Annotated in this window: 47 protein-coding genes, 1 tRNA gene and 2 rRNA genes (2 of these 50 cut by a window edge); 19 read left to right on the forward strand and 31 right to left on the reverse strand. The window is 32.9% G+C overall.

The genetic code is table 11. From position 1 onward, the window contains the following. A 23S ribosomal RNA gene (locus ACP15M_RS00020) occupies positions 1–308 on the forward strand (it extends 2,511 nt beyond the left edge of the window). Positions 309–422: 114 nt separating this feature from the next. Next, a 5S ribosomal RNA gene (gene rrf / locus ACP15M_RS00025) occupies positions 423–530 on the forward strand. 68 nt (positions 531–598) lie between these two features. Here rrf and ACP15M_RS00030 read toward each other — a convergent pair. From ACP15M_RS00030 to ACP15M_RS00085, 12 genes are all read right to left on the reverse strand, one after another. Beyond that, positions 599–826: a DUF6095 family protein gene (locus ACP15M_RS00030; RefSeq protein WP_425075112.1), complete on the reverse strand. Its 228-nt coding sequence runs from the start codon at positions 824–826 to the stop codon at positions 599–601. Next, the gene (murQ, locus tag ACP15M_RS00035; protein ID WP_425075113.1) at positions 816–1,634 is read right to left on the reverse strand and encodes an N-acetylmuramic acid 6-phosphate etherase; all 819 of its coding nucleotides are present in this window, start codon (positions 1,632–1,634) and stop codon (positions 816–818) included. The genes ACP15M_RS00030 and murQ overlap by 11 nt, the downstream gene beginning before the upstream one ends. A 192-nt stretch (positions 1,635–1,826) precedes the next feature. Further along, complete coding sequence (locus ACP15M_RS00040; RefSeq protein ID WP_425075114.1) at positions 1,827–2,756, reverse strand: pyridoxal-phosphate dependent enzyme; 930 nt, start codon at positions 2,754–2,756, stop codon at positions 1,827–1,829. A 51-nt stretch (positions 2,757–2,807) separates the two neighbouring features. After that, complete coding sequence (locus tag ACP15M_RS00045; protein WP_425075115.1) at positions 2,808–5,027, reverse strand: NADP-dependent isocitrate dehydrogenase; 2,220 nt, start codon at positions 5,025–5,027, stop codon at positions 2,808–2,810. Between the two features lie 144 nt (positions 5,028–5,171). Further along, positions 5,172–5,744 carry a pentapeptide repeat-containing protein gene (locus ACP15M_RS00050; protein ID WP_425075116.1) on the reverse strand — a complete coding sequence of 191 codons (573 nt, stop codon included), beginning with the start codon at positions 5,742–5,744 and terminating at the stop codon, positions 5,172–5,174. A 720-nt stretch (positions 5,745–6,464) separates the two neighbouring features. Next, positions 6,465–6,815, reverse strand: a complete 351-nt coding sequence (rplS, locus tag ACP15M_RS00055; RefSeq protein WP_425075117.1) for a 50S ribosomal protein L19 — start codon at positions 6,813–6,815, stop codon at positions 6,465–6,467. A 366-nt stretch (positions 6,816–7,181) separates the two neighbouring features. Beyond that, a complete protein-coding gene (gene trmD, locus ACP15M_RS00060; RefSeq protein ID WP_425075118.1) occupies positions 7,182–7,859 on the reverse strand; it encodes a tRNA (guanosine(37)-N1)-methyltransferase TrmD in 678 nt (225 codons plus the stop codon). 84 nt (positions 7,860–7,943) lie between these two features. Then, positions 7,944–8,660: a DUF3307 domain-containing protein gene (locus ACP15M_RS00065; protein WP_425075119.1), complete on the reverse strand. Its 717-nt coding sequence runs from the start codon at positions 8,658–8,660 to the stop codon at positions 7,944–7,946. Next, complete coding sequence (locus ACP15M_RS00070) at positions 8,657–9,256, reverse strand: SatD family protein (RefSeq protein ID WP_425075120.1); 600 nt, start codon at positions 9,254–9,256, stop codon at positions 8,657–8,659. The genes ACP15M_RS00065 and ACP15M_RS00070 overlap by 4 nt, the downstream gene beginning before the upstream one ends. A gap of 167 nt (positions 9,257–9,423) precedes the next feature. Continuing rightward, positions 9,424–10,044 (reverse strand): tRNA (guanine-N1)-methyltransferase, encoded by a 621-nt coding sequence (locus tag ACP15M_RS00075; RefSeq protein WP_425075121.1) that lies wholly within the window; start codon positions 10,042–10,044, stop codon positions 9,424–9,426. Between the two features lie 147 nt (positions 10,045–10,191). Continuing rightward, the gene (locus ACP15M_RS00080) at positions 10,192–11,640 is read right to left on the reverse strand and encodes a glyceraldehyde-3-phosphate dehydrogenase (protein ID WP_425075122.1); all 1,449 of its coding nucleotides are present in this window, start codon (positions 11,638–11,640) and stop codon (positions 10,192–10,194) included. Between the two features lie 189 nt (positions 11,641–11,829). Continuing rightward, a complete protein-coding gene (locus tag ACP15M_RS00085; RefSeq protein WP_425075123.1) occupies positions 11,830–13,251 on the reverse strand; it encodes a S1C family serine protease in 1,422 nt (473 codons plus the stop codon). Positions 13,252–13,394: 143 nt separating this feature from the next. Between ACP15M_RS00085 and dapF the strand changes: the two genes are divergently transcribed. From dapF to ACP15M_RS00110, 5 genes are all read left to right on the forward strand, one after another. Further along, positions 13,395–14,171 carry a diaminopimelate epimerase gene (gene dapF, locus ACP15M_RS00090; RefSeq protein ID WP_425075124.1) on the forward strand — a complete coding sequence of 259 codons (777 nt, stop codon included), beginning with the start codon at positions 13,395–13,397 and terminating at the stop codon, positions 14,169–14,171. Further along, entirely contained in the window at positions 14,168–14,692 is a 525-nt protein-coding gene (locus ACP15M_RS00095; protein WP_425075125.1) for a GNAT family N-acetyltransferase, read from the forward strand. Before dapF ends, ACP15M_RS00095 begins: the two co-directional genes overlap by 4 nt. 1 nt (position 14,693) lies before the next feature. Further along, on the forward strand, positions 14,694–15,737 hold the full coding sequence (gene mltG, locus ACP15M_RS00100; protein WP_425075126.1) for an endolytic transglycosylase MltG: 1,044 nt from the start codon (positions 14,694–14,696) through the stop codon (positions 15,735–15,737). Positions 15,738–15,739: 2 nt separating this feature from the next. Next, on the forward strand, positions 15,740–16,651 hold the full coding sequence (locus tag ACP15M_RS00105) for a DUF2279 domain-containing protein (RefSeq protein WP_425075127.1): 912 nt from the start codon (positions 15,740–15,742) through the stop codon (positions 16,649–16,651). A gap of 109 nt (positions 16,652–16,760) precedes the next feature. Continuing rightward, a complete protein-coding gene (locus ACP15M_RS00110) occupies positions 16,761–17,438 on the forward strand; it encodes a peptidoglycan-binding protein LysM (RefSeq protein WP_425075128.1) in 678 nt (225 codons plus the stop codon). 56 nt (positions 17,439–17,494) lie between these two features. Here ACP15M_RS00110 and ACP15M_RS00115 read toward each other — a convergent pair whose 3' ends face one another. The 6 genes from ACP15M_RS00115 to ACP15M_RS00140 are packed head-to-tail and all read right to left on the reverse strand — an operon-like array spanning position 17,495 to position 21,503. Beyond that, positions 17,495–18,037 (reverse strand): mechanosensitive ion channel domain-containing protein, encoded by a 543-nt coding sequence (locus ACP15M_RS00115; protein ID WP_425075129.1) that lies wholly within the window; start codon positions 18,035–18,037, stop codon positions 17,495–17,497. A 48-nt stretch (positions 18,038–18,085) separates the two neighbouring features. Then, positions 18,086–18,670, reverse strand: a complete 585-nt coding sequence (locus ACP15M_RS00120) for a Maf-like protein (RefSeq protein ID WP_425075130.1) — start codon at positions 18,668–18,670, stop codon at positions 18,086–18,088. A gap of 1 nt (position 18,671) precedes the next feature. Beyond that, on the reverse strand, positions 18,672–19,583 hold the full coding sequence (locus ACP15M_RS00125) for a geranylgeranylglycerol-phosphate geranylgeranyltransferase (RefSeq protein WP_425075131.1): 912 nt from the start codon (positions 19,581–19,583) through the stop codon (positions 18,672–18,674). Between the two features lie 34 nt (positions 19,584–19,617). Then, a complete protein-coding gene (locus ACP15M_RS00130) occupies positions 19,618–20,148 on the reverse strand; it encodes a KdsC family phosphatase (protein WP_425075132.1) in 531 nt (176 codons plus the stop codon). Then, positions 20,138–20,896, reverse strand: coding sequence for a Rossmann-like and DUF2520 domain-containing protein (locus tag ACP15M_RS00135; protein ID WP_425075133.1), 759 nt, complete (start codon positions 20,894–20,896; stop codon positions 20,138–20,140). The genes ACP15M_RS00130 and ACP15M_RS00135 overlap by 11 nt, the downstream gene beginning before the upstream one ends. 19 nt (positions 20,897–20,915) lie before the next feature. Beyond that, entirely contained in the window at positions 20,916–21,503 is a 588-nt protein-coding gene (locus ACP15M_RS00140) for a Crp/Fnr family transcriptional regulator (protein WP_425075134.1), read from the reverse strand. Between the two features lie 75 nt (positions 21,504–21,578). Here ACP15M_RS00140 and ACP15M_RS00145 point away from each other — a divergent pair, with 75 nt between their 5' ends. From ACP15M_RS00145 to ccsA, 3 genes are all read left to right on the forward strand, one after another. Continuing rightward, a complete protein-coding gene (locus ACP15M_RS00145) occupies positions 21,579–21,872 on the forward strand; it encodes a hypothetical protein (protein WP_425075135.1) in 294 nt (97 codons plus the stop codon). Between the two features lie 2 nt (positions 21,873–21,874). Next, complete coding sequence (locus ACP15M_RS00150) at positions 21,875–22,276, forward strand: group III truncated hemoglobin (RefSeq protein ID WP_425075136.1); 402 nt, start codon at positions 21,875–21,877, stop codon at positions 22,274–22,276. A 107-nt stretch (positions 22,277–22,383) separates the two neighbouring features. Further along, the gene (ccsA, locus tag ACP15M_RS00155) at positions 22,384–25,593 is read left to right on the forward strand and encodes a cytochrome c biogenesis protein CcsA (RefSeq protein ID WP_425075137.1); all 3,210 of its coding nucleotides are present in this window, start codon (positions 22,384–22,386) and stop codon (positions 25,591–25,593) included. Positions 25,594–25,764: 171 nt separating this feature from the next. On the opposite strand, the gene ACP15M_RS00160 is transcribed toward ccsA, so the two are convergent. Further along, the gene (locus ACP15M_RS00160; protein ID WP_425075138.1) at positions 25,765–34,305 is read right to left on the reverse strand and encodes an HYR domain-containing protein; all 8,541 of its coding nucleotides are present in this window, start codon (positions 34,303–34,305) and stop codon (positions 25,765–25,767) included. 257 nt (positions 34,306–34,562) lie between these two features. After that, entirely contained in the window at positions 34,563–35,237 is a 675-nt protein-coding gene (locus tag ACP15M_RS00165; RefSeq protein WP_425075139.1) for an HAD family hydrolase, read from the reverse strand. Between the two features lie 271 nt (positions 35,238–35,508). On the opposite strand from ACP15M_RS00165, the gene ACP15M_RS00170 reads away from it, so the two are divergent. From ACP15M_RS00170 to ACP15M_RS00190, 5 genes are all read left to right on the forward strand, one after another. Beyond that, on the forward strand, positions 35,509–36,915 hold the full coding sequence (locus ACP15M_RS00170) for an MATE family efflux transporter (RefSeq protein ID WP_425075140.1): 1,407 nt from the start codon (positions 35,509–35,511) through the stop codon (positions 36,913–36,915). Positions 36,916–36,951: 36 nt separating this feature from the next. Next, positions 36,952–38,118 carry a trans-sulfuration enzyme family protein gene (locus ACP15M_RS00175; protein ID WP_425075141.1) on the forward strand — a complete coding sequence of 389 codons (1,167 nt, stop codon included), beginning with the start codon at positions 36,952–36,954 and terminating at the stop codon, positions 38,116–38,118. Then, the gene (rlmF, locus tag ACP15M_RS00180) at positions 38,111–39,001 is read left to right on the forward strand and encodes a 23S rRNA (adenine(1618)-N(6))-methyltransferase RlmF (RefSeq protein WP_425075142.1); all 891 of its coding nucleotides are present in this window, start codon (positions 38,111–38,113) and stop codon (positions 38,999–39,001) included. Before ACP15M_RS00175 ends, rlmF begins: the two co-directional genes overlap by 8 nt. Positions 39,002–39,043: 42 nt before the next feature. Then, a complete protein-coding gene (gene bshB1, locus ACP15M_RS00185) occupies positions 39,044–39,760 on the forward strand; it encodes a bacillithiol biosynthesis deacetylase BshB1 (RefSeq protein WP_425075143.1) in 717 nt (238 codons plus the stop codon). A gap of 144 nt (positions 39,761–39,904) precedes the next feature. Next, a tRNA-His gene (locus tag ACP15M_RS00190) sits at positions 39,905–39,978 on the forward strand. A gap of 151 nt (positions 39,979–40,129) precedes the next feature. On the opposite strand, the gene ACP15M_RS00195 is transcribed toward ACP15M_RS00190, so the two are convergent. From ACP15M_RS00195 to ACP15M_RS00215, 5 genes are all read right to left on the reverse strand, one after another. Then, positions 40,130–41,674, reverse strand: a complete 1,545-nt coding sequence (locus ACP15M_RS00195; RefSeq protein ID WP_425075144.1) for a M28 family peptidase — start codon at positions 41,672–41,674, stop codon at positions 40,130–40,132. Positions 41,675–41,757: 83 nt separating this feature from the next. Next, a complete protein-coding gene (locus tag ACP15M_RS00200; RefSeq protein WP_425075145.1) occupies positions 41,758–42,795 on the reverse strand; it encodes a M28 family metallopeptidase in 1,038 nt (345 codons plus the stop codon). Between the two features lie 117 nt (positions 42,796–42,912). Continuing rightward, a complete protein-coding gene (locus ACP15M_RS00205) occupies positions 42,913–43,254 on the reverse strand; it encodes an FUSC family protein (RefSeq protein ID WP_425075146.1) in 342 nt (113 codons plus the stop codon). A 6-nt stretch (positions 43,255–43,260) separates the two neighbouring features. After that, a complete protein-coding gene (locus tag ACP15M_RS00210; RefSeq protein WP_425075147.1) occupies positions 43,261–44,040 on the reverse strand; it encodes a DUF3108 domain-containing protein in 780 nt (259 codons plus the stop codon). Between the two features lie 127 nt (positions 44,041–44,167). After that, positions 44,168–45,382, reverse strand: a complete 1,215-nt coding sequence (locus ACP15M_RS00215; protein ID WP_425075148.1) for a multidrug effflux MFS transporter — start codon at positions 45,380–45,382, stop codon at positions 44,168–44,170. An 83-nt stretch (positions 45,383–45,465) separates the two neighbouring features. On the opposite strand from ACP15M_RS00215, the gene ACP15M_RS00220 reads away from it, so the two are divergent. Continuing rightward, entirely contained in the window at positions 45,466–45,912 is a 447-nt protein-coding gene (locus tag ACP15M_RS00220) for a DinB family protein (protein ID WP_425075149.1), read from the forward strand. 586 nt (positions 45,913–46,498) lie between these two features. Here ACP15M_RS00220 and ACP15M_RS00225 read toward each other — a convergent pair. The 6 genes from ACP15M_RS00225 to ACP15M_RS00250 form a co-directional block, all read right to left on the reverse strand. After that, positions 46,499–48,040, reverse strand: a complete 1,542-nt coding sequence (locus ACP15M_RS00225; RefSeq protein WP_425075150.1) for an acyl-CoA carboxylase subunit beta — start codon at positions 48,038–48,040, stop codon at positions 46,499–46,501. A 7-nt stretch (positions 48,041–48,047) separates the two neighbouring features. Next, on the reverse strand, positions 48,048–49,487 hold the full coding sequence (gene accC / locus ACP15M_RS00230) for an acetyl-CoA carboxylase biotin carboxylase subunit (protein WP_425075151.1): 1,440 nt from the start codon (positions 49,485–49,487) through the stop codon (positions 48,048–48,050). 23 nt (positions 49,488–49,510) lie between these two features. Then, entirely contained in the window at positions 49,511–49,987 is a 477-nt protein-coding gene (locus ACP15M_RS00235; RefSeq protein WP_425075152.1) for an acetyl-CoA carboxylase biotin carboxyl carrier protein subunit, read from the reverse strand. Between the two features lie 83 nt (positions 49,988–50,070). Next, a complete protein-coding gene (locus tag ACP15M_RS00240; RefSeq protein WP_425075153.1) occupies positions 50,071–50,748 on the reverse strand; it encodes a PrsW family intramembrane metalloprotease in 678 nt (225 codons plus the stop codon). 19 nt (positions 50,749–50,767) lie between these two features. Then, positions 50,768–51,322 (reverse strand): NUDIX hydrolase, encoded by a 555-nt coding sequence (locus tag ACP15M_RS00245; protein ID WP_425075154.1) that lies wholly within the window; start codon positions 51,320–51,322, stop codon positions 50,768–50,770. Between the two features lie 57 nt (positions 51,323–51,379). After that, entirely contained in the window at positions 51,380–52,468 is a 1,089-nt protein-coding gene (locus tag ACP15M_RS00250) for a M42 family metallopeptidase (protein WP_425075155.1), read from the reverse strand. 129 nt (positions 52,469–52,597) lie between these two features. On the opposite strand from ACP15M_RS00250, the gene ACP15M_RS00255 reads away from it, so the two are divergent. The 3 genes from ACP15M_RS00255 to ACP15M_RS00265 form a co-directional block, all read left to right on the forward strand. After that, the gene (locus ACP15M_RS00255) at positions 52,598–53,485 is read left to right on the forward strand and encodes an ABC transporter ATP-binding protein (RefSeq protein WP_425075156.1); all 888 of its coding nucleotides are present in this window, start codon (positions 52,598–52,600) and stop codon (positions 53,483–53,485) included. 28 nt (positions 53,486–53,513) lie between these two features. Next, complete coding sequence (locus tag ACP15M_RS00260; RefSeq protein ID WP_425075157.1) at positions 53,514–57,167, forward strand: M1 family aminopeptidase; 3,654 nt, start codon at positions 53,514–53,516, stop codon at positions 57,165–57,167. 176 nt (positions 57,168–57,343) lie between these two features. Continuing rightward, positions 57,344–57,671 carry the 5' end (the start) of a DUF4294 domain-containing protein gene (locus tag ACP15M_RS00265; RefSeq protein ID WP_425075158.1) on the forward strand. It continues 359 nt past the right edge of the window, so 328 of the gene's 687 nt are visible here — the first part of the coding sequence; the start codon lies at positions 57,344–57,346; its stop codon lies off the right edge, out of view.

A 57,671-nucleotide genomic window follows, 5' to 3' on the forward strand; every position in this document is an offset into this window, starting at 1 on the left:
GCTGGGTTCAGAACGTCGTGAGACAGTTCGGTCTCTATCTACTGTGGGCGTTAGAAATTTGAGTGGATCTGACTCTAGTACGAGAGGACCGAGTTGGACTAACCTCTGGTGTATCTGTTGTCACGCCAGTGGCATTGCAGAGTAGCTACGTTGGGAAAGGATAAGCGCTGAAAGCATATAAGCGCGAAACCTACCACAAGATGAGATTTCTTTAAAGGGTCGTGGAAGATGACCACGTTGATAGGCTATAGGTGTAAAGGCAGTAATGTCATAGCCAAGTAGTACTAATAACCCATAGGCTTATTGTACACCTGTTTTTTAGAGTACAAACAAACTTTTTATGTAATTTTCTCAATATGTCAACAATATTAGTGTTGATTATTTATAACAACCATATCCTGAACAAGTTTAGGATAAAAATTTAAGGTGGTTATAGCGATGGGGCTCACCTCTTACCATTCCGAACAGAGAAGTTAAGCCCATTTGCGCCGATGGTACTGCATTTGTGGGAGAGTAGGTCGTCGCCTTTTTTAAACGCCCTTACTATAGTTTAGTAAGGGCGTTTTTCTTTTTATATATTATCTCCCAATACCAGCTCTTAATCAAATAGACTGCTCATAATTGTGTGGAGACCTTTAAAGGAAAAGAAAACTGCTAGAATACAAATAGTGAATCCTAGAATAAGAATTGGAATATAAAGTAATTTTTCTGAATTACTGAATGCTATATAAACAAAAGTAGGGCCAAGAAACATAAAAACTAAAGCGATTCCCATAGTTTTTAACCCTTTAACTAAAAGTTCTTTATTCGTTTTTTTAGTTTCCATTTGTGTAATTTTTTATTGCTGCTCTAACGTTTTTATGTTTTTCTAATAAATTTTTAGCTTCTTCTGAGCTAATGTGCAGCTCTCTAATAAGTATTTTTATTCCTCTGTCTACCAGTTTGTTATTGCTTAGTTGCATGTCTACCATTTTATTGCCTTTTACTTTGTCTAGCTTAATCATGGTAGAAGTTGAAATCATATTCAAGACTAATTTTTGAGCAGTTCCAGCTTTCATTCTTGAGCTACCAGTGACAAATTCTGGACCTACAATAACTTCAATAGGGTACTTAGACACACTTGTGAGTGGACTATTTTTATTACAAGTAATACAACCTGTAATAATATTTTCTTGATTACACTTTTTTAATGCTGAAATAACGTAAGGAGTTGTTCCTGATGCAGCAATACCTACTACAATATCTTTTGAAGATATTTTGTAAGATTTTAAGTCTTCCCATCCTTGTGTTGTTGAATCTTCAGCAAATTCTACGGCCTTTCGAATTGCTGAATCTCCACCTGCAATTAACCCAACAACTAGTTCGTGTGGGACACCAAAGGTTGGTGGACATTCTGAAGCGTCTAAGATTCCTAATCGGCCGCTAGTTCCTGCACCAATGTAGAATAACCTTCCTCCATTTTTTAGTTTAAGAATAATTTGCTCTGTTAGTTTTTCAATTTGTGGCAATGCTTTCTCAACAGCTTGAGGTACTGTTTTATCTTCAGAGTTGATATGATTCAATATTTCATTTAGACTCATTTTTTCTAAATGGTTATAATTTGAATCTTGTTCTGTTGTTTTTATAAATGTCATATTGTAAAAATAACTATTTTTTCTTCTGCGTTAGTGATAGTAGTGACATCCTTTTTTGAGTTTTTTTCAAAAAAGATACAACGAATAGCACGACCCTTGTTTGTACATATTTTATGTGCGAATAAGGGTAACGCACAAAATGATAAATTAATCTACGACAGTATGTATAGGTGAATTTATAGATTTATTACTTTAAAAGGGTAAGTTATTTACATCTACATTTCCACCAGAGATAATCACTCCTATTTTTTGATTTTTAAAGTTTTCTTTTAAAATGGCAGCAAAAGCAACAGCGCTCGAAGGTTCTATTAAAATCTTCATACGTTCCCAAATGAGTAGCATGGCTTCAATGATTTCATTTTCTGAAACTCTGATGATTTGTTGTATATGTTTTTTAATAATAGGAAAATTATGAGAACCTAACTGAGTTCTTAATCCATCTGCTATAGTATTTGCTGTAATATTTGTTTCTATTTTTCCACTTAAAAGTGAGCGATATGCATCATCTGCTTCTAAAGGTTCTCCACCATATACTTGGCAGTGCTGAGAAAAATGTGTAGCTGCTAAAGCCGTTCCAGCAATTAATCCACCACCACCAACAGGGCAAAATATAGCATCAAGATTTGGATGCTCTTGAAGTAACTCTAATGCTGCAGTTCCTTGTCCTAAAATAACATTTGGATCATTTGAAGGATGAATAAAAGTTGCTCCAGTAGCACTGGCTATTTGATTAGCTGTAGTTTGTCTAGCTTCAATTGTAGGTTCACATTCAACCACTTCGCCAGCATATTCTAATACAGCATTTTTTTTAACTTGAGGTGAATTTGAAGGCATAACGATATAAGCCTTGATATTTAAACTCTTAGCTGCTAGAGATAAAGCTTGCGCAAAATTTCCTGAAGAATGTGTCACAACTCCATTTTGTTGTTGTGCTTCTGAAAGTTGCATTATAGCATTAGTGGCACCACGAATTTTATAGGCTCCAGCTCTTTGAAAATTTTCACATTTAAAATAAAGTTCTGCATCTACAAGCGTATTAATAAGCCTTGAAGTTAATACAGGAGTATTATGAATAAAAGGTTTGATTCTTTCGTGGCATGATTTTAAACCTGCTTTGGTCATTCTTTAGTGTAATAAAAAAGACCATTGTTAAATGGTCTTTTTAGATAAGTTTTAATTCAAAATTTCATTGAAAGTTTCACTTGGTCGCATAGCCGAAAAGGTCTCAATTTCATTTGGATTATAATATCCTCCAATGTCTATAGGTTGGCCTTGAACAGAATTTAGCTCTTCAACTATTTTGGTTTCATGAGTTTTTAAGCTATTGTAGATTCTAGAAAATTCATCTTTTAAACTTGAATCTTGAGTTTGATTTGCTAAAGCTTCAGCCCAAAATAAAGCCAAGTAGAAATGACTACCTCTGTTATCTAATTCGTTTACTTTTCTTGAAGGTGATTTGCCTTCTGCTAATAATTTTTCAGTAGCATCATCTAAAGTTTCAGAAAGCACTTTCGCTTTAGTATTATGATTAACTTCTCCAAAGTGTTCAAGTGAAACAGCAAGTGCTAAAAATTCACCTAAGGAATCCCAGCGCAAATGATTTTCACTATTAAATTGTTGTACGTGCTTAGGAGCAGATCCACCAGCTCCTGTTTCAAATAAGCCACCACCATTCATTAACGGAACAATAGATAACATTTTTGCACTCGTTCCTAATTCTAAAATAGGGAACAAATCTGTTAAATAATCACGTAATACGTTTCCTGTAACCGAAATAGTATCCTCTCCGTTTTTAACTCTAACTAGAGTGAATTTTGTTGCTTCAATAGGAGAGAGGATTCTAATATCTAAATCATCGGTTTTATGATTTTTTAAATATAGATTAACTTTCTTAATTAATTCAGCATCATGTGCTCTTTGAGCGTCTAACCAAAATACAGCTGGTGTTTGTGATGCTCTCGCTCTTGTTACTGCTAGTTTTACCCAATCTTGAATTGGAGCATCTTTTACCTGGCACATTCTCCATATGTCTCCTGTTTCGACATCATGTGATATTAATACAGTTCCTGAAGTATCAATAACTTCAACGGTTCCATCTGAAGTGATTTCAAAGGTTTTATCATGAGATCCATATTCTTCAGCTTTTTGAGCCATAAGTCCAACATTAGGAACTGTTCCCATTGTAGTTGGATCGAAAGCACCATGAGTTTTACAGAAATCTATAGTAGCAGTGTATAATCCTGCATAGCTACTGTCTGGAATGACAGCTTTGGTGTCTTGTTGTTTGCCTTGGGCATTCCACATTTGTCCAGAAGTACGAATCATGGCTGGCATTGAGGCATCAATAATGACATCACTTGGCACATGAAGGTTGGTAATGCCTTTATCAGAATTTACCATAGCAACATCTGGAGCATTATCGAAAGCAGTTTTAATATCATTTTCAATTTGCAATCGTTTTTCTTCTGGTAATTCTTCAAGGTTGCTTAATAGATTGCCAAAACCATTATTAACATCAACACCAATGGCTTCAAAAGTGTCACCATGTTTTTCAAATAAATCTGCAAAAAATACACGAACAGCGTGACCAAATATAATAGGGTCAGACACCTTCATCATCGTTGCTTTCATGTGTAATGAAAACAAAATACCTTTGTCTTTTGCATCGTTAACTTCACGTTTCAGGAAATCTAATAATGCTTTTTTACTCATTACAGAAGCATCTATAATTTCGCCTTCAAGCAATGCTACACGTTCTTTGAGTGTTGTTTGGTTTCCAGAAGCATCAGTATGTATAATTTTTACATCTGTAGCATTAGCAACAGTAACCGACTTTTCGTTGTGACGAAAATCACCATGAGTCATTGTAGCCACATGAGTTTTAGAATCTGAAGACCATGAACCCATAGAATGCGGATTCTTTTTCGCAAAATTCTTAACTGCTTTTGGAGCTCGTCTATCAGAGTTTCCTTCACGAAGTACAGGGTTTACTGCGCTTCCTTTAATTTTATCGTAACGCGCACGAATTTGTTTGTCTTCAGTTGTATTAGGTTCATCGGGATAGTTAGGTAATTTAAAACCTTGATTTTGTAATTCTTCAATGGCAGCTTTTAATTGCGGAACTGAAGCACTAATATTTGGTAATTTAATAATATTTGCTTCAGGTAATTTAGCCAAATCACCTAATTCTTTTAAGGCATCTGGAACACGTTGATCTTCAGTTAAAAATTCAGGAAAAACAGCTAATATTCTTCCTGCTAAAGAAATATCTCTAAGCTCTATATTTATACCAGAAGATGCTGTAAAAGATTTTATAATAGGTAATAACGAATGTGTTGCTAATGCTGGTGCTTCGTCTGTTTTTGTATAGATGATAGTTGGTGTATTTGCCATAAAGTTTAGAGTTTATTGTAATGAGAATTGCCTAATTTTTAAGCCTAGCAAATATACAAAAAACTAATAGCTAATAAAGTGAAAATTAGGATTTGAAATTGAAAAAAAAAGTATTCTATAAGTAGAATTTTATTTTATATAAAGTCAATCTATTTTTATTTGGTAAATGTTTAGTAGACCTAAAGCATTATCTTTTGAAAAATGTGCGTTTTTTATGCGATTTTTTTCGGGATCAATCGATAAATTATATGCGCTTGTAAAATCTACATTTTCCAAATTGGTATTATCAAAAATAGTGTGATGAAGATTACATTTATTAAATCTTGATTGACTCAAATCAGAATTGGTAAAGTCGGTTTGTTCAAGCGAGCAAGACTTAAAAGTTGTCGCTTTTAGCTTTAAATTAAAAAAAGAGGATAGATTTAATTGGCATTCATAAAACTTTACTTCAAATAAAAAAGGGTTACAGTCTTGAAAAGGAAAGCCAACAAGTTTACAATTATTAAAAACAACATCTTTTAAAGCAGTATCTTTTGTTTTTACCATGCTTAAGTTGCAATCAATAAATTCACATTCTAAAAAACTGATGTTGCTTAAGTAGGATTCTGAAAAATCACAATTTACAAACGTACAATTATCATATTCGCCTTTTGGTAAAGCTTCAGATGTATAAGAATTACCAGAAAATGTTTTATCACTTATAAAATTTAAATCCATGTATAGAATTAGCTAGATGCTAAAAGTAGTAAAAGCTAAGGAGTTTAAAAAAACAAAAGCCATATCACAGTAGCAAAACTACGCTGACATGGCTTTTTTTGATTTAGTTTTACGTGACCTATTTAACATTGCTGCTAAAACTGAAATCGCTGAATTCACATTCCCACATTTCCTTTCGGTTCAAGTGTCACTAACTCAAAAGAAACATTTCTTAACTTTCAAAATGTATTGACCTGTTATTACTTTGTTTCGGTTTTAATTGTTTTTCTTGATCTCTTTGTTGTTATTCGTTCGTTTTCACGTAAGATACTACAAAGACATTGCTCATCCTGTTCACATTCGCTTTCGCTACTGATACTTTTTCAAAGCTTTCCATTTTCAATTTGCCAACTGCTCACGCATTCAGCAACTCAAAAATTTCATGGTTTTTTTGTCTAACACGCATACACCTGCGACTCCAAAACCTCAAAAAACAATTAATATATAAAGAACGTTGCTTTATTACAATTTAACATAAATTCAAAATTTTATTCAAAACCAAACAGAGTTTGTTGTTAATTGTTTAGCTAAAGTATGATTTTGTTGTATAATTACAAATTTTTAATGTGTTTAGATATTCACATTTTATAAACCATAGTTATTAACAAAAGTTGATAACCAAAAAACCTTGATTCTAAAATATCAAAATCAAGGTTTTTTAGTTGTTTATAGTTTAGAAACTTATTTTCTAACTTCTTTAATTCTTGCTTTTTTACCAGTAAGACCTCTAAAGTAGTAGATTCTAGCTCTTCTAACTTTTCCTTTTTTGTTCACTTCAATCTTTTGAAGTGCTGGTAAATTAATTGGAAAGATACGCTCTACACCAATTGTTCCAGACATTTTTCTAATGGTAAAAGTTTCTGAAGTTCCAGAACCTTTACGTTGTAGTACAACACCTCTAAAAAACTGTGTACGTGTTTTGCTTCCTTCTTTAATTTCGTAGTATACAGTTATTGTATCACCAGCTCCAAATTCAGGAAATTCATTTCTTGTTACAAATTCGTCTTGTACAAATTTTACTAAAGAACTCATTTTTTTGTGTTTAAATAATTATTTCAAACCAACATTCACGATTTTCGCCAGAGGTTAATCCAAAAGTGGCAGCAAAGATAGTTAATAATTGATAATGCACAATTATTAATTAATTTTTTTTGGGTGTTCCTCTACTTTGTAGAGTCAGGCTTTTCGCAGTCGCTTTTTTAATGTTGTTGAGATGCTTCGATAAGCTCAAAAAGACATTAAAAAGAGCTCCAACAATGCTGCAATCCTTAACACGATTTGAGTTGTAAAGTTATAAGGTTATAAAGTTTGAAAGTTAGAAAAGTACTACTATTGAAGACTTTAAAATAATTCGTGATTTCACCTAACACCTAACACCTAACACCTAACACCTAATACCTAACCATCTAACAAATCTGGTCGTCTGTCTTTAGTCCGTTTATAGGCTTCTGCTTCTCGCCATTTTTCAATTTCAGGAAAGTTACCACTAAACAACACTTCTGGTACTTTCATGCCATCATATTCTCTTGGCTTGGTATAAATTGGAGGAGCTAATAATCCGTCTTGAAACGAATCGGTTAGGGCAGAGGTTTCGTTTCCTAAAACACCTGGAATTAATCTAATTACAGCATCGCATAATACTGCAGCACCTAATTCTCCACCAGACAATACGTAATCTCCAATAGAAATTTCTTTGGTTATAAATTTATCACGAACACGTTGATCTACACCTTTGTAATGTCCGCACAAAATAATAATGTTTTCTTTTAATGAGATTTGATTCGCTATACTTTGATTTAACCGTTCACCATCTGGTGTCATATAGATAATTTCATCGTACTCTCTTTCTGATTGTAATTTTGAAATACATTTATCAATAGGTTCAATCATCATCACCATTCCTGCGCCACCACCAAACTGTGTGTCGTCAATAGCTTTATAATTTCCAGAGGCATAATCTCTTAAATTATGAAAATGTACACTCACCAAATTGGCTTCAATAGCACGTTTAAGGATAGAGGCTTCAAACGGACTCTTAATTAATTCTGGTAAAACGGTTATGATGTCTATACGCATGATTCAATTTATGACTGACAAAGATACACGATTTAAGAAGATATTAATAGAAATAAGGTATGCTAGTAAGATGGGTTTATTGAATTAGCATTTTTTAATTACATAGGAATACGCTAAACCAATTAGTATGGCTAAACCAAAACTAATTAAACTACCTATTAACATATATTCGGTAAGCTTTCTGTCTTTTGCTCTTGAGAGATCTCCAAATCTAAAAACAGATTTTGCAGTTATTAATAAACCAATAGCACTCCATTGGTTTAGTATTATAAATCCAAAAACGAAAAGACGTTCTAATATGCCAATATACTTTCCAGCATTCTTTAAAGAATCTTCAGAATTGTCTTCCTTTAAATTCCATTTGCTCATTATCATCTTCATAATTATTGAGCATACATAGGTTATTAATAATATAGCAAGTATAAAAAGTAATACTTCTTTAGAATATATGTGTTCAAAATTGATTGTAATTGGATTGTTTAAATAAACCACTAGACCTATTATGATTAAATGTAGTAGTTGATCTATTATAAATAATAGTCTAGTATTTATTTTTCCTTCAAGGTTTAGTTTGATGACATCAATTATTACATGACTCACTACAATTAATATATAGTATGGCCAATACGACCAGTTAAATTGTAATAAAATAAGTAGAGATAATAAGTGAACCAATCCATGAAAATATAAAAACTTTGATTTATGCTTTTTCTTTTTCTTATGCTTTACCCAACGATCTGGTTGTAATACAAAATCACCAAGAATATGCGCTATTAATAATTTTAGAGATAGTAATATCATAACTTAGAAATTTGTTTAACGTAAAAGTTATTCATATTCATGATTTCTTCAAATCCGCCTCTTTTTAGAGCTTCGCTTATGCTACTTTGTGATTTGTTTAGTAGTTGTGCTAAATAGTTTTGGTTTTTGTTGCTGTTTTCTATTGTAGTTTTTATCACTTCTGCTACTGTGCTGCTCCAGTTGTTTGCTATTAACAGTGATAAACTCAACATGACATTAATCGTTTCGTCAAAATTTTCGTTATTAGACTTTATAGCAAGTGTTTGTTTTTTTAATGCTTCAAAGCAGTCACCAGATCTTATATAAGCAGAACCGTTTGATTCGGTTATTTTTGATGATTTGTATTTTTCGTTGCCTATACCAATTGCCATTCGTACATCTAACGATTTTATTTGTTTGATTGCAGATTTAATATGAATAGCACATAGCATTGCCTTTTCAGGAGCTATTAGAAGCTGAAAGCTGTCACCTCTAAATATTTCCCAATCTTTTGGTTCTTCACCATAATAATTAAGAATACCTTTAAGTGTACCAAGCCAGTTTTTGACTTCTTCTTTTCTCGAATTAATAATATCTCCTGTTATTACTGCAACCATTTATTTATGGGTTTAGCACAAATATATCGGATTATTTAACGATACGCAAGTATATCGGCTTTTTATCCGATAATAAAAATAATAGGCTTTTAAATCGATAATCACAATAAGTATGAATCACTATTGTGAAAATATACTAGAAGTTTTTAGAAGAAGAGCGTTGTTTACTAAGCGTTTTTTTGCTTATTAATCTCATCTTGTAACTGACGCCTCACTTTTTGTTCACGCTCTAAAGCAATACGTCTGTGTTCTTCAAATTCTTCTTCAGTTTCTGCTAAAGACAGTTTAGCTTGCTTTGTAATGGCATTACTGTTTCTAAACTTGTAAATGAAAAATAAAAGTAGAGCAGATAGTACGCCAACAATACTCCAAAGCACTAAACTGTAATTAGGTTTGGTCATTTGCATACCAAATAATTGCATACTGTCTTTTTCAGCAATGGTATTTGTTAATTCTGTTTTGGTATTGGCTAATTCAGCATTTAGATCGTCAATAGTTTTGGCTTGAGTTGTTACTACAGTTTGTGTTTTATCAAGCTCTTGGTACGTGGTTTTTAGTGAATCTAAAACATTAGCTTTTAGTTTAAATAGCCAAGCTTGTTTTACTGCTTCATATTTTTGGCCTTTTGTGCCTTTAAAGTTTCCAGATTTTCTGAAAACATATTCAAACTGACTATCAATAGTACCACTATTTAGTGATAGTTTTTCTGATTCATCTGTATTTTGTGCGCTGACATTAATGAAGGATGCAGCAAATAATGAAAGTAATAGCGTTTTAAATAATTTCATTTTGGTTAGTAAAATTAATAATGTGATTATTAGGCAACAATATAATAAAATTATGAAGACCTACTTCAAAAATATAAAACAATTAGCCTCACAATTTGTGAGGCTAATTTATTTACGATCTATTTTAGTTTTTAGATGTTTTATCTATTAATAATATGCAAAACGCCTTACTTTAGAAATGTATTTGGCTAATCTAATAACTTGATGACTATAACCATATTCATTATCATACCATACATATAGTATTGCATTTTTACCACTAGTTCTTACTATGGTAGCTTTGCTATCATAAATTGAAGGAGCAGAACTTCCAACGATATCGCTAGATACCAATTCGTCACTCATTTCATATTTAATTTGTTCGACTAAATCACCTTCTAATGCATACTTTTTCATGATGGCATTCATAGCATCAATAGAGGTTTCCTTTTCTAATTCTAAGTTTAAAATAGCTAAAGAGCCATTTGGTACAGGAACACGAATAGCATTTGATGTTAGTTTTCCTTCAAAAGAAGGTAATGCTTTACTTACTGCAGTTCCAGCTCCAGTTTCAGTAATAACCATATTTAATCCAGCAGCACGTCCACGTCTGTATTTTTTATGGAAATTATCTACTAAATTTTGGTCATTTGTATAGGCATGAATAGTTTCTAAGTGACCACTAATAACACCATAAGTATCTTCAACAGCTTTTAAAATTGGTGTAATTGCATTGGTTGTACATGATGCAGCTGAGAAAATATCAACCTTATCTGGATCATTCTCTAAGTGGTTTACACCATGAACAATATTTGGTACACCTTTTCCTGGTGCAGTTAATAATACTTTGCTTGTACCTTTAGATTTTAAGTGTCTGCTTAAAGCTTCTTTATCTCTAAAGGCTCCAGTATTATCAATAACTAAAGCATCTTTGATACCATATTTGGTATAATCGATATCTTCTGGTGCATTGGCCGAAATGATATTAACGGTGGTTCCGTTAATGATTAAAGCACTGTTTTTTGCATCAGCAACAACAGTTCCCGAAAACTCACCATGTACAGAATCATTTCTTAATAAGGATGCTCTTTTTTCTAAAACCGTTTCATCAATTGCACCACGAGTTACAATGGCTCTTAAACGCATCTGACTTCCTTTTCCTGTTTTAGTCATTAATTCTCTTGCTACTAAACGACCAATTCTACCAAAACCATAAAGGACAACATCTTTTGGCTGTATGTCTTTATTTTTCTTGGCATCTTTTAGTTTTTCAGCAACAAAACTAGTGGCATCGCTATATTTTTGATCTTCTAAATGAAACTCATAAGTTAATTTACCGATGTCTAATTTAGCAGGAGGAAGGTCTAAAGTTTTAATAGCTTGTGCTATTTCAACCGAATCAAAGATAGAAATTGGTTTTTGCACAAATTCTCCAGCATACTCGTGAAGGTTTAGAATTTCGCTAACGTTTCGATCTATTAATTGGTTTCTAAATAAGACCAATTCAATCGATTTGTCGTACCAAAGGTCGCTTACGATTTTGATAAATTCTACAGTTGCTCTTCTTCGATCTGCTTGAAAAGCTAATTCGTTTTCATAAGTTCCGTTCAAACTCATTGTTTTAAATTTAGTGTGTGTTGTTTGTTTCGTTTTAACGCTTCCTTTTTTTAATTAATAAAAAGGAATAACGTCTCTGTTTCAGTTTGCAAAAATAATATATTTCAAACGTTTTCGTGATGTTTTTATGAAAAATAAAAAACCCATTAAATATTACTTTAATGGGTTTTGTTATAGGAGGTTTAATGTTTAACGAATTAGATATTGCTCGCGTTCTCCATGTTTATTAATAAGTCCTATTTTTTTTACATACTGTTCTATATTAGGACCATATTTTTGTTTTAATCTCGAAATATCTTCAATACTTTTAATTTTAATATTATTAATATCTGTAATAATGTATTTTGAAGAAACACCAAGATTTTCTGATAACCAATCATTATTATTTCTAATAACTTCAACGCCATAATTTATATTGTTTTTAGTTTTGCGTTCTTCTGAAAGGTTTTTCAATTCCATATTCATAAAATCAATGGTAAGAATGTCTGTTTTAGACAATTCTACTGGAATGGTTTTTATTTCATCATTTCTAATAATCTCTACATTTACAACATCGTTTGGTCGCTTAGTTTTTAAGTAACCACTTAAATCTGAAAACTTAGAAATTTCAATATTATCTATTCTTTTTATAATGTCTCCAGTTTTAATGCCTGCTTTTTCTGCTCCAGATTGTTCGGTAACATCAGCAACATACACACCATTAATTTCATTTAAGCCTTTTTCTATGGCTTCTTTTGAATTTGAATTAAGTAGCGAAACACCTAAAATACCATTTTGAACATTCCCAAATTCAATAATATCTTCTACAACTTTTCGAGCAATATTACTTGGTACAGCAAACGAATAACCAATATACGAACCAGTTTGCGACGTAATAGCTGTATTGATTCCAACGAGTTCACCATTTGAGTTTACCAAAGCACCTCCAGAATTTCCTGGATTTACAGCAGCATCAGTTTGAATGAACGATTGCGAATTCTGTCCTGATAAATCTCTAGCTTTTGCACTAATAATGCCAGCAGTTACTGTAGAGGTTAAATTAAACGGATTGCCAACAGCTAAAACCCATTCGCCAATTTGAGCTGCATCAGAATCGCCAAAGGTGATAAATGGTAAATCATTTTCAGGTTCAACTTTTAAAAGTGCAATGTCTGTTTTTTCGTCAGTTCCAACGAGTTCAGCTTCATAAATTTTGTTATCATTTAAAGTTATTGATATCGATTCGGAACCAGCTATCACATGATTATTCGTTATAATGTAGCCATCTGGAGAAATAATTACACCACTTCCAGTTCCTATTTGTGCGCGTTTAGATTGCTGTCTTCCAAAAAACAAATCTTGTAAACTCATTGGAGAAGATACTAAAGCTGTGTTTTTTACGTGTACAACAGCATCTACAGTTTTGTCTGCTGCTGTTATAAAATTAGGAAGTTCTTCTGTAGCTAAATTTGCGTGCGTTGCTTTATAATTTGTTGGCACAAAGAAAGGTTGCTCAACAGATGACTTTACAGCAACAGTTGATGATTCTTTCTCTATAAATAGTTTGTAGGCAGATAATGTTATAATTCCACCTAATACTGAAACAAATACTAAGGTTAAGATTTTTTTCATATTTAAAATATTTAATAATTAGGTAACGATTAAAATTAATTATTTATTGATTTTCAAATTCAATTTTAACGATTTTTAACGTCGCTTTTAACGCGTATTTAACAACGTAATTATCGTGGCATTATTCCTATATTTGCATCGAGATGACAATAACGTTTTACAAATATCAAGGAACAGGAAATGATTTTGTGATGATTGATAATCGTCAACAATTTTTCAATAAAAATGATACCAAATACATTGCATTTTTGTGCGATAGACGCTTTGGTATTGGAGCTGATGGATTGATTCTTTTAGAAGAACATGATTCCTTAGATTTTAAGATGGTGTATTTTAATGCTGATGGAAATGAAAGTTCCATGTGTGGCAATGGTGGACGATGCATTACGGCTTTTGCCAAGTATTTAGGCATTATCGCAAATTCTGCAACCTTTGAAGCTATTGATGGTTTGCATGAAGCTACAATTAGTAACGACATTGTGAGTTTAAAAATGCAAGATGTATTAACTGTCGAAAATCATAAATCTCATGTGTTTTTAGATACAGGTTCGCCTCATCATGTGCAACTCGAAACACAACTCGAAGCATTAGATGTTAAAACCAAAGGACGAGCAATTAGATATGGATCGCCTTACAACGAATCTGGTAGTAATGTTAATTTTGTTTGTAAAAATTCAAATCATAATTTTTCTGTGAGAACCTACGAACGTGGTGTTGAAGATGAAACCTTGTCTTGCGGAACAGGTGTAACTGCAGTAGCTTTGGCAATGCATACTTTGGGTGAAACTAAAAGTAATACTATTGAATTGCAAACCGAAGGTGGACTTCTAAAAGTATCGTTTGAAAAAGCAGATAAAGGTTACAAAAATATCTGGCTAGTTGGTGCAGCAACTCAAGTGTTTAAAGGTGAGATATCATGATTAACCTCAAAGGACAACATATGTATTTACGCGCTTTAGAACCTGAAGACTTAGAGTTTATTTATGAAATTGAAAATGATCAATCGGTTTGGGAAATTAGTAATACCATCACACCTTATTCTAAGTTTTTAATCGAACAGTATCTTGCCAATGCGCATAAAGATATTTTTGAAGCAAAACAATTGCGTTTAGTGATTTGTAATGTTGAAGATGTAGCCATCGGACTTATAGATTTATTTGATTTCGATTTTAAGAATAAACGTGCAGGAATAGGTGTTTTAATTAAAGATGAAATTAACCGACAACAAGGTTATGGCAAAGAAGCTTTAAAATTATTAATTGAATATTCAGATAATCACTTAGATTTAAAACAATTGTATTGCAATGTTTCTGAAGATAATACCTTGAGTTTAAAATTATTTCAAAATCAAGGCTTTGAAATTATAGGACTAAAAAAAGACTGGAATTTGATTCATGGAGTTTATAAAAATGAATACCTCTTACAACGAATTTTAAAATAATATGTATATAAAAAAAATACTTTGGGCAATTGCCATTATAGGTTTATTGGTAGCTGCATATTTTGCATATTTTGTATATGATGCAATGTTTAAGCCTAATACAGCATTTAATAATGAAGAAGCATATATTTATGTGTCTTCAAATGCTACGTATGAAGATGTAAGAGAACAGTTAGAACCTTTGTTAATTGATATTGAATCTTTTGACGCACTTGCGCTTCAGAAAAAATATACAACACACCTAAAAGCAGGAAAGCACGTGATAAAAAAAGGCATGAGCAATAACGATATTATCAATTCTATTCGAATTGGAAATTTGCCTGTTAAATTATCGTTTAATAATCAGGAATCTCTTGAAAAGTTAGCAGGTCGTGTAAGTCAGCAAATTGAAGCTGATAGCTTATCTCTTTTAGAAGCAATGACTGATGCAGAATTTTTAAAATCTAGTGGATTTACTAAAAAAACGGCTTTAGGCATGTATATTCCGAATAGTTATGAGGTGTTTTGGAACTCATCTGGAGTAACATTTAGAGACCGAATGCTTAAAGAATACAACCGATTTTGGAATAGCGATCGCAATGCTAAAGCTAAAGCTATTGGATTATCAAGAGATGAAGTGATGACTTTAGCTTCAATTGTTTACGAAGAATCAAAACAAGCCAGTGAACAACCTCGAATAGCAGGAGTTTATATAAACCGAATAAAGATAGGAATGCCATTACAAGCCGATCCTACTTTAAAATTTGCAGCATATCAGCTTCCAAAATATAAAAACACCATCATTAAAAGAGTGCTAAATATTCATAAAGAAATCGAGTCACCTTATAACACCTATAAATATGCTGGTTTGCCTCCAGGCTTAATTGCGATGCCAGATATTTCTGCAATTGATGCTGTATTAAATTACGAAAAACATAAATACTTATACTTTGCAGCTAATGCTAAAAAACCAGGTTTTCATAAGTTTGCAAAAACTCTAGCACAACATAATGTTAATGCGAGAGAATACCAGAGATATTTATCTTCTCAAGGCATAAATAGATAGGAGTGAAGTATCGTTGGATACATACTTGCGTTCTTTTTATTTGTGTGCTTCAATCGTTTTCACAATCTAAATTAGACACTTTTTTAAAGCCTAGCGACACTTTAAATGTGTCTCGACGAAATGGAGTAGTTATTACTGAAGCATCTTTAGGAACCTTAACCTTATTAGGTTTAAATCAATTATGGTATGCCGATTATGAACGATCAAAGTTTCATACAATTAACGATGCTGATGAATGGTTGCAAATGGATAAATTTGGCCATGTGTTTTCTGCTTATCAATTAGGAAAGATTGGTGCAGATGTTTTAAAATGGAGTGGAGTTCGAAAAAAAGATCAATTAATTTATGGAGCAACCTTAGGATTTACCTTTTTAACTGCAGTTGAGGTTTTAGATGGTTATAGTGCAGAATGGGGATTTTCATGGTCTGATATGGCTGCTAATGCAGCAGGTACAGGTTTATATATAGGACAAGAATTACTTTGGAATGAGCAACGCATCTTATTAAAGTATTCGTTTCATCAAACCAAATATGCGTCGCAACGTCCTGATAAGTTAGGTGACGGATTTCTAGAAGAGGTTTTAAAAGATTACAACGGACAAACCTATTGGTTGAGTGCTAATGTAAATTCATTTTTTAAATCAAGTCAACTTCCTAAATGGTTAAATGTAGCATTTGGTTATGGAGGCGAAGGTATGTTAACTGGAAAAAATGAAATCGTTGATAACTTTTTTATAAGTCAGAATAGACAGCGTCAATTTTACCTGAGTTTGGACGTCGATTTGTCTAAAATTAAGACAAATTCTAGGTTGTTGCAATCGTTGTTTGACGTTTTTAACACGATAAAAGTACCTTTTCCTGCATTGGAATTCAACGATAAAAAAGGTCTAAAACTGCATTATATCTACTTTTAACAACAGTTTAACAGCTAGTTTTCAGTAATTTAAAAAAAAGCGTATATTTGCATGCTGAAATTATAAGGTACAAAAGGGGACAAATTTTACCTTATATAAATTAGCTATTATGATTAAAAAAGTAAGTAATTATTTTGCTATCCCTCTAGCTATTTGTAGTGTTATGTTTTTAGCACTAAAACCTAGCCCTTCTCTAGATGTTGCTATGTATTCAACTGAAGGGTTAGAACTAGATTTTACAGTGCAACATGAGTTAAATTTAGCTTCTGAAACGACTGAAACACATTTGTCAAACCCTTTCCAAAAGAGACATGCTTATTTTCCATATTTAGGAAAATCGTATACAGGTTTTAAAGAAGCTGTAGCTTTTAAAGAATCTAGAGGAAATTATTTTACAGTAAACACCTTAGGTTATTTAGGAAAGTATCAGTTTGGTGCTGAAACTTTAAAATTAATTGGAATTTACAATCCGAATCAGTTTTTATCTAATCCAGAATTACAAGAAAAAGCATTTTTAGCAAATGCCGAACGTAATAAATGGATTTTAAGAAAAGATATCAAGCGTTTTGATGGAAAAAAAATCAATGGTATTTTAATTACAGAATCAGGAATTTTAGCAGCTGCACATTTAGCAGGTCCTGGAAGTGTAAAAAAGTTTTTGAGAAGTTACGGCAACCAGAATTTTTCGGATGCTTATGGTTCTACTGTAAAACATTATATGAAGAAGTTTTCAGGATATGATACCTCTTCAATCATTCCAGATAGAAAAGCTAAAGCTGTTTTATAGAGAAAACAATAATTTATAGATATTTAAAAACCTTGAAGAAACACTTCGAGGTTTTTTTATACAGCATCACTTCCGTCATCAAAAAAATCATCAATGGCATTTTTTTCAACAAGTGTTACTGCCTTTTGAAGTATTAAGTTATTTGGGTAAGTCACTAAGTCTCCATTGTCTAACCGTAAGTGTAACTGAAAAGCTCTTATGTCTTCAATAATGGCTTTGATTGGAAAATCTTTGTCATGGATTTCTATTTTATCACCAACCTTATAAGGGAAATTAAAAAACATGATAATTCCTGAAGTGATATTACTCAAAATAGACCAAATCGCAAAAAGAGCAATACCAATAACAGCAAATATTGAAGAAAAAATTAAAGTAAGCTCTTTTAATTCTGCTCCAAATACAAAGGCTTCAATAAGCAAAGCGATGAACAATAGAGTAACAGAAACATAACGACAAATCAATTTAATTCGAGCGTCATTAATACCACTATTACGACCAATTTTTCTAATTACTGTATTAGTAATAATTCTAATTGTAAAAAGAATTAGTAATATAATTATTGTTGTAATTAATTCTGTTTTATAAATTTCAAAAAACATAGCTGATTAGTTATAGTGAAAAACAAAGATAAGCTAGATTAAGCTGAATTAAACTAAATGATTTAGTGTTTTATAAACTAGATGTGTTGGTAAACCAACAACATTAGCATAAGAACCTTCAATACTTGTAATGCCTATATGACCAATCCATTCTTGAATACCATAAGCTCCAGCTTTATCAAAAGGTTTATAATTTTCAATGTAGAAATCAATTTCGTTTTTAGTTAGTTCTTTAAAAGTAACTTTTGTTATGGCATTGACAGTTTTTTGAATTGAAGATGTTGTAAAACAAACCGAAGTAATGACCTCATGAGTTTTATTACTCATAGATTGAAGCATTTGAAAGGCTTCTTCTTTTGTGGAAGGTTTGCCTAGTGATTTGTTGTTGTTCCAAACGATGGTGTCACTTGTAATTAAAATATCATTAGGCTGCAATTCGTCTTTAAACGGAAGCGATTTTAACTGCGCTAAATAATCACTGATTTCAAAATGTCTTAACCGATTAGGATATTCTTCTTTAATAGGTTTTAAACGAACTTCAAAATCAAGACCTAAGTCTTTAAAAAATTGTTGTCTTCTAGGCGAACCTGAAGCTAAAATTAAGTGATGATTTTTCAGTGTATCGTTTAACATATCATTTTAATATATAAGAATAAAGTAGCATAGACAACATTCCGAAGAGCATAATAATTTTATAAACCATGCTAATATGTTTAAAATGAGATTTTGTTGTTGCTAAATACATCTTTATTGAAGCATACACTAATGGAGCAAAAACAAAAACTAAAAAATAACCAATAGCAATTTGATGTTTATATAAATAAGTGGTTATGTAATAGACAATAGCAGCAATGGGAAGTAAGCTAATAACTAAAGTAATATATTTGGCACGTTCACGACCAATAGCAATTGGAAGTGTATTCATTTGAGCCTTGTAATCGCCATCAACATCTTCAATATCTTTTATCATCTCACGAATTAAGTTGATTAAAAATGCGAATACAGCATAGTCAATCAAAATTTTAAAAAAAGTCATTTGAGTTGCTCGATTACTTTCAGTAATTGTAGGTATTAAATCAAATAGACCAACAATAAGAACACTCATAGCAACTAAAATTGAAATTAGAATATTGCCTATTAACGGAGTGCGTTTTAAAAAAGAAGCATAAACATATAATGCAGCCGAAATGATAACAAAGATTGAAAAAAACGGACTTTTACCAATACTATGAGATAAATAAAATCCTAAGCCAACACCAATAATATTCAAAACAATAAATAGATTAAAAGCTGTAGTTTCTGAAATTGATTTGCCGACAATAACGTTGTTTGGTTTGTTTACTGTATCGGTTTCTATATCGTAAATGTCGTTGATAATATTTCCAGCAGCTGCAATACAAATGGTTGCCAACATAAGTAGAGTAAAGCCAATCATATTAAGTTTTACATCAACTTGAAAAGGTTCGAATAAAGCCAATCGAATTAAAAGTTGCACGAATACAATTAGTAATAAGTTTTTGTAGCGAATAAGGTTTAAGATATGCAAGTGCTAAAAATTTATAGGTTGTAATATTCTCGAACTAATCGTATTTAGCATCAAAGTTGCCATCCCATTTGTTTTGAACTCTCATGACTTGTTCAATGACATCTCTAACAGCGCCTTTGCCACCATTTCTATGCGAAATATATTTACTGATGGTTTTAATTTCATACACAGCATCTTGTGGACAAGTTGGTAATCCTACTAGTTTCATTACAGGAACATCTGGAATGTCATCTCCCATATAAAGCATGTTTTCTAGCTTCAGATTTTTATTGGTTTTGTATTCATTAAGTTGATCTATCTTATTATGAACTCCAAGATAAATGTCTTTAATTCCTAGTCTTTCTAAGCGTTTTTGCACACCAAGATTACTTCCGCCAGAAATGATGCAAACATTATAGCCAGCATCTACAGCAGTTTTAAGCGCATAACCATCTTTTATATTCATACGTCTCAGCATATCGCCATTGGTCATAACAGTTACAGTGCCATCAGTAAGTACGCCATCAACATCAAAAATAAAGGTGTTAATGTGGTGTAAATATTCTTTATAGCTTTTATCTTCCATGAGTTTTTTTTATTGATTCGGTTAACAAATTATAGATAGCCTTATGATGCTCATTCTCTAAAGCTTTTAGGTGTTTTTTTATGGTTTTTTTATCGTTGCGTTTTGCTGGTCCAGTTTGTGCTTTATAAGGCGACATGTCCTGTACTTTTTTTGCAGTTTCTAAAATTAGAGGCTTCAGCATATCAAACTCAGCACCTTGAGATTCTGTAATTTCATGAGCAACACGATAAATCTGATTGGTAAAGTTGTTTACAAAAACAGCAGCCAAATGTAAAGAAGCACGTTGATCGCTATTGACACGTTTCACATGATTAGAAATACTAATGGCTAGACTCTTTAATGTTTTATAATCCGTTTTGACTAAGGTTTCTAAACAAATAGGAACTTCAGAAAAATCTACAGTTGCCGATTTAGAAAATGTTTGTAACGGATAAAACACACCACGTCTATTCTTTTTGTCAATATCATAAGCATTAACACTTCCAGAGGTATGCACCACGAAACGGTTTTCAAAAGGTAGCTTTGAAGATAGTTCAGAAATAGCATCATCACTAACAGCCAAAATGTAAATGTCGGCTTCGGTAAGTTGCGATATGTCGTCTAATATCTCGACCTCGTTTTTATAAGTTTCAATCGGTTTTAAACTTCGGTTAAACCATTGCTTAACTGTTACATCATTTGACGCTTGAAATGCTTTATATAAATGTGTCGCAACGTTGCCTGCTCCTAATAGTATTACTGAAATCATGTCGCTAAAATAAGGATATTTAGAGATAAACCTTTCTATCCTTGATAGATAATTTATTGGATTTTTCTAATTTTTTTATAGACCTAATAACCGTCTCAACTCTTAAACCTGTAAGGTCAGAAATTTGTTGTCTTGTTAAGTTGACTTCGTATAAAGTGGTCTTTCCAGAAGTTTCTTTTAAATGATTAAGCAAGGTAATTATTCTGTGCTCAGGAGGATGTATAGATACCTCTTTCATTATTTTTGCTTTATAAACCATACGTTTACATAGTATCGTTGTAAAGTTTAAGTGAATTTCTGGATGCGCTGTTAAGAGTTTAAAAAAGGAAGTTTTTGGCAACAAATAAACCGAAGTGTCATCAACGCATACAGCTGATGCTGGATATTTAAAATCAGTAAATAAAGGCGGCTCACCAAACGCATTTCCATCGTAAAAAAAACCTTGAATAAATTCTTTACCATCTCTGGTAAGGTTCAGCATTTTTACATTTCCGTGTTGAATTTGATAATAGTATTTAGCTGTCTCTTTCTCATTAAAAATGATTTGCCCTTTAGCATATTTTTTTATGCGTGCTTTATAAGTTTCTAGAACGTTATTAGGAATCATAGTGTTATGATTTGAATCATAAATAAACAAAGATACTTTATAGAAATTTGTATTAATAAAAAACACTATAATATTATGAATTTTTACAATAATCAATTAGAGGAATTTAAAAAGAGATACACAATTTATGTTCCAGTTACAATCATCTTACAAAGCTGCATTGGCTCTATTGCAGCAATGTGTATTTTAATGAATAGTACTCCCGATTTTTTCCCTTTTTTAGAACTAACTTTATGTGTTGTTACTGCTATGCTTTTTAACGCATCAGTTTTGGCACAATTAAAGCTTAAATTTGTGTTTAATTCATTAATTACCTCTCTTGTAATTAATATATTGTTAATTATAATAAACGTTATAAGATTAAGCTAAAAATGAATAAAAAAGACATTCAAAATAGAGAAGATATAGCTTTATTGGTTTCAGAATTTTATAAAAAAGTGCGACAAAATGAAACATTAGGCTCTTTTTTTAATGAAACGATAAAAGATTGGGAGCATCATTTAAATCACCTTACCACATTTTGGGAAACCAGTTTGTTTATGACAAAAAGATTGAAACATAAATATTACGGAAATCCTTTAGAAGCACATGTTAAGGTCGATAAGCAGTTTTATCATTCTATTACAGAACTACATTTTGGTATTTGGCTTAATCTTTGGTTTGAAACTTTAGACGAACTATTTGAAGGTGAGGTTGTTGAAAATGCAAAGCGTAGAGCTAGAAAAATGGGAACCTTTATGTATCTTAAAATTTTTGAAGCACGACAGAATTAAACACGTCATTTTTAACACATTTTTGAAATTAATTCATAGAAGGAAATGAACTAAAATAGCTACCTTTGCGCAGCTAAAAAAGTCACGTTAACCTTTAAACGAAAGCTATGCAGAAAAAAATTACCAACATTCTATTTTCAACACGTTTAACAGGTATTTTATTTATTGTTTTTGCAGTAGCAATGATAGTAGGTACTTTTTTAGATGCCAATCAAGAAACGTCTCCAACACCTTATACTAGACAGCTCATTTATAATACTTGGTGGTTTGAACTCATTATGGTATTATTTACTGTAAATTTTGTTGGTAATATCTTTAGATATCGATTGTTTAGTAAAAAGAAATGGGCAACTCTAACCTTACATTTAGCGTTCATCTTTATTTTTATTGGAGCTGGAATTACACGTTATATTGGTTACGAAGGCTGGATGCCAATTAGAGAAGGAGAAACCACTAATAATTTTTTAACCAGAGATATTTATGTAACAGCTTATATTGATGGTGATTTTGTTGTTGATGGAAAAGCACAACGTAAAGTGGTAAATAAACGTGTTGATTTTTCTGAACGCCTTGACAATGATTTTGAATTCACTAGCGATTACAATGGAACAGAAGTTAAAGTCGCTTTAGAAAAATTTATTAAAGGTGCTGAAATAGATGTCCTTCCAAATGACGAAGGAGAGTCGTATTTAAAAATTGTAGAATCTTCAGGAGGTGAACCTCATAATCACTATTTAAAAGATGGTGAAGATCAATTGATTCATAACTTAGTGTTTACGCTTAATAATCCTAAAAAAGGTGCTGTTAATATCACCTCAGATAATTCAGGAAATATCTCAATTGAGTCACCATTTGAAGGTGATTATATGACCATGGCAACTCGAGCTACTGGTCAGTTAGTTAAAGATTCAATTCAACCATTAATATTACGCTCAAGATATCAAATAGCTAATTTATCGATGGTGTTTCCTAAACCTATCATCAAAGGAAAGTTTGAGCTTGTTAAGCGATCTCAAATGCTTAGAGGCAGCGAAGATGGTGTGGTTATGAATATTACTGCTAATGGTGAAACTAAAAAAGTGAATCTTTTAGGTGGAGAATATATTAGCGGTCAATTTGAACAGATTAAAGTTGGTGGTTTAGATGTTGCTTTAAAATATGGTTCTATGGTAAAAGAGCTTCCGTTTAGTATTAAGCTTAACGATTTTATTGCTGAAGTTTATCCAGGAACAGAAGACAGCTTCTCATCTTTTGAAAGTAAAGTAACCGTTGTTGAAGACAATGCAGATGATTTTGATTTTCATATTTATATGAATAATATTTTAAATTATAAAGGCTATCGTTTTTTTCAAGCAAGTTTTGATCCAGATTTAAAAGGGACTAAGCTCTCAGTAAACCATGATCAATGGGGAACTTGGGTGACTTATTTTGGATACATATTATTGTATTTTGGTTTACTGGCTATCCTTTTTGATAAAGGAACACGATTTGCAGATTTAAAGCGCAATCTAGAGAAGGTTAAAGTAAAAAAATCAAAGCTAATTACCATTTTATTGTTATGCTTCGGATTAACTGGTTTTGCTCAAGAGCATACAGCAGATGATGGTCATGACCATGGAAAAGAGATTAAAATAGTAAAGCCAACTAAGGCTCAAATTGATTCAGTAATAAGAGCGAATATTACACCTAAACTGCATTCAGAATCCTTTGGTGAATTAGTAATTCAAGATTATAGCGGTCGAATGATGCCTATGAATACTTTTGCTTCTGAAGTATTACGAAAGGTAAGCAAGAAAGATCACTATGAAGAATTTGATCCTAATCAGGTTTTGCTTTCTATGCAAGAAAGTCCGTTGTTTTGGTATAATGTACCAATAATATATTTAGCTAAACGAAAAGCCGATTCAATAAGACATATTATAGGTGTTGATGAAAGTGAAAAATATGTGTCTATTACAGATTTTCTTGAAGAGGATGGAAGCTATAAATTAGCACCTTATTTAGAAGATGCATATAAAACGCAAGTTCCAAATGGATTTCAAAAAGAGTTTAAAGAAACAGACCAACGCATTAATTTGCTTTTTAATACAATTGAAGGACGTTCATTAAAGATTTTTCCTATTCCGAATGATGAAAAAAACACATGGATTTCACCAGTTGAATACAGAGAACAGTATGAAACTAAAGTCAATGATTCCATCTACGGAAAGTTTATTGAAAATAGTTTTGGCTACTACCTTTCTGAGTTGTATAAAGCCAAGCAAACAGGAGATTATAGTACTGCAAATAAATTACTAGATGGTTTTAAAAGGAATCAAGAAAAATTAGGAAGTGAAGTGATGCTTTCTGATGATAAAGTTAAAGCAGAGATACTTTATAACAAATACGATATTTTCAAAAGATTGTTCACTTGGTATTTATATGCTGGTGTATTAATGTTTATTCTACTCATCGTTCAAATTTTTAGAGATAAAAGCACGATTATAGATCGCCTTATAAAGTTACTTAGCTACACCATTTTAATTTTATTTGTGCTACATACTTTAGGACTTATTGTAAGATGGTATATTTCTGGTCATGCGCCTTGGAGTGATGCTTATGAATCTATGATTTATGTAGCTTGGGCTACCATGCTTTTTGGATTGATTTTTGGACGAAAAAGTTTACTCACTATTGCTGCTACAGCTTTTGTAACATCTATGTTGTTAATGGTTGCACATTTAAGTTGGATAGATCCAGCAATTGCCAATTTACAACCTGTTCTTGATAGTTATTGGTTAATGATTCATGTGGCTGTTATTGTAGCTAGTTATGGACCATTTACTTTAGGAATGGTGTTAGGTGTTACAGTAATGCTGTTAATGATTTTTACAACTGAAAAGAATAAGCAAAAAATGTCACTTAATATTCAAGAACTTACCATCATCAATGAAATGGCATTAACTGTTGGTTTAGTGATGTTGACTATCGGAAACTTCTTAGGTGGTATGTGGGCAAACGAAAGTTGGGGAAGATATTGGGGTTGGGATCCAAAAGAAACTTGGGCTTTAATTAGTATTATGGCTTATGCTTTCATTATTCATATGCGATTAATTCCAGGATTAAGAGGTCGTTTCGGATTTAATTTTGCGTCTATAATTGGAATTGCATTTATCATCTTTACATACTTTGGTGTTAATTTCTACCTTTCTGGATTACATTCTTATCAATCTGGACAGCAAATTTTAAGCTATCAGTACATTGCAGGAACTTTAGTTGCTGTTGCGCTTCTAGGATTTCTAGCTTACAGAAAATATCTCAAGTTTTATAAAAAATAGTTTTATAAATCCATGCTTTCTTAAAGCGTCAATTCGAGTAAATTTTACGATTGTAAATGAGTAAAGTTTGTATCGATAATAAGAATTCACTCATAATTCGCTACAAGTATAATTATAAAAACTCCTATAAACATTATTGCATTTGTTTATAGGAGTAGAAGTATAGTTGGCTTAAAACTTTATAATAATTTTCTTATTAAAAGTGTTTGTATTTGTAACTCCTTTTATGACATAATTTCCTTCTGAAATATTCTTTACTGGAATTTTTATTTCGTCAGACATAGGTAAGTTTGATGCATTCCAAGAACCAACAGTTTGACCAGCCATATTTATTAAGTACAATTGCTTTAATTGAATAGAACTTGGAGTTTTAATAAAAATTTCATCAGAACTTTGAAGGTAATTCACAACAATATCTTTAAACGTGTTGTCTATTACAGATAAGGTTGAATCTTCTTCAAATGTTAAGAAAAATCTATTGCTATAATGACCAGCATTTAGAGTCATTTGGAAACTCATATCGTTAAATTGAGTGTATGTACCTTCTAAAGCATCGTAAATAAACACATCAATTTCCTCGTCGAAATTTTCGAGATCAGCTAATTTAATTTCAATTGTTCCTCCATTTGTTAAATCAATATCAAGAGGATACGATTTACTAACATCAAAATTTCCTACACCTTGGATAACAAATTTTTCTCCTTCAATATTAAACGACATATCGTTAGGGAAGGTATCTTGATTTAATCCATCATAACCATAATCAATGTTATCAGTTGCAACTCCATCATTCATAAATCCTATAAGTAAATGTCGTGTAGCAGTTTCAGGAGTAACGAAATCTAAACGAATATATTTGTTATCATCTACATAGTCATTTTGAGTGTTTTCAATTTCTGAATAACCTGAACGTAAAAACATAGAGTTTCCACTAGATTCTTTAACAAAAGCACGTTGATTGTTATTAAAGGTTATAATTCCACCAGAAGCATTACCAGTCACAAAGAATCCTTGTGTAACAGGAACAAAACGTCTCGGAATTTTATTAGCAGTACCAACACCATTAATTTCAGGAGGAGAAACTGCTGCCACACCATTTGTTAGATTTAAGTAAGCATAACCACCTTCATATTCTGAAAGAACATGAGATGTATTATTTGGTGAATGCTCCCAGAAATATAAAGTTCCATCTAATAGTACCGAATTATTGTCATTAATAAAGGCATGTGCATCAAGAGCTGAAGGATAAGGATTTCCTACTAAGGCTTGATGACCACCAGCAACTGGTGATGTAATTGTACCATTGTTTGGTTGTCCAATAAAAGTGTAATCTTGAAGTAGGCCTGTGTTACCACTACCTTTCATGGTATAGCCTAAGCCAACAGCAATAGGACTGTTTTCATTAATAGCATTCCAACTCGCATAAGAGTTTTCTATATAATTTTCATAAAGATACAGCCATCTGCTACTTAGTGTTATAGGTGTTGTTGAGCTGTTTGCGTCATTACTGTTTGTCCATTGTAAAGGCAACGGATTAACTCCTGTTGCTGTATCATATAAAGTACTGCTGAGGTTATACGAAGTTCCGTTTGAACTTACAGGTGAACTCCAATAGTTGTAGCCATATAAATTGGTAGTGCCTTGTTGGTCGCGTTGTAATCTTCCAGAAGCACTGTAATTAACCACGCTTCCTGTATCTTGTATGAGTTGCGATTCTCCAACTAAATCTAATGTACCATCAATGCTTAAGTATTTACTCACTTGTAATAACTGACCATCAATAGGGTTTGAGTTTTCTACTGAAAATCTATTGGCAGCAACATCAAGTCCTGAGACTGAAATATTCCTGTTACCAGAACTAATATTGTGAGATGTTCTAACGATATTCCAGTTTATTGGATTTCCATTAACACCATTACTATTAGGAATCATTTGATCAGCACCATTTAGCCAAGTGTTAGAAGAGTTCCAATTTCCATTTTGAGCAGTTTGATATGGTAATGGCGCAGTTTCAGATTGTAAAGACGTCATGTTTCTTAAAACACCAATAACAGCTGCACTACCATTTGGAAGTAGTGTACCCGAAACAATATCTGTCCCTTGATTCATTTGATAATAACCATTGAGGTTATTCCAATTTAATCCTCCAGAAATATCTAGTGGAATTACAGAACCTCTTACATTTCCAACATTATCTTCTATTTCTTGATTCATCATTTCACGTATTTGTTGTGTAGATAACCCAACGTTCCATAGTCTGATTTCATCGAGCCATCCATCAAAATGATTTGTAGGATTAACGGTTTGTGTACTCATGGCTCCAATTAAACAATCGTAGGCGTTAGACGAAGGTGTCACTCCTCCAGCAGAGTTAATTAAAATTCCGTCGATATATAGACGATAGGTTCCAGAAGTATAAGTCAAAGCTATATGATACCAGCGTGACATATTTAATGTTTGAGATGAAGTAATTATACCCGAACCATTCCATCTAAATCGAACTCTGTTATTATGAATACTTAATTCGTAGCCTGTTATTAGGTTATTGATGTTTCTTTTAGAAATAATCGTTTGCGTCGTAGGTAAAGTGTTTTCACGTTTAATCCATGCTTCAATACTAAAATCTCCACTTAAATCAAAATTATTGCCTAAATTCACGTAATCATTTGCTCCATCAAAATCAATATTATTGGCGCAATTAGCAAAGGTAAATGTTACTGTGTCTGAAGAATCACCACAAGTTCCAACATTATCAATAGACCATTCCAATGTATAAGTTTCACCACTTTGTCCTGTAAAAGTGGATGTCGGACTGTTTATATCTGAAAATGAATATGTTGATGCTATTTGTCCAGAAGTTACTGTCCATGTTCCAGTTGCTCCAAAAGCCGTTATAGCATTGGCAGAAAGTGTTACAGTGACATCTTCACAATCTGCAGTAGGTGTTACTGTACCAGCATTTGCTATGGCATTACTATCATTTATAATTACTGAAGTCGTTGCAATAGCAGCAGGACAACCACCAACTGAAGGTGTTGTATAGGTAACTGTATAAGTACCATAAGTACTCGTACTAGGATCAATATCACCAGTACTAGCATTTAAACTTAATCCTGCTGGAGTGCTAGTAAACGTTCCTCCAGTATAAGCATTTGTACCATTTAAGTTTACTGATGCTAATGGATCTGTAATACAATATGCAGGTTCAAGATAGTTTATGGTTGCTGTAGCAGGTTCAGTAATATTCAATAAGGCATTTACCGAATTAATATCTGAACAGTACGTCCCAGAAACTACTACTGAATAATTTCCGGCATCAGCTAAGGTTGCATTGTTAACTGTATAAGATGCTCCAAAGGCACCAGGAATTGGACTACCATTAAAATACCATTGATAACTAGAAATATCTGTACCAGTAACCGTAAATGTTGCATCATCGCCAAGACATATGGTTTGATTACTTGGTGGTGTTGTAATACTTAAATTTTCAACACTTAATGTTGCTATGTTAGAGGTTACTGTGGTTGCGCAAATTGCCGTACCACTTACGACGACATAATAGTTGCCAATATCTGCAGTAGAAACATTAGTCACTGTTAAAGTGTTAGTGTTTCCGCCTATTGGATTATTTGATGGGTTGTACCATTGATAGCTTAAACCATCACCACTTGCAGTAACTGTAAAGGTTGCATCATCACCTGTACAAAGATTAACGTTTTGAGGCTGAGTATTAATCGTTGGAAGAGTTTCAATCGTAACGACCATACTGTCACTCACACCTGGACAAATTCCGTCACTAGGTGTATTGGTATAGGTTAAAGTCACAGTTCCAGTAAAAATATCTGCAGAACCTAGTATATAAGTACTTCCAGAAAACAAACCATTACCACTTGTACTCCAAATACCAACAGCATTAGAGCCACCAAGACTTGCAGATGAGAGATCTACAGTGTCATCTTCACAAACCGTAACATCTAATCCTGCGTTTACGGTTGCTGGTTGATTTAGTGTCACTGTTACAGATTCATTTATTGTAACGCCACAGTTATTGCCACCTCCAGGATATGTTGTTGGAGCATATCGTACACGATTAAGTGAGTATGTTGTTGTAGATGTAGGAGATACACTTAAGGAATAATTACCACTTGCATCAAGTGTAACCCAAGTATTTCCGCTACCATCATTATATCTAATTTGAGCATTTGGCGTTCCAGAGAATGTTACTGTTGTTGAATCACCTTCACATAAAGTCACATCTGAAGATAGAATCTCAGCTTCAGGATTTTCGAGAATGTGGATTTGCATGGTGCTTTCTAAATCATTGCACCAAAAGAAACTGTCTGCAAGTAATGAAATGGTTATAATGTCTCCAGGTTGCGCAGAAGCAGGAATGGTATAAACGCTTGTTTCAGTGACATCATAGACGTCTGTACAAACAGGAGTACACCACCAACACCACCAAGGATCAGTAACACAATCTTCACCTACGTATCCTGTTGAAAAACTACCTCCAGCTCCATTGTCACTCCATGTCCACTCATCAAAGTCTAAGCCTCCATCGTCACCAGCCATAGTGACATTTGTTGTGCCTGCACATACATAAATGTCTGGACCAGCGTCTATATCACTCGATGTAAAATTGAATACTACAAACCTAGATATACTAGTTGATGTTCCACAAGAATTTGTAGCTGAAACTGTAATGGTTTCGAACAAGGCAAACCCATTAACATCTAATATAACTTCATTTGTGCCTTGACCAGTTTGAATAGAAAAGCCTCCAGTAACCGTCCATGTATAATAATCGACATTAGGATCATTTGGAACAGAATAGGTAGCTTCAGCTATTGGACAAATAAAAGAGGATGGTCCAGTTATAGAAGAAGGCAGTGTCGGAATACCATTATTCACAATAATATTTCCCGAGATGCTATCTCCAGGACCACAACCAGTTGTTGTTACAGTATAATTGTATAGACCTGCTTGAGTCGATGAACCACTTATCGTGTAAATACCAGTGCCTGAATTATAATTACCTGTTATTCCTGAAGGTAAAGCAGGTGTACTCGTTAAAATTGCACCAGTAGCTCCAGAATTTAACTGAAACTGTATTGGTGTCATTGCAGTATTATCGTTACAAACACTAATATCTGTACTTGCTGAAGCTAATGTTATATTGGCATCAGGAGCCACAGTTATGGTGCCATTTGCTGTAGCTGCTCCACAACCATTACTCGTTACTGTATAATTGAATGTTCCAATCTGACTAGTAGAGCCACTTATTGTAAGATTTCCTCCTAAATAGTTTCCAGTAATTCCAACAGGTAATCCCGTTACTGTTGCATTTGTAGCATTACTAATTGCATATACAATATTAGTGATACTTCCGTTATTACAAATTAACTGGTTATCGTTAGCGGTAGTTAGTGTAATTGTAGCATCTGGAGTAACAGTCATTGTTAGACTTTCTGTTGCAGGAACAGGATTAGCACAGGTCGCATTAGAAGACACTTCTACAGAAATCACATCACCATCTACAATGGTAGTTGTCGTATAGGAATTTGAATTGCTTCCAACTGGTGTTGCATTGATGTACCATTGATACGATGGATTCGATCCACCATTGGTTAACCCTGTGACAAAAAATGTTAGGTTTTCTCCTAAACACGCAGGATTTGATGAAGCATTTAAAATATAGGATACTGGCAAATTAGGGTTTACTGTCATGGTAATGACATTACTTTGTTCTGCAATAGCACAACTAGATAAATCTGAAGTCATTGTAACATAAACCTGATCTCCATCATTTAAAGTATTAGTTGTAAATGTATCTGTTGTAATTCCTGTTGAAACATTATTTACAAACCATTCGTAAACTGGAGAAGTTCCTCCGTTAATTGGTGAAGCTGTAAAGGTTACATTGCTATTGGCACATACAATATTGCTTGGAGTACTTATGGTTACTGATGCATTGTCGGCAGCATCAGTTATTGTTACAGTTGCAATACAGGTGTCAGAATTACCAGCAGCATCAGTCACAGTAAGCGTTACTGAATTATCACCAATATCGTTACAGTCAAAATTTGTTTGCGATAAAGTCAATGTGTCAATAGTACAATTATCGGTTGAGTTATTATTAATATCGTTTGGAGAAATTGTAGCTGTTCCTAAAACTGGATCTAATTGAATAGAAATATTTTGACATATAGCACTTGGATTTTCATTGTCTTCTACGGTTACATTTTGAGTACATGTAGCTGTTAATGCGTAACCATCAGTTGCTGTCCATGTAACGATGGTTGTTCCTACAGGAAATACAGCTGGAGCATCATTGGTAAAACTTACTGAACAATTATCGTTCGTAGTTGGCGTACCCAAATTAACACTACTTGCCGTACAAAGTCCAGCATCTGTATCAATAGTTATATCAGAAGGACATATAATTGATGGTGCAGTATTGTCAACAACTGTAACTGTTTGATCACAGGTTGCTGTTAATCCAGATGCATCGGTTGCAGTCCAAGTTACTGTGAATGTGCCTACAGGTAATGGCAATAAGGATGATAAATTATTAGTAACACTTGAAATACTACAGTTGTCTGAGGTTGTTGGAGTTCCTAAGTTTACTGAAGTAACTTCACAATTGGCATCAGCATTTACTGTGACAGCTGTCGGACAAGTTATACTTGGTGCTTCATTGTCATTGACAATTACATCAAATGAACATGTTACTGAATTTCCTGAAGCATCAACTGCTTCAAAGGTGTTTGTTGTTGTTCCAACAGGAAATACACTTCCAGACGGTAATCCAGCAATTTGTGTTATTGTCACACTAGAACAAGTGTCAGAACCTGTTGGAGTTGCAAATGTTACAACTGCAGAACACAATCCAGTATCATTTGTTGTAGTGATATCTGAAGGACATGAAACTGTTGGATTCATATTATCTTCAACCGTTACGATAGCAATACACGTATCGGTTTGACCATTACCATCATCAACAGTGAGTGTGACATTATTGGTACCTAGATTAGTACAATCGAATGTTGTTTGTGAAGCTGAAAGTGTTACATTTCCGCAGTTATCAGACGAACCATTATCAATATCAGCAGCAACGATGCTTGCATTTCCAGCAGCATCTAATTGAATGGTAATGTCTTGACAGCTCGCAGTAGGATTTATATTATCTTCAACCGTTACGATAGCAGTACACGTATCGGTTTGACCATTACCATCATCGACAGTGAGTGTGACATTATTGGTACCTAGATTAGTACAATCAAACGTTGTTTGTGAAGCTGAAAGCGTTACGTTTCCACAGTTATCAGACGAACCATTATCAATATCAGCAGCAACGATGCTAGCATTACCAGCAGCATCCAACTGAATGGTAATATCTTGACAGCTCGCAGTTGGATTTATGTTATCTTCAACCGTTACGATAGCAATACACGTATCGGTTTGACCATTACCATCATCAACAGTGAGTGTGACATTATTAGCACCTAAATTGGTACAATCGAATGTTGTTTGTGAAGCTGAAAGCGTTACGTTTCCACAGTTGTCAGACGAACCATTATCAATATCGGAAGCAACAATGCTAGCATTACCAGCAGCATCCAACTGAATGGTAATGTCTTGACAGCTCGCAGTAGGATTTATGTTATCTTCAACCGTTACGATAGCAATACACGTATCGGTTTGACCATTACCATCATCAACAGTGAGTGTGACATTATTGGCACCTAAATTGGTACAATCAAACGAAGTTTGTGAAGCTGAAAGTATTACGTTTCCGCAGTTATCAGATGAACCATTATCAATATCAGCAGCAACGATGCTAGCATTTCCAGCAACATCTAATTGAATGGTAATATCTTGACAGCTCGCAGTTGGATTTATGTTATCTTCAACCATTACGATAGCAGTACAAGTATCAGTTTGACCATAAGTATCTGTAACTGTTAATGTAATATTGTTAGCACCTAAATTGGTACAATCGAATGCAGTTTGAGAAGCAACTAACGATACAATTCCGAAGTCATCGGAAGAATTATTATCAATATCGGAAGCAATAATGCTCGCATTACCAGCAGCATCTAATTGAATGGTAATATCTTGACAGATTGCTGTTGGAGGATTGTCAACTCTAAAAGTTGCACTATAATTAGCTCCACTGTTATTAATATAGTAAGTGTTATCAGCGATATTATCACTATTCCAATCAACTTCAGCTCTAGTGTAAACCTCTAAAATATAGTCACCAGAAGATAATCCGTTAAGCACATTGATATTTGCTCCTGAGGATTCCCATGTTTGATCTAGACTAGTGCCACTGCAATAATTAGAAGTACCATTATCGACATTAGATAATATTTCGGAAGGGATAAATGCATTTGGTGTATTTGATGCTAAATAGATTCTGTAATCTATAAAGCCATTCATAATATTATGAGTTCCACATTTGTAAGTTTGATTTTGGGCTCCATTTAGAACCAATGTGTTACTTGGAGTAAAAGTACCAAGGTTGGCACCATCAAAATCAGTATTGCTTGTATTTATATTTAAATCATAGTAAGTATTACCAGAATTATTGATATTTAATATAGCGTAACTTTCATAAATGTTGGATGCATTTTGACCATAGAAGTTAAATGAAACCAGTATTATGATTATTAAACAATAAATCTTACCGCAAGTAATATGTCTCATAATAGTACCTTTTTAGGAGGTATAGTTATAACAACCTCAGTTTTTAATTAGAGGGACTCGATTGTAAATGGACTATTAATGTGTAAGGGAGCAGTAAAACTACTATCAACAATATGAATATTAGAATTAAATCGGTGTATGGTATAAATAATCTATTAACTAAGATTAAGGGTTTGGGTTTTAGGTTTTTAAGTGTTTTTTTTTGAATTGTGTAGAGGAAGGCGTGAAAGATACTTTAAGCGATAAAATTAATACACTTAAATGTTAATAGAAGGATGAGATAGTGCTTTTAGTTTATTATAATTAATTTCATTGAAGTTAGATATTATCATATCAGATTTATTATAATCTTGTCCTTTAGAATGCAGACTTTTAAAAGCAATACAAAATAGTTTAGCTGCTTTAGCTGCTATAATGCCATTTGTTGAATCTTCAATTACAAAACAGTCGTTTGGTTTTTGTTCAGATAATTCAGCAGCTTTTATGAAAATTTCAGGATCTGGTTTAGAGGCCTCTAAATCGGCACCACTAATTTTAGCTTTAAAATATTGGTCTAAATCAAAACGTTTGAAAATACGATTGATGTTATCCATAGAGGCAGAAGATGCTAAAACTAGTGTCATTTCGTTAGTATGATAATCTTTGATTAACTCAAGAACACCATCAATTAATGATAAGCTTTTATCATGTTCAAACAGGTATTTAAAATGGTCACGTTTAATATCAACAAGTGTATGTGCTGAAATGGGTAAATTAAAATGAGATACTAATTGCTCACAAATTGCAAACGTAGATTGTCCAGTAAAAGAAGCATATAAATCTTCTGAAACTGTAATGTTAACGTCAAAAAACATTTGGAAGTAAGCCTTACGATGTAATGGTTCGGTATCAACAATAACACCATCCATATCAAATAATACAGCTTTAAACATATAGTTTAATTTGTTGGTTGTTACGAATATAAATAAAAACATACTGATTATCAATGTCATTAAAATACAATTGATAACGTGCACGAATGTTCGATAAACGGTAAGTAATAACACCATCTTTAAAAGTTCTATTTTGATTTTATAAAAAAAAGCTGCAACTTTGGCGCATGATTGATTAAGTCACACTTCGGAATAACACCTCACAGGTGTACATTAATGTAGGTCAAGTAATTTACTCGTCCTATTCTTGTTTATTTTTTACTCTTATATCATGTCAAAATCAATCATTTCAATAAAACAATTTTTTTCATTATTTAGGTTAGCCATTTCTGGAAGAGCACAAGACTTCACAACAGGTAGCATTCGAAAAGCAGTATTTCTCTTATCAGTTCCAATGATTTTAGAAATGTTAATGGAATCGGTGTTTGCAGTTGTCGATATCTTTTTTGTTTCAAAGGTTAGCGTAAATGCAGTAGCTACTATTGGTCTCACTGAATCTGTAGTGACTTTAATTTACGCGATAGCTATTGGACTTAGTATGGCTGCAACTGCCATTGTTGCTAGGCGAATTGGCGAAAAAGATGTTAGTGGTGCTTCACAGGCAGCAGTGCAAGTTATTTTTCTCGGAGTTGCAGTCGCTGTAATCATAAGTATTATTGGAATTATGTTTCCTAAAGAAATTTTGCAACTCATGGGAGGAGCACCAGATTTAATTGAAGAGGGTTATGGTTATACTCAAATCTTGTTAGGAGGAAATGTAACCATAATGCTTTTGTTTTTAATCAATGCTATTTTTAGAGGAGCTGGTGATGCTTCCATCGCTATGTGGACACTCATTTTATCAAATGGCTTAAATATTATTCTAGATCCTATTTTAATTTTCGGATTTGGGCCAATCCCAGAACTAGGAGTTAAAGGAGCAGCAATAGCAACAACAATAGGTAGAGGTGCAGCTGTAATATTTCAATTGTTCATACTATGTTATGGTTGGAGTAAAATTAAAATTCAATTAAAAGATATTGTTCTTAGAATAGGAGTGATGCTCAATTTGATTAAAGTGTCTCTAGGCGGAATAGGACAATTTTTGATTGGTACATCTTCTTGGGTGTTTTTAATGCGTATTATGAGTGAGTTTGGAAGCGAAGTACTTGCTGGTTATACGATTGCTATTAGAGTTATGATGTTTACATTGATGCCAGCTTGGGGAATGAGTAATGCAGCAGCTACTTTGGTTGGACAAAATCTAGGTGCTAATCAACCTGAACGCGCAGAGCGTTCTGTTTGGAAAACTGGGAAGTATTGTGCCTATTTTATGGGAATTGTTTCTATTGGTTACCTTGTTTTTGCAACAGAGATTATTTCTTGGTTTTCTTTAGAGCCAAACGTGATTAAAAACGGAAGCCTCTGTTTACGAATCATGGCAGCAGGTTATGTTTTCTATGCTTATGGTATGGTAGTTATTAACTCATTTAACGGTTCTGGCGACACTCTAACACCAACCATAATAAACTTTATATGTTTTTGGTTGTTTCAATTGCCATTTGCTTACATTATGGCTTTAACTTTTGATTTCGGACCAACTGGTGTCTTTTTAGCAATTGTAATTGCTGAAATTTTAATTTCTGTGATAGCCATTATTTGGTTTAAAAAAGGACGATGGAAGCTAATAAAAGTTTGAATTATTGTAAATTGAACCTAAATTAAAAATTCAATTATGCCTAAACAAAAGTTAGGAGTGAATACCATTTGCACTCATGTTGGAGAAATTAAAGATGAACAATTTAAAGGCGCAATTTCTCCTATATATTTATCGACATCTTATGAGTTTGACAATGTTGATGTTAAGCGTTATCCTCGATATTTTAACACGCCAAATCAAGAGCATTTAGTAAAGAAGATTGCTGCATTAGAACACGCTGAAGATGCTTTAGTTTTTGGTAGTGGAATGGCAGCGATTAGTCATTTGTTTTTAGCATTTTTACAAAAAGGAGATCATTTGGTCGTACAAAACACTTTGTATGGAGGAACTCGTAATTTTATAAAAAGTGAATTACCAAAATACGGAATAGAGTTTACTTTTACCAATGGCTATCAAGTGTCAGATTTTGAAGCTGCTATTCAACCTAACACAAAATTGATTCATATTGAAACACCTTCAAATCCATTATTAACCATTACAGACATAAGAGCTGTAGCCGATTTGGCAAAATCTAAAGGCATTGTATCTTCAATAGATAACACTTTTGCTAGTCCGATTAATCAAAATCCAATAGACTTTGGGATTGACTTAGTGATGCATTCTGCAACAAAGTACTTAGGAGGTCATAGTGATATTTTAGCTGGTGCAGTTGCTGGTTCAAAATCTCACATTGAGCGTATCTGGAACGTAGGTATTAATCTTGGAGGAAGTTTAAGCGATTTTACGGTTTGGATGCTTGAACGTAGTATGAAAACGTTAGCATTGCGAGTTAAAGAACAGAATAAAAATGCTCGTAAATTAGCTAAGTTTTTAGCGAAGAACGATAAAATTGCCAAGGTAAATTATCCTGGCTTGAAATCGCATCCACAACATAAATTAGCAAAACAACAAATGCATGATTTTGGAGGTATGCTATCTTTTGAATTGGTTAAAGACATTGATGCTATGGCATTTCTAAACCAATTGCAACTAATTAAATCATCAATGAGTTTAGCTGGTGTTGAAAGCACGATGTTACTACCTTCTAAAACTTCTCACGCGCTTTTAACACCGCAAGAAAGAGAAGCTGTAGGAATTAGTAATCATTTGATACGGTTTTCAGTAGGTATTGAGGACTTTAAAGATTTAAGAAACGATATAAAACAAGCTTTGACTAAAGTTAAAACTGAAACGTTTGCATAAAAATAATATACATTCAAAAGGGTATGATTTTAATACGCTTACAGGTGAATTTCCTCAATTGGAGAGATTTGTATTTAAAAATAAATATGGAAAAACAACCATAGACTTTGCAAACTCTAAAGCTGTTAAAGTATTAAATACTGCGTTGTTAAAAGTTTATTATGGAGTTGAATACTGGGAGTTTTCAGACGAAAATTTATGTCCTCCAATTCCAGGTAGAGTCGAGTATATTCATGTGTTAGATGAGTTGTTGCAAACTTCTAGATTAAAACAGGAAATTACGATTTTAGATATAGGAACTGGTGCAACTTGTATTTATCCTCTTTTAGGTCATAAGGTTTATAATTGGAATTTTATCGCTTCAGAAATAGATGCAAAAGCATTTGAAAATGCTAAACTGATAGTAGACAAAAATTACTTAAACCCAAATATAGAATTGCGATTTCAAGATAATTCGCAAAAGATTTTAGATGGTGTTTTACATACTTCGGAAAAAATTACAGCTACACTTTGCAATCCTCCATTTTATAAAAATGAAGCTGAAGCAAATGAAGCCACAAACCGAAAGCTTAAAGGTTTAGGCCATATGTCAAATCAAGTCACTCGAAACTTTAGTGGTACTACAAACGAACTTTGGTATCCAGGAGGAGAAAAAGCGTTTCTGCATAATTATTTGTATCAAAGTTCTTTGTTTAAAACCAATTGTTATTGGTATACAAGTTTAGTGTCTAAAAAAGAACATATAAAATCAATGCAAAACTCTCTTAAAAAATTAGGTGCAACAGCTGTAAATGTTATGCAAATGTCTTTAGGAAATAAAATTAGTAGAGTAGTGGCTTGGACATTTTTAACTAAAAAAGAACAACAAGATTGGCTTATATAATGTCCATTAGAATTTGTAATTTGCAGATTATTATTTAAATATATGAAACTAGATATACTCGCTTTTGGAGCGCATCCTGATGATGTAGAATTGGGTTGTGGAGCTACTATAGCTAAAGAAATTGCTAACGGAAAAAAAGTTGGTATTGTAGATTTAACGCGAGGCGAATTAGGAACTCGTGGTACAGCAGAAACAAGAGATCAAGAAGCAAGAGAAGCTGCTAAAATTCTTGGTGTTTCTGTGAGGGAAAATTTAGCTTTTGCTGATGGTTTTTTTGTTAACGATAAAACACATCAATTAGAAGTGATTAAAATGATTAGGAAGTATCAACCAGAAGTGGTTTTGTGTAATGCTATTGATGATAGACATATAGATCATGGAAAAGGAAGTCAATTGGTTAGTGATGCTTGTTTTTTAAGCGGTTTGTTAAAGATTGAAACAGAGTTTGATGGTGTTAAGCAAGAAAGATGGCGACCAAAACAAGTGTATCACTATATTCAATGGAAGCATTTAGAGCCAGATTTTGTAGTAGATGTTTCAGGTTTTATAGATATTAAAATGGCTTCAGTATTAGCCTATAAAACACAATTTTTTGATCCAAAAAGTAATGAACCTCAAACTCCTATTTCGAGCAAAAACTTTACAGATAGCATTCATTATAGAGCTAGAGACTTGGGACGATTAATTGGAGTAGAGCATGCTGAAGGTTTTACGGTTGAACGTTATGTGGCTGTAGATAATTTATTTGATTTAAAGTAATAATTTTAAAAAAAGACTTTGTTGTAATTGCGAAATGATTTACATTTGCACACGCATTACAAAAATGCTATAACATGATAGTTCTTAGATTTGTTTAGAGCTTTCATTTTTTAAGTTTTTTTAAACTTAAAAAAGTTAAACATGGTGGTTGTAGCTCAGTTGGTTAGAGCATTGGTTTGTGGTACCAAGGGTCGTGGGTTCGAATCCCATCATCCACCCAAAAGGAAAAGCTTCTCAGAAATGAGGAGCTTTTTTTGTGAACGCATTTGCGTAAGCGATTGAGGTATTTGTTGAAGCTCTTGAGAGTTATCGAAAAGCGACTAGCGAAAGCGCGACCTTTTCTTTACAAGAAAAGGTTACGCCCAAAAACTATTCTGTATCTTTTGCTTTATCGACAATAATTCGATTGTCACGATTAGCCAATTCCCAAGTTGTATAAAAAACAAGTCGTGCTCGATTTTCGAGTAAATCGTAATCTATTTTATCTGCTGTGTCTGAAATTTTATGATAATCGTCGTGAGTTCCATTAAAGTAAAACGCAGCAGGAACGTTGTGTTTTGCAAAATTATAATGATCTGATCTGTAATAGTAACGATTAGGATCGGTTTCGTTACTATATCTGTAGTCTAAATTGATGTTGGTGTAAGTTTTATTTGCAGTTTCGTTAATGTTGTGCAATTCTGTACTTAGCATATCTGCACCAATGACATACACATAGTTTCTATCGTCTTCGTGATGTTTGTCAACTCTTCCAATCATATCGATATTTAGGTTGGCGATGGTGTTTTCTAATGGAAAAATTGGGTTTACATCTGTGTAATATTTAGAGCCAAAAAGTCCTTTTTCTTCGGCTGTAAAATGTAAAAACAATATAGAACGCTTTGGTCTGTAACCATCTGTTACTGCTTGTTTAAAGGCTTGAGCAATTTCTAGCATTGCCACAGTTCCAGAGCCGTCGTCATCTGCTCCATTATAAACTGATTTGTCATCATTAATACCATTGTGATCTAAGTGAGAGGAAATCACTACAATTTCATCTGGTTTTTCTTCTCCTTTAATGTAGGCTACTACATTATGAGAGTTAAATGTTTCGACATTTTTTTTAACAGATAGATTGATTTTTGTGTGTATCGGTTGAGGTGTATGATTTGTTTCAATATCTGCTATAATTTGTTCGGCTAAATCTTTGCTTATCATTATACTATAAAAACCATCATCGTTGCTTAGTTCAGAAATACGCCCTTTATAAGTTTTTGGATCTAGTCTTTTGTAAGCTTTAGAATAATAACTATAAGCTTGATCATCTAGGATGAATGCTGCTTTTGCGCCAAGACTTTCAGCGGTTTCAAGTTTTAAGTTTCTTGCTCGCCTTCCTGAAGTCCACTGTGATTTTTCTTTAGTACCAGTCGTTACATAGGTACTATCAGTATTTAAAGGCTCTCCAGATTTGATAAGTACGACTTTATTTTTTATATCAAAATTTTTATAATCTGAGTAATTTTCAGCATCAATACCATAACCAACATATACTATTTCTTTAATATCAAGTGATGGAATATTAATGTTTGTTGGCGGAATGTAATCGTCATAAATTGTTGCTTCTTTTCCATGGATAGTTAAGCTAGCTTCGGATAGTTTACGTTTTTCTAAAGGGACTTCTTGCAGATAGTCATTATTTCCGTAAGGAGAAGCCACATTCATACTCATGTACTTTTCTTGAAGGTAACTTGTAGCTAAATCATGTCCTGGTTCACCAGTTTCACGACCTTCAAATTCATCTGAAGCATAGGTGTAAAGTAGTTCTTTTAGTTCTGCTGAAGTAATTGTATTGCCATAAATTCTTGGATTTGCAGGTTCTTTTGAGCAGGATAGTATTAAGCTAGCTAAAAGGCCAAATAATATAGTGTTTTTCATAAATGTGGAGATTTTTTGCGATAATACGATAATCTGAGATTTAAGATTTTTTATGGGAAGTATATTAACAAAATTTTACCAGGCTAAGCGTCTTTATCAACTTCAATACGCTTTTCGTTATTAGCTAGGTACCAAGCTGTAGTAAAGATAAGTTGCGTACGCTTTTTAAGTAAAGGATAATTAATTTTTTCGGCAGTATCTGTAGGTTTGTGATAATCATCGTGAGTACCATTGAAATAAAAAATTACAGGAACACCTTTTTGTGCAAAGTTATAATGGTCTGACCTACTATAATAATGATTAGGGTCGCTATCACTATTTAACCGATAATCTAATTCGAGTTTAGTAAAGTTTTTGTTGGCAGACTCAGAGACATAATGTAATTCTGTGCTTAAGCGATCTGAACCGATTAGATAAATATAGTTTGGATTGTCTTCATGTGATTCATCAACTCTGCCTATCATATCGATGTTTAGATTTGCAATAGTATTGTGTAATGGAAATATTGGGTGTGTTGTATAATATCTTGATCCAATTAAACCAACTTCTTCTCCAGTTAAATGTAAAAAGACGATACTGCGCTTAGGAGGAAATCCGTCGCGCTCTGCTTTTTTGAAGGCTTGAGCCATTTCTAATATAGCAGCTGTTCCTGAGCCATTATCGTCTGCACCATTATAAATAACATCATCTGTAAAACCTTCATGATCTGAGTGTCCAGAAATGATTAACACTTCATCAGGAAATACAGAACCTTTAATGTATGCAATAACGTTAGGAGAAGTTTTGATACCATCATCAAAAAAGGATTCAGGTACATTTTGATAATAATTATCGTTTCCTAGAGGCGAAGCAATGCCTTCTTCTATATAAAAGTTTTTTAAATAGTTTGCAGCTTTGTGATGTCCTGGTTCACCTGCTCGTCGTCCTTTGAAATCATCAGAAGAAAATCGATATACATGATCTGTTAGTTCTTTAGATGTAATCGTATTTGCATAGTTGTTTATCATTTCGGCATCTGTAAAAACAATGCTATCTTTTATATTTTGCAGTTTTTCAGTATGACTTAATGTTGCACAAGATCCTACTAAGGTTAATGCAGACGCAACTATGAGAGCTTTCATGTATTTAGTTTATGTTAAAGGTAATAGATGATTTGGTTATGATTCTAATTTTCAGTCAAATAAAATAAAAAAAAAGTTAAAATAGAAGCTTCAAACAAGTTTAATTTTAAATAGAAATCATTCAAAATCTAACTCATCAATATCGAGGTCTTCAAGTTCTTCGATAGCTTGTTCTTGAGATTCAGTTTCTTTGATTTCTAATGCTTCAGTATTACCAACTTCAACAGAATTAAAAACTGATTTATATGTGGTTACTACTAGCGCAATAATGGTTAATAAAAACATAAGATGAATTGTCTTTTTTAAACCTTGTTTTTGTTTAGAAAGATACATGGCAATAGCACCAAAAATTAAGGCAATAATACTTGGTATAAATGCTATTTGAGACAATGGTGTAACAGCAAGAACTACAGCTAAAACTGCTGAGATAAATCCCAATATTATAACTATTTTTTTCATAATTAATTAGTTTTTAAGTCCAGTGGCTGACTTGATTTTTAGTTCGCCACTACCTACTGCTATTTTAAATTTAGCATAAACAGGAATTTTATTTTTGTCGGCAGTAAGCCATAATAGATTGTCATTATTACCTTTAAGAACATCACTATTATTTACAGAAATAGCTAGCTTATAGCATTCTTTTTTTCCAATATTAGTTTCGATAGTTTCTTTACTAATGTACTTGACATTTATTGAAAACTCTTTATTATCAAAAACTATCGTAAAAACTTCACTGTCTCCTGGCTTAGCTTTATGAATATCGAGATTTCTAATATTATATATTGTGCTCACCAAGTCTTTAGTTGAAGCTCCAATCTTTATTTTTTTAATCTCTTCCCATGTTGTGCCATCACTTCTTTTTTTACGCTTTACACTTTCAACAGTGTTGGTTTTATGTTTAAACTTATATTGCATAAATTTTTCATAGCCACCTTCGTTAATATCTCTTTTGTATAAATAAGGTGTTAAACTTTTTAAACTCACATAGCTTTCGTAAAGGTCTCGTATTTTAAAAAAATTATCCCATTTACTATAGGTTGCAGCTGTACATTTTAATCTAAGCAATGTAGATTTTGAAGTTTTAACTGTGTTCGTTTCCATAGTCACTTCAGCCAGTTCTGTTAAAAGGCCAGACATGGTATAAGAAGCACTAAATGTAAGTTTTTCACTAGTGCCAATAGATGTGTTTTGCGAGATTGAGTTTGCTGTAACTAACAGTGAAAAAATAAGGATGATATACTTCATATACTGATTTAGTTTAATAAGGATTAATTAAACATTTATTATGCCAAAAGTAAGATTGAAATTTTAGATATGGAAATTAAGAAGCGAAAAGGATGATAAGTATTTTGTCTATTAACCATTCTTTGTGTTACACTATATTAGACTTTAGTGAAACGCGTTTATACTTTAATAACACAAATACTAATACAGACAACACACCAAATATTGAAAACCCAATAAATAAAGGTAAAACAGAGGTTTTAACAAAACCTCCAATATAGTTGGCAATAGGTACAGCCATAACTGTAGATACAAAACCATTTATTGCAGAACCAATACCTGCAATATGGCCTAAAGGCTCCATAGCTAGTGAGCGTAAGTTGCCAAAAAGAAATCCGATAGCAAAAAATTGAAGTAAGAAAAATATTAGTAATATAAACACACTAGGATTGTTACCTGTATGAAATAAAACGACATATAATATTGAAATGAGTGAATATGCAATAGCAGCTTTAAAGGCAATATTGAATGATCCAAACTGCAATACTAATCTACTATTCATAAAGGTTGCAAATCCAACCGAAAAAGCCGTACTCGCAAAAATATAAGGAAACCATTTACCCAATTGATACTGCTCCTGAAAGATTTGTTGTGAGGTACTTAAGTACACCATAAACGAGCCAGTAATAAATCCGGAAACTACAGTAAAAGCAACCGCTTCTTTATAACGAATAAACTCCTTAGTACCAGTTATAAATATGGCAGGAGAAAACTTAATCTTATTTTTTGCATTTAAGGTTTCAGGTTGTCGTCGCCAAAACCATAACACGATAATTAATCCAATAATGAGGTTGGCATTAAAAATCGCTTGCCAGTTAAATAGATCCAACAACCATTGTCCCATAGTTGGAGCTACGATAGGCACCAGAATAAAAAACATTACAATAACCGATAATACCTTAGCCATAAAATCACCACTGTAAGTGTCACGTGTCATGGCAATTGCAATAGTTCTAGGCGAGGAGAGACCAATTCCTTGAAGAATTCTACCAAAGATCATCATTTCAAAATCCTCAGTGGTCACGCAAATAATGCTGGCAATCACAAACAAACCAAACCCGAAATATACCATTGGTTTTCTACCAAAACTATCAGATAGTGGTCCGAAAATTAATTGTCCAAAACCTAAGCCTAAAAAGATCATGGTAATCAATAGTTGATTATCACTAGGATTGGTCACACCAAGAGAGTGTCCAACCTCAGGCAAAGCAGGTAGTAAGGCATCAATAGATAATGCGACAATAGACATCAATGATGCCATAAGTGCAATAAATTCGGCTTTAAACGTAGGTTTGTTTTGCATGCGGCAAAAGTAGTTCAATTATTAGCTATTTTTGAAGTAGTACTATATCATTAACAAATAATAACATTCAATTCATACATTATATGCTTAACAAAACTCTTACAGCATTGTTCGTTAGGGATTTAGAAGCTCTAAAAAAAGAAATCGATTTATATAGCAATGAAAAATCATTATGGTTAGTTCCTGAAGGCATTTCTAATTCGGCAGGCAATTTATGCCTTCATCTCGTTGGAAATTTAAATCACTTTATTGGAGCGACCATAGGAAACACAGGCTATGTAAGGCAACGCCATTTAGAATTTTCACAGAAAGATATTCCTAGAGCAGAATTAATCAAGCAGATTGATGATACTATACAAGTCGTGACTTTAGCTTTAGAAACTTTATCTGAAAGCGATATGCAGAAAGCATATGCTCATCAAGTGTTTAATGAACCTATGACTACCGAATATTTTTTAGTGCATCTAACCATGCATTTAGCCTATCATCTCGGACAAATAAATTATCATAGACGATTATTAGATGTTTAGACTAAGTTAGACTTATTAGACAGTTAGACAGTTAGACAGTTAGACAGTTAGACAGTTAGATGCTAAATTATTTCACTTTGTCATTCCGAGCGCAGTCGAGGAATCTACTCCAATGAATTAAACAGATATTTCGGCTCCACTGAGTTACGCTCAATATGACAGTTTACTAGATGCGATTCTAAATATATAGATTATCATTTCGAGCGTAGTCGAGGAATCTACTCCAATGAATTAAACAGATATTTCGGCTCCACTGAGTTACGCTCAATATGACAGTTTACTAGATGCGATTCTAAATATATAGATTATCATTTTGAGCGTAGTCGAGGAATCTACTCCAATGAATTAAACAGATATTTCGACTCCACTGAGTTACGCTCAATATGACAGTTTACTAGATGCGATTCTAAATGTATAGATTATCATTCCGAGCGCAGTCGAGGAATCTACTCCAATGAATTAGATAGATATTTCGGTTCCACTGAGTTACGCTCAATATGACGTTTACTAGATGCGATTCTAAATATATAGATTATCATTTCGAGCGCAGTCGAGGAATCTCATACAATTAATTTGTTACCAATAACTACAACGGAATATTACCATGTTTGCGATGTGGTCTATTAACTTCCTTGTTTTCTAACATAGAAAAGGCTTTAATAAGTTTTCTTCTGGTATTCTTCGGAAGAATCACTTCATCGATAAATCCACGTTCTGCTGCACTATAAGGGTTAGCAAATAACTCAGCATATTCTGCTTCTTTCTCTTTCCATTTGGCTTCAGGATCTTCAGCTGAAACGATATCGCGTTTGAAAATAATTTCGGCAGCACCTTTGGCTCCCATTACAGCAATTTCAGCATTAGGCCAAGCAAAATTCATGTCAGATCCAATGTGTTTAGAGTTCATTACATCATAAGCACCACCATAAGCTTTTCTAGTAATTACAGTCACTCTTGGTACTGTAGCTTCACTAAATGCATATAAAAGTTTTGCACCATGAACAATAATACCATTCCATTCTTGATCGGTTCCTGGTAAGAATCCTGGAACATCTTCAAAGACCAACAACGGAATATTAAAACAATCACAGAAACGTACAAATCGCGCTGCTTTTTTAGAACTATTTACATCTAAAACACCAGCTAAAAACATAGGTTGATTTGCTACGATACCAATTGATTTTCCTCCTAAACGTGCAAAACCTACTATGATATTTTCGGCATGATCTTTATGAGTTTCGTAAAAAGAATCCTCATCAATCACTCCTTGAATCACATCGTGCATGTCGTAAGGCTTATTGGGATTGTCAGGTACTATGGTTTCTAATTCTTCTCGAACTTCATCTTTAAAATCAAAAGCCAACTCGGCAGGAAATTCTTTATTGCTTTGTGGTAAATAACTCAAAAGTTTTTTGACATCTTCTAAGCATTCAACATCATTAGCAGAGGTTTTATGAGCCACACCAGATTTGGTAGAATGTACACTGGCTCCTCCTAGTTCTTCACTAGTTACTTCTTCATTAGTAACCGTTTTAACCACATTTGGACCAGTAACAAACATATAGCTGGTATCTTGAACCATAATAGTAAAATCTGTCATTGCAGGAGAATACACTGCTCCACCAGCACAAGGTCCCATTATAGCAGAAATTTGAGGAATCACGCCAGATGCTTGTACGTTTCGGTAAAAGATATCAGCATAACCACCTAAAGAACGAACACCTTCTTGAATTCGTGCGCCTCCAGAATCGTTTAATCCAATAATTGGTGCGCCAACATTTACAGCCATATCCATAATCTTGCAAATCTTTTCGGCATGAGTTTCAGAAAGGGAACCACCAAAAACTGTAAAGTCTTGAGCAAACACATATATTAATCTACCATCAACGGTTCCATATCCAGTAACCACACCATCACCATAAAACTTTTGGTTTTCCATCCCAAAGTCTTTGGTTCTATGCGTCACTAAAGCACCAATTTCTTCAAAAGAACCATCATCAAGCAGATATAAAACACGCTCTCTAGCTGTTAGTTTTTTCTTTTGATGTTGTTTATCAATACGTGCTTGTCCACCACCAAGTTTTGCAAGCTCTAATTTATTGTTAAGGGTTTTTATTTTTGAGTCCATAATGGTCTTAATTTGGTAATCGTAATAATTTTTGATCTTCTAGATAACGTTTCAATGCTATTTTAGCAGCTAATTCAGCTTCATTTTTGTGTTGTTCTTCTAAAAGGCTAGGTGAGTAGTATTTTTTTACAAAGTGTGTGTCAAAGTTTCCACTTCGGAAGGCTTCGTGCTCACATACAAATCGTCCAAAAGGCAAAGTAGTTTGTACACCTTTAATATGATAATTATCAATGGCTTTTATCATCAATTCAATGGCTTCAGAGCGTGTTTTTCCGTAGGTAATCAACTTCGATAACATTGGATCGTAATAGATAGGAATATCCATGCCTTGCTCAAATCCGTTATCGACACGAATATTTTTACCTTCGGGTAATTGATACACTTCTAAATTACCAACACTAGGTAAAAAGTCATTCATAGGATCTTCAGCATAGACACGTAACTCTAATGCATGACCATTGATTTTTAAATCTTCTTGTTTGATGTCTAATACTTCGCCACGAGCAACTTTAATCTGAAGTTCTACTAAGTCTACACCTGCAATCCATTCAGATACAGGATGTTCTACTTGTAATCGTGTATTCATTTCTAAGAAATAGAAATTGTGATCTCCATCTAATAAAAATTCCACAGTTCCAGCACCTAAGTAATCACAGGCACGAGCTACATTAATGGCAGCTTGTCCCATTTTTTCTCTTAGTTCAGGACTTAAAACAGCAGAAGGTGCTTCTTCAACTACTTTTTGATGACGACGTTGTACAGAGCATTCACGTTCAAAGAAATGTAAAATATTACCATGACTATCTGCCATGACTTGAATTTCGATATGACGAGGTGAAGTGACGTACTTTTCAACAAATACCGAACCATCACCAAATGCTGAAGTCGCTTCACTAATAGCACGTTTCATTTGTTCTTCGACATCTTTTTCATGTTCTACAACACGCATCCCTTTTCCACCACCACCTGCTGCAGCTTTAATCAAAATTGGAAATCCGATATCTTTTGCAATTTGTACTGCTTCTTTAGGATTAGTAATGGCATGATCTACACCAGGAACCATTGGAATATCATAATCTTTAACTGCATCTTTAGCAGCTAATTTATCTCCCATCATTTTAATGGCTTTAGAACGCGGACCAATAAATGTGATGTTATTTTTTTCAGCCAATTCTGCAAAATCTGCATTTTCACTTAAGAATCCGTAACCTGGATGAATGCCATCGACATTAAGAGATTTTGCAACTTCAATAATGGTTTCACCTTTTAAATACGATTGATTTGAAGGTGCTGGACCAATACAAACTGCTTCGTCTGCATATTTAACATGAGGTGCATGTCTATCGACTTCAGAAAAGACAGCAACAGTTTTAATTCCCATTTTTTTTGCAGTTCGCATGACACGAATTGCAATTTCACCACGATTGGCAACTAGTATTTTTTTCATAAATAGTGTTGTGATTTTGTATCTTATTCAAATTCGATTAACAATGAATTTTTGTCTACAGTTTCACCTTGATTTACTTTTACAGATTTGATAGTGCCTTCTCTAGGAGAGGTTAAAACATTTTCCATTTTCATGGCTTCAAGAATGAGTAACGAATCGTCTTCTTTGACTTCTTGACCTTCAGAAACATTTATTTCTAATATTAAACCAGGCATTGGTGCTTTAATATCATTGACTTGTTTTGTAGATCCAATTTCGAAACCTAATTCTGCTATTAACTGATCTAAGTTATCATTAATATCAACAGAATAAGTGTTATTGTTGACTTTAATAGTGTAGTTTTTATTGTTGAAATCTGAGCTTAAAACTGAAGCTTTTGTAGAATTGTTATGCTGTAATACATGAAACTGATTTGTATTGGTTTCAATAGCATCAAGTTGTTCAATGTCTTCTTTTGAAATGTCAAAACTATGAGAATTATTGACTTTTATTTTATACATAAAATTGAAGTGTTTTTAAATCGTGTAAATATACAAATAAACAGGTATCTAAAGCATGAAAAAATCACCATATTTGGTTTGAGTTATGATGTTTTAAAGTGTGAATTATCTTGATGAATTTTAATTGCTTTTCTAGATAAAACTATACCGATAATAAGCGAAACAAAAGCACCTATCCATATGCCTGGAACGAAATTAATAAATAAGAAAAAATCGTAAGCACCATGAAACAGAACGGCAAGTGCGAGTCCGAGTAAATTCATTTTAATTCTGTTATTACCAAATTTTGCTTTGCCCATAAAATAGCCCATTAATATTCCAAAAGTTGCATGAGCAGGCACAGCAGTAAACGCTCTAAGTAATGCGACTTTTGTACCACCATCGATTACATATAAAATATTTTCGGTAGCCGCAAATCCCATAGATACCATCACTGCATACACAATACCATCAAAAGGTTCGTTAAAAGCTAATCTTGGTTGTGCAAAATAACGTACAATGACATACTTGCTAAATTCTTCTACTAAAGCGACTACAAAAAAGGCTTTTATGAATTGTTGAAGAATACTGAAATCATCTTTTAATGGAAGAATAACATCAAAAACAAGATACAGTATGGTTGTAATAATGATACTAACGATGGCTCCAAAAGCAAAACTCAATAATAGGAGTCCTTTAGGTTCTTTTTCGTATTTGTCTTTACAGTAAATGTAGACAATAATGATTAAGATAGGAGCAATAGCGAGTAAAACGTTGTTCATACAGGAAAAATACTAAAAATTATACAGTTAATTTTGTTTTTATTGCATTGAGGATGAATTCATAATAGTTTGGATTACTAGATACAAAATGCATGTTGTTTTCACTATTGTTTAAAAGGGTTTTAAATTCTGAAAGACTTACGAATTTTAAAGATTCAACTTCTTCTTTTTGCGGTGTTAAGTCTTTAATGTTGCTATCAATTTGAGCTATAAATGTATGATGAAATTCATTATCTATAATTCCGTTTGGATAAGATTGAAAACACTCAAACACACCAATTTTTTGAAGCTGATTCGCTTTAATGGAAAGTCCGATTTCTTCTTTAGCTTCTCTAATTGCAGCTTGTTCAATAGTTTCGCCAGCATCAATATGTCCTGCGACAGACACGTCCCAAAGTAATGGACAAATGGTTTTTGAAGCAGCACGTTGTTGAAGTAGAATAAACCCTTCCGAAGTAAAACACCATATATGAGCTGTATTATGCAGATGACCTTTGCTATGAATTTCAGATTTTGGCACTGCAATTCCCGTTGGTATTCCGTTAGTATCGACTATGTCTATGAGTTCGTCCATATAAAAAAAAGCCTCAAGATGAGGCTTAAATTAGTTTATCTAATCCAGCTTAGCTGGTTATTCAAAATACGAAAAAGTATCACCATCTTTAATTTTAAGAAGTGTTTCGTAAATCATTTTAATCACATTTTCAACATCAGTACGATGTACCATTTCTACAGTAGTGTGCATGTATCTTAGTGGTAAAGAAATTAATGCAGAGGCCACTCCACCATTGCTATAAGCAAAAGCATCAGTGTCTGTTCCTGTAGCTCTAGATAAGGCAGAACGTTGAAACGGAATCTTTTTAGCTTCAGCAGTATCTGTAATCAAGTCACGTAATTTTTGTTGCACAGCAGGAGCATAAGCCACAACAGGACCTTTACCAAGTTCTAGATGACCTTCTTTTTTCTTATCGATCATTGGTGTTGTGGTATCATGGGTCACATCTGTAACAATTGCTACATTTGGTTTTATGGTTTCAGTAATCATTTGTGCACCACGAAGACCAATTTCTTCTTGAACCGAATTCGTTACATATAATCCGAAAGGTAATTTCTTTTTGTTTTCTTTTAAAAGACGAGCGACTTCTGCAATCATAAATCCACCCATTCTGTTATCTAAAGCACGACACACAAATTTATCTTTGTTAAGAATATGAAATTCATCAGGATAGGTAATCACACATCCAACATGAACACCAAGTTTTTCAACTTCTGCTTTATCTTTTGCTCCAATATCGATAAAAATATTATCTGGTTTTGGAGGTTCTTCTTTAGATTTTAAACGTGTATGAATTGCTGGCCAACCAAAAACACCTTTTACAATTCCTTTTTTGGTGTGGATATTTACAATTTTACTTGGTGCGATTTGATGGTCGCTTCCTCCATTTCTAATCACGTAAATCAATCCGTTGTCTGAGATGTAATTCACATACCAAGAGATTTCATCGGCATGACCTTCAATAACCACTTTGTATTTTGCTTTAGGATTGATAACACCAACCGCAGTTCCGTAGGTGTCTGTAATAAATTCATCTACATAAGGTTTCAGATAATCCATCCAGATTTTTTGTCCATCCCATTCATAACCAGTTGGAGCTGCATTATTTAAATATTTTTCTAAGAAGTCAATCGATTTTTTATTAAGTATGCTTTTTGTAGCCATAGGAGTTATTTAATTTAAATGTGCTGTAAAAATAAAAGGTTTTCTTTTCATTTTATGTCTTCAGAAAGCTTTTTTGTAACAAATCCACTTATTTTTGCACTTATTGTCTTATAACTAAAATCGATACAGATGAAACTTATCATTAATGATTTAACTAAAACTTATAAAAACGGAGTCAAAGCTATTGACAATTTAAACTTAGAAATAGGTGTAGGAATGTTTGGCTTACTAGGACCAAATGGAGCAGGAAAATCGTCTTTGATGAGAACCATAGCTACGTTGCAAAGTCCAGATTCTGGAAGTATTACGTTTGGAGATATTAATGTTTTAGAAGATAAAATGTCGCTTAGAAAAGTATTAGGTTATTTGCCTCAATCTTTTGGTGTATATCCAAAAATGTCTGCCGAAGACTTATTAAATTATTTTGCAACGCTTAAAGGTGTAAGTTCAAAATCTGATAGAGCAGCATTAGTAAAAGAAGTTTTAGAAATCACAAACTTATACGATGTAAGAAAAAAACATGTAGCAGGATATTCTGGAGGAATGAAACAACGTTTCGGAATTGCTCAATTGCTTTTAAATAACCCAAAACTTATTATTGTAGATGAACCAACAGCAGGATTGGATCCAGCTGAAAGGCATCGTTTTTTAAATGTATTACGAGAAGTTGGAACAAACTGTACTGTAATTTTTTCAACACATATTGTTGAAGATGTTAAAGAGTTATGTAACGATATGGCCATTTTAAATGGAGGTCGTATTTTAAAACAAACAACACCTTCTAATGCTAGAAAAGAATTGGAAGGAAAGATTTGGACCAAGATTATTGAACGCAATGATTTAGAACAAAATGAAGCTGCATTTAATGTGTTATCTTCTAACTATAATGAAGATAATACACTTAACATACGAGTATTTGCAGAAAAGCAACCAGACACAGATTTTAAATCTTCAGAACCGCAATTAGATGACGTGTACTTTATAGCACTAAAACAAGACGAATCTGTTTTAAGCTAATTAATGTCTAATTATAAAAAAGTACACTATGTTTTCTACTATATTTTTTCATGAGCTAAAATATTGGACTAAAAAGCCAGCATTTTATATTTATATGGCAATTTTCTTTGTTTTAGCATTGTTTTTTTCTGCTACAACTGCAGGTATATTTGATAGTATTACAGCTACAACAGGTTCTTCAAGAATTGTAAATTCACCCATTGGAGTGACAAACCTGTTTAATGGATTAACTATTTTTATATTCTTCTTATTCCCATCTATTATTGGTGTTTCAGTGTATCGTGATTACAAAAGCGAGATGCATACCATTTTATATTCTTATCCTTTTTCAAAAAGTAACTATTTATTTGCAAAATTCTTTAGTTCAATTTTAATAGTAACTTGTATTGTTTTAGTGATTGGCTTCGGAATGTTTATTGGTTTTAGAATGCCTGGCACCAATTCTGAATTGATTACAGCATTCGATTTTAAATCCTATTTTGATGCGTATTGGTTATTTATTTTGCCAAATATTTTACTCTTTGGAGCCATTGTATTTGCAGTGGTTACCTTTACAAGAAATATTGCTGCTGGATTTATAACTATTATTCTTTTACTGTTTGTTCAAGGTGTGACCGAAAGTTTGTTGTCTGATCCAGATAGTAGATATTTAGCTGGTTTATTAGACCCTTTTGGAGCTGCCGCATCAGATTACTATACGAGGTATTGGACAGTTTCTGAACAAAATGAACTTCATATACCAATTAAAGAATTAATTCTTTATAACCGTTTATTATGGTTAGGTGTTGCTAGTTTGATCTTTGGATTAGTATATAAATTCTTTCAGTTTAGTCAGAATGCAGTGTCTTTTTCATTATTTAAAAAAGACAAAGGTGAACGAATCACTAAACGTAATTTTGGAGGTATCACGCGTATTAATTTGCCTAAAGTGAATTTTGATTATTCGCTCATTCAAAATTTAAAAACCACTTGGAAACTTTCAAACATAGACTTTAAATACATCGCTAAAAGTTGGCCGTTTATTTGTATTGTATTGGTAGGACTGATTATTGTTTTAATTGCTCTTGCAGATATTTCAAATCCTTATGCAACACCTACATATCCTAAAACTTGGCGTATGCTAAGAAGTGGTGGTGCGTTTGTTGTTGCAATAAATATTTGTACGTTTTTATATGCAGGAATGTTAGTGAATAGAAGCAAAACCAATAGAATGAATGGCTTAGTCGATGTGACTCCAATTCCAAATTGGTCGTTGTTTTTGTCAAAATTCAATGCCATCGTTAAAATGCAAATACTCTTGCTTACTGTAATTATGGTTGCAGGTATTGTATTTCAAATTTACAAGGGATATTATGATTTTGAAATTGGATTATATATCAAAGAATTATTCGGTTTAAAACTCATTAATTATGTGATTTGGGCATTTTTAGCATTAGCAATTCAAACGCTAATAAGAAATCCTTATTTAGGTTTATTTGTCTTAATTGTTTTATCTATTGGTATTCCTTTGCTGTCATTAGCTGGTGTTGAGCAATCCATTTATAAATATAATGAAGGTCCTGGGTTTAGGTATGATGATATGAATGGTTATGGAGATTCACTTGGACGTTACCTTTTGTATAAAAGTTATTGGTTTTTAGCTGGATTGATGTTGCTTATTGTAACAGCTCTATTTTGGGTAAGAGGATTACCTCATTCATTTAAAGAACGTTTATTGATTGCTAAGTCAAGATTTAAAACACCTATAGCAATCACATTACTGGTTTTACTTTTTGGTTTTTTCTCTTTAGGTTATAGTATCTATAAAGAAACGAACATTGATAATATTCGTTATTCATCTAAAGAAGTAGAGAAATTAAGAGTAGAATGGGAGAAAACGTACAAAAAGTTTGAAAACTATGCGCAACCAAGAATTGTGTCTGTAAAAACAGATGTTAATATTTTTCCTAAGCGCAGAGATTTTGAAGCCTCTGGAACATACATCATGGTTAATAAAACGAATGAAGTTATTGATAGTATTTTTCTTAACCACAATGATTATCCAAGTACGTTTGCGTTTGATCGTGAAAATACCTTAGTAAAAGAAGATACTATTTACGATTTTGATATTTATGAGTTAAAACGTCCATTGGTTCCAGGAGATACAATGACACTTAAATTTACAGTTAAAAATGAGTCTAATACATTGATTAATAATAACTCTCCAATACTTACAAATGGAACGTTTATTAATAACATGCAATTATTTCCAGGTTTAGGATATTCTAGCTCTAGAGAACTTACAGATGATAAAACACGTAAGACATATGATTTACCACCAAATGAGCTTAAACCACATCCAAGTGATTCTTCAGCCTTAGGAAATACATACATAGCAAAAGATAGTGATTGGATAGATTTTGAAACAACCGTCAGTACCAGTGAAGACCAAATAGCTATTGCTCCTGGTTATTTACAAAAAGAGTGGACAAAAGATGGCAGACGTTATTTTCATTATAAAATGGATAGTAAAATCTTAAATTTCTACGCGTATAATTCAGCAGATTATAAAGTAAAGCGTGACAAATGGAATAATGTAAATCTTGAAATTTATTATCACAAAGGACATGAGTATAATTTAGAACGTATGATGGATGGAATGAAAGCATCCCTTGAATATAATAGCGAGAATTTTAGTCCATACCAACACAGACAATTACGTATTGTAGAATTTCCAAGTGGTGGATTTGCTCAATCGTTTCCAAATACCATTCCTTTTGGTGGAGATACTGGTTTTATTGCAGATGTTGATGACAGTGACGAAGGCGGAATTGATTATACTTACGCGATTACTGTTCACGAAGTAGCACATCAATGGTGGGCACATCAAGTCATTGGAGCTGATGTTTTGGGAGCCACAATGTTATCAGAAAGCTTATCTGAATATGTCGCACTTAAAGTCCTTGAAAAAGAATTAGGAAAATCTCAAATGCGTAAATTTTTAAAGAAATCTTTAGATGATTATTTAACCCAAAGAACGTTTGAGTCTAAACGTGAAAAATCTTTAATGTATAATGATGGCCAAGGTTATATTCGTTATCAAAAAGGATCTTTAGTATTTTATGCCTTAAGTGACTACATTGGCGAAAATGTATTAAATGGAGCGCTAAAAACGTATGTTGAAAAAGTGAAATTTCAAGAGCCTCCATACACAACGTCTATAGATATGGTGAACCATATTAAAGCGGTTACTCCAGATAGTTTACAATATGTTATTAAAGATATGTTTGAAACCATCACACTTTACGATAATCGTATTTTAGATGTTAGTTCTACAGAAATGGATAATGGCAAGTACAAAGTCGATATTGAATTTAACGTTAGTAAGTATAGAAATGATGAAAAAGGAAAGCGTTTTTATGCTGAAGCAGGTCGTGATTCTATTTCGTATTTAGCAGAAGGAAAAACAAAACCATTACTATCAGTAGCATTAGAAGATTATATCGATATTGGAATATTTGCTGAAGAAAACTTAGAAGATGGTAAAAAGAAGGAGAAAGAATTATATTTAAAGAAACATAAAATCACTTCAATTAATAATAAAATTTCAATTGTGGTTGATGAAAAACCAACCGAAGTAGGTGTTGATCCTTACAATAAATTGATAGATACCAATTCTAACGACAATAGACAAAAACTGTAATATTAGTAGTTATCATTAAAGATAACTTTTAAACTCATAGGTAGATTTATCTATGAGTTTTTTTGTAACAAATTTGTCGCAAAGAAGTCATTATTTTATATAATATTAATTCAATTTTAAGGTTTTAGTAGCTGTAAATCCGTAATTTTGGAATGGTTTTAGAAGGACTATCTATAATGAAGTTAATAAAGTTTCTATTTCTCGTATTTCCTATGCTTGTCATGGCTCAATTAGAGCCAATACAGCAAGACTCTACTAATGTTGAGTATATTTTAATTGAAGGTGATTCGATTCCAAAAACTGCAATCGATCTTAATGAAGTTTTACTATTGCAAAATCTAAAGTTTGATTCAAAGCAAGATCGAATTAAATACCTCATATTAAAACGAAAAACGATAAAAGTATATCCTTATGCGAAACTCGCAGCAGAACGGTTAACGGCTTTGAATGATCGCTTAGAGTCTTTAAAAACTAAAAGAGCTAAAAAACGCTATGCTAAGATTA

Origin of the sequence: Psychroserpens sp. S379A, from assembly GCF_049800755.1 — a bacterium.
In the GTDB taxonomy this organism is placed as follows: Bacteria; Bacteroidota; Bacteroidia; order Flavobacteriales; family Flavobacteriaceae; genus Psychroserpens.

Bases quoted from the DNA above. Each gene is read 5' to 3' on its own strand.
- ACP15M_RS00210 (WP_425075147.1), bottom strand. From the start codon at position 44,040: ATGAAGTATATCATCCTTATTTTTTCACTGTTAGTTACAGCAAACTCA.
- ccsA (WP_425075137.1), top strand. From the start codon at position 22,384: ATGCAGAAAAAAATTACCAACATTCTATTTTCAACACGTTTAACAGGT.
- ACP15M_RS00215 (WP_425075148.1), bottom strand. From the start codon at position 45,382: ATGCAAAACAAACCTACGTTTAAAGCCGAATTTATTGCACTTATGGCA.
- ACP15M_RS00170 (WP_425075140.1), top strand. From the start codon at position 35,509: ATGTCAAAATCAATCATTTCAATAAAACAATTTTTTTCATTATTTAGG.
- ACP15M_RS00225 (WP_425075150.1), bottom strand. From the start codon at position 48,040: ATGGACTCAAAAATAAAAACCCTTAACAATAAATTAGAGCTTGCAAAA.
- ACP15M_RS00120 (WP_425075130.1), bottom strand. From the start codon at position 18,670: ATGTTAAACGATACACTGAAAAATCATCACTTAATTTTAGCTTCAGGT.
- bshB1 (WP_425075143.1), top strand. From the start codon at position 39,044: ATGAAACTAGATATACTCGCTTTTGGAGCGCATCCTGATGATGTAGAA.
- ACP15M_RS00065 (WP_425075119.1), bottom strand. From the start codon at position 8,660: ATGATATTACTATCTCTAAAATTATTAATAGCGCATATTCTTGGTGAT.
- ACP15M_RS00075 (WP_425075121.1), bottom strand. From the start codon at position 10,044: ATGAAATTATTTAAAACGCTATTACTTTCATTATTTGCTGCATCCTTC.
- ACP15M_RS00160 (WP_425075138.1), bottom strand. From the start codon at position 34,305: ATGAGACATATTACTTGCGGTAAGATTTATTGTTTAATAATCATAATA.
- accC (WP_425075151.1), bottom strand. From the start codon at position 49,487: ATGAAAAAAATACTAGTTGCCAATCGTGGTGAAATTGCAATTCGTGTC.
- ACP15M_RS00095 (WP_425075125.1), top strand. From the start codon at position 14,168: ATGATTAACCTCAAAGGACAACATATGTATTTACGCGCTTTAGAACCT.
- mltG (WP_425075126.1), top strand. From the start codon at position 14,694: ATGTATATAAAAAAAATACTTTGGGCAATTGCCATTATAGGTTTATTG.
- ACP15M_RS00205 (WP_425075146.1), bottom strand. From the start codon at position 43,254: ATGAAAAAAATAGTTATAATATTGGGATTTATCTCAGCAGTTTTAGCT.
- ACP15M_RS00200 (WP_425075145.1), bottom strand. From the start codon at position 42,795: ATGAAAGCTCTCATAGTTGCGTCTGCATTAACCTTAGTAGGATCTTGT.
- ACP15M_RS00235 (WP_425075152.1), bottom strand. From the start codon at position 49,987: ATGTATAAAATAAAAGTCAATAATTCTCATAGTTTTGACATTTCAAAA.
- ACP15M_RS00220 (WP_425075149.1), top strand. From the start codon at position 45,466: ATGCTTAACAAAACTCTTACAGCATTGTTCGTTAGGGATTTAGAAGCT.
- ACP15M_RS00070 (WP_425075120.1), bottom strand. From the start codon at position 9,256: ATGGTTGCAGTAATAACAGGAGATATTATTAATTCGAGAAAAGAAGAA.
- trmD (WP_425075118.1), bottom strand. From the start codon at position 7,859: ATGCGTATAGACATCATAACCGTTTTACCAGAATTAATTAAGAGTCCG.
- ACP15M_RS00195 (WP_425075144.1), bottom strand. From the start codon at position 41,674: ATGAAAAACACTATATTATTTGGCCTTTTAGCTAGCTTAATACTATCC.
- ACP15M_RS00045 (WP_425075115.1), bottom strand. From the start codon at position 5,027: ATGGCAAATACACCAACTATCATCTATACAAAAACAGACGAAGCACCA.
- ACP15M_RS00165 (WP_425075139.1), bottom strand. From the start codon at position 35,237: ATGTTTAAAGCTGTATTATTTGATATGGATGGTGTTATTGTTGATACC.
- ACP15M_RS00050 (WP_425075116.1), bottom strand. From the start codon at position 5,744: ATGGATTTAAATTTTATAAGTGATAAAACATTTTCTGGTAATTCTTAT.
- ACP15M_RS00030 (WP_425075112.1), bottom strand. From the start codon at position 826: ATGGAAACTAAAAAAACGAATAAAGAACTTTTAGTTAAAGGGTTAAAA.
- ACP15M_RS00240 (WP_425075153.1), bottom strand. From the start codon at position 50,748: ATGAACAACGTTTTACTCGCTATTGCTCCTATCTTAATCATTATTGTC.
- ACP15M_RS00040 (WP_425075114.1), bottom strand. From the start codon at position 2,756: ATGACCAAAGCAGGTTTAAAATCATGCCACGAAAGAATCAAACCTTTT.
- ACP15M_RS00250 (WP_425075155.1), bottom strand. From the start codon at position 52,468: ATGGCTACAAAAAGCATACTTAATAAAAAATCGATTGACTTCTTAGAA.
- ACP15M_RS00110 (WP_425075128.1), top strand. From the start codon at position 16,761: ATGATTAAAAAAGTAAGTAATTATTTTGCTATCCCTCTAGCTATTTGT.
- ACP15M_RS00245 (WP_425075154.1), bottom strand. From the start codon at position 51,322: ATGGACGAACTCATAGACATAGTCGATACTAACGGAATACCAACGGGA.
- murQ (WP_425075113.1), bottom strand. From the start codon at position 1,634: ATGACATTTATAAAAACAACAGAACAAGATTCAAATTATAACCATTTA.
- ACP15M_RS00085 (WP_425075123.1), bottom strand. From the start codon at position 13,251: ATGAAAAAAATCTTAACCTTAGTATTTGTTTCAGTATTAGGTGGAATT.
- ACP15M_RS00115 (WP_425075129.1), bottom strand. From the start codon at position 18,037: ATGTTTTTTGAAATTTATAAAACAGAATTAATTACAACAATAATTATA.
- ACP15M_RS00140 (WP_425075134.1), bottom strand. From the start codon at position 21,503: ATGATTCCTAATAACGTTCTAGAAACTTATAAAGCACGCATAAAAAAA.
- dapF (WP_425075124.1), top strand. From the start codon at position 13,395: ATGACAATAACGTTTTACAAATATCAAGGAACAGGAAATGATTTTGTG.
- ACP15M_RS00150 (WP_425075136.1), top strand. From the start codon at position 21,875: ATGAATAAAAAAGACATTCAAAATAGAGAAGATATAGCTTTATTGGTT.
- ACP15M_RS00255 (WP_425075156.1), top strand. From the start codon at position 52,598: ATGAAACTTATCATTAATGATTTAACTAAAACTTATAAAAACGGAGTC.
- ACP15M_RS00135 (WP_425075133.1), bottom strand. From the start codon at position 20,896: ATGATTTCAGTAATACTATTAGGAGCAGGCAACGTTGCGACACATTTA.
- ACP15M_RS00130 (WP_425075132.1), bottom strand. From the start codon at position 20,148: ATGGAAGATAAAAGCTATAAAGAATATTTACACCACATTAACACCTTT.
- rplS (WP_425075117.1), bottom strand. From the start codon at position 6,815: ATGAGTTCTTTAGTAAAATTTGTACAAGACGAATTTGTAACAAGAAAT.
- ACP15M_RS00080 (WP_425075122.1), bottom strand. From the start codon at position 11,640: ATGAGTTTGAACGGAACTTATGAAAACGAATTAGCTTTTCAAGCAGAT.
- ACP15M_RS00145 (WP_425075135.1), top strand. From the start codon at position 21,579: ATGAATTTTTACAATAATCAATTAGAGGAATTTAAAAAGAGATACACA.
- ACP15M_RS00260 (WP_425075157.1), top strand. From the start codon at position 53,514: ATGTTTTCTACTATATTTTTTCATGAGCTAAAATATTGGACTAAAAAG.
- ACP15M_RS00175 (WP_425075141.1), top strand. From the start codon at position 36,952: ATGCCTAAACAAAAGTTAGGAGTGAATACCATTTGCACTCATGTTGGA.